65 protein-coding genes (2 of these 65 cut by a window edge) are annotated in these 53,338 nt (G+C 71.8%); 33 read left to right on the top strand and 32 right to left on the bottom strand.

The genetic code is table 11. The annotated features are described in order from the left end of the window. The 3 genes in view from AC3A3L_RS01445 to AC3A3L_RS01435 are tightly spaced (at most 48 nt apart) and all read right to left on the bottom strand, a layout consistent with a single transcriptional unit that may run on beyond the window. On the bottom strand, positions 1–499 hold the 5' end (the start) of the coding sequence (locus AC3A3L_RS01445; protein ID WP_487638253.1) for a spore photoproduct lyase family protein. The gene continues 584 nt to the left of window position 1, outside the view; the window shows 499 of its 1,083 coding nt (coding positions 1–499); the start codon lies at positions 497–499; its stop codon lies off the left edge, out of view. 16 nt (positions 500–515) lie between these two features. Further along, positions 516–857 (bottom strand): DUF2200 domain-containing protein, encoded by a 342-nt coding sequence (locus AC3A3L_RS01440; protein ID WP_487638252.1) that lies wholly within the window; start codon positions 855–857, stop codon positions 516–518. Between the two features lie 48 nt (positions 858–905). Next, the gene (locus tag AC3A3L_RS01435) at positions 906–1,505 is read right to left on the bottom strand and encodes a hypothetical protein (protein WP_487638251.1); all 600 of its coding nucleotides are present in this window, start codon (positions 1,503–1,505) and stop codon (positions 906–908) included. Positions 1,506–1,705: 200 nt separating this feature from the next. On the opposite strand from AC3A3L_RS01435, the gene AC3A3L_RS01430 reads away from it, so the two are divergent. Both AC3A3L_RS01430 and AC3A3L_RS01425 read left to right on the top strand, forming a co-directional pair. After that, the gene (locus tag AC3A3L_RS01430; RefSeq protein WP_487638250.1) at positions 1,706–2,173 is read left to right on the top strand and encodes a DUF4383 domain-containing protein; all 468 of its coding nucleotides are present in this window, start codon (positions 1,706–1,708) and stop codon (positions 2,171–2,173) included. 16 nt (positions 2,174–2,189) lie between these two features. Next, on the top strand, positions 2,190–2,987 hold the full coding sequence (locus AC3A3L_RS01425; protein WP_487638249.1) for an MBL fold metallo-hydrolase: 798 nt from the start codon (positions 2,190–2,192) through the stop codon (positions 2,985–2,987). A 70-nt stretch (positions 2,988–3,057) separates the two neighbouring features. Here the strand turns inward: AC3A3L_RS01425 and AC3A3L_RS01420 are convergent, their stop codons facing one another. Genes AC3A3L_RS01420 through AC3A3L_RS01405 form a run of 4 tightly spaced genes read right to left on the bottom strand, consistent with a single transcriptional unit; the run spans position 3,058 to position 5,100 of the window. Beyond that, the gene (locus AC3A3L_RS01420) at positions 3,058–3,654 is read right to left on the bottom strand and encodes a DUF3618 domain-containing protein (protein WP_487638248.1); all 597 of its coding nucleotides are present in this window, start codon (positions 3,652–3,654) and stop codon (positions 3,058–3,060) included. Next, positions 3,630–4,097: a phage holin family protein gene (locus AC3A3L_RS01415; protein ID WP_487638247.1), complete on the bottom strand. Its 468-nt coding sequence runs from the start codon at positions 4,095–4,097 to the stop codon at positions 3,630–3,632. Before AC3A3L_RS01415 ends, AC3A3L_RS01420 begins: the two co-directional genes overlap by 25 nt. Then, entirely contained in the window at positions 4,094–4,942 is an 849-nt protein-coding gene (locus AC3A3L_RS01410; RefSeq protein WP_487638246.1) for a hypothetical protein, read from the bottom strand. The genes AC3A3L_RS01415 and AC3A3L_RS01410 overlap by 4 nt, the downstream gene beginning before the upstream one ends. Next, the gene (locus AC3A3L_RS01405; RefSeq protein WP_487638245.1) at positions 4,939–5,100 is read right to left on the bottom strand and encodes a hypothetical protein; all 162 of its coding nucleotides are present in this window, start codon (positions 5,098–5,100) and stop codon (positions 4,939–4,941) included. The genes AC3A3L_RS01410 and AC3A3L_RS01405 overlap by 4 nt, the downstream gene beginning before the upstream one ends. Before the next feature lie 105 nt (positions 5,101–5,205). On the opposite strand from AC3A3L_RS01405, the gene AC3A3L_RS01400 reads away from it, so the two are divergent. From AC3A3L_RS01400 to AC3A3L_RS01390, 3 genes are read left to right on the top strand one after another with little or no spacing between them, the layout of a single operon-like run. Further along, positions 5,206–6,309 (top strand): fatty acid desaturase family protein, encoded by a 1,104-nt coding sequence (locus AC3A3L_RS01400; RefSeq protein ID WP_487638244.1) that lies wholly within the window; start codon positions 5,206–5,208, stop codon positions 6,307–6,309. Between the two features lie 48 nt (positions 6,310–6,357). Further along, positions 6,358–7,470 carry a carboxylate-amine ligase gene (locus AC3A3L_RS01395; RefSeq protein ID WP_487638243.1) on the top strand — a complete coding sequence of 371 codons (1,113 nt, stop codon included), beginning with the start codon at positions 6,358–6,360 and terminating at the stop codon, positions 7,468–7,470. A 3-nt stretch (positions 7,471–7,473) separates the two neighbouring features. Beyond that, positions 7,474–8,580: an amidohydrolase family protein gene (locus tag AC3A3L_RS01390; protein WP_487638242.1), complete on the top strand. Its 1,107-nt coding sequence runs from the start codon at positions 7,474–7,476 to the stop codon at positions 8,578–8,580. Between the two features lie 3 nt (positions 8,581–8,583). Here AC3A3L_RS01390 and AC3A3L_RS01385 read toward each other — a convergent pair whose 3' ends face one another. The 3 genes from AC3A3L_RS01385 to AC3A3L_RS01375 form a co-directional block, all read right to left on the bottom strand. Beyond that, positions 8,584–8,730, bottom strand: a complete 147-nt coding sequence (locus tag AC3A3L_RS01385; protein ID WP_487638241.1) for a hypothetical protein — start codon at positions 8,728–8,730, stop codon at positions 8,584–8,586. After that, the gene (locus AC3A3L_RS01380; protein WP_487638240.1) at positions 8,730–11,390 is read right to left on the bottom strand and encodes an FAD/NAD(P)-binding protein; all 2,661 of its coding nucleotides are present in this window, start codon (positions 11,388–11,390) and stop codon (positions 8,730–8,732) included. The genes AC3A3L_RS01385 and AC3A3L_RS01380 overlap by 1 nt, the downstream gene beginning before the upstream one ends. Positions 11,391–11,493: 103 nt before the next feature. Next, entirely contained in the window at positions 11,494–12,096 is a 603-nt protein-coding gene (locus tag AC3A3L_RS01375) for a GNAT family N-acetyltransferase (RefSeq protein ID WP_487638239.1), read from the bottom strand. A 35-nt stretch (positions 12,097–12,131) separates the two neighbouring features. On the opposite strand from AC3A3L_RS01375, the gene AC3A3L_RS01370 reads away from it, so the two are divergent. After that, positions 12,132–12,842 (top strand): aspartate/glutamate racemase family protein, encoded by a 711-nt coding sequence (locus tag AC3A3L_RS01370; RefSeq protein WP_487638238.1) that lies wholly within the window; start codon positions 12,132–12,134, stop codon positions 12,840–12,842. A 139-nt stretch (positions 12,843–12,981) separates the two neighbouring features. On the opposite strand, the gene AC3A3L_RS01365 is transcribed toward AC3A3L_RS01370, so the two are convergent. Continuing rightward, a complete protein-coding gene (locus AC3A3L_RS01365; protein ID WP_487638237.1) occupies positions 12,982–14,022 on the bottom strand; it encodes a 1-aminocyclopropane-1-carboxylate deaminase in 1,041 nt (346 codons plus the stop codon). After that, a complete protein-coding gene (locus AC3A3L_RS01360) occupies positions 14,019–14,708 on the bottom strand; it encodes a GntR family transcriptional regulator (RefSeq protein WP_487638236.1) in 690 nt (229 codons plus the stop codon). Before AC3A3L_RS01360 ends, AC3A3L_RS01365 begins: the two co-directional genes overlap by 4 nt. A gap of 108 nt (positions 14,709–14,816) precedes the next feature. Here AC3A3L_RS01360 and AC3A3L_RS01355 point away from each other — a divergent pair, with 108 nt between their 5' ends. The 4 genes from AC3A3L_RS01355 to AC3A3L_RS01340 are packed head-to-tail and all read left to right on the top strand — an operon-like array spanning position 14,817 to position 18,144. Continuing rightward, positions 14,817–15,470, top strand: coding sequence for a hypothetical protein (locus AC3A3L_RS01355; RefSeq protein WP_487638235.1), 654 nt, complete (start codon positions 14,817–14,819; stop codon positions 15,468–15,470). A gap of 4 nt (positions 15,471–15,474) precedes the next feature. Continuing rightward, complete coding sequence (locus tag AC3A3L_RS01350; RefSeq protein WP_487638234.1) at positions 15,475–16,425, top strand: cation diffusion facilitator family transporter; 951 nt, start codon at positions 15,475–15,477, stop codon at positions 16,423–16,425. Next, entirely contained in the window at positions 16,422–17,462 is a 1,041-nt protein-coding gene (locus AC3A3L_RS01345; protein WP_487638233.1) for an LLM class flavin-dependent oxidoreductase, read from the top strand. Before AC3A3L_RS01350 ends, AC3A3L_RS01345 begins: the two co-directional genes overlap by 4 nt. Positions 17,463–17,493: 31 nt before the next feature. Next, a complete protein-coding gene (locus AC3A3L_RS01340) occupies positions 17,494–18,144 on the top strand; it encodes an NAD(P)-dependent oxidoreductase (protein ID WP_487638232.1) in 651 nt (216 codons plus the stop codon). Between the two features lie 12 nt (positions 18,145–18,156). On the opposite strand, the gene AC3A3L_RS01335 is transcribed toward AC3A3L_RS01340, so the two are convergent. Further along, on the bottom strand, positions 18,157–19,143 hold the full coding sequence (locus tag AC3A3L_RS01335) for an LLM class F420-dependent oxidoreductase (protein ID WP_487638231.1): 987 nt from the start codon (positions 19,141–19,143) through the stop codon (positions 18,157–18,159). An 83-nt stretch (positions 19,144–19,226) separates the two neighbouring features. On the opposite strand from AC3A3L_RS01335, the gene AC3A3L_RS01330 reads away from it, so the two are divergent. After that, positions 19,227–19,436, top strand: coding sequence for a hypothetical protein (locus AC3A3L_RS01330; RefSeq protein WP_487638230.1), 210 nt, complete (start codon positions 19,227–19,229; stop codon positions 19,434–19,436). Positions 19,437–19,468: 32 nt separating this feature from the next. Beyond that, a complete protein-coding gene (locus AC3A3L_RS01325) occupies positions 19,469–20,137 on the top strand; it encodes an SDR family oxidoreductase (RefSeq protein ID WP_487638229.1) in 669 nt (222 codons plus the stop codon). 10 nt (positions 20,138–20,147) lie between these two features. On the opposite strand, the gene AC3A3L_RS01320 is transcribed toward AC3A3L_RS01325, so the two are convergent. The 3 genes from AC3A3L_RS01320 to paaZ form a co-directional block, all read right to left on the bottom strand. Beyond that, complete coding sequence (locus tag AC3A3L_RS01320) at positions 20,148–20,366, bottom strand: hypothetical protein (RefSeq protein WP_487638228.1); 219 nt, start codon at positions 20,364–20,366, stop codon at positions 20,148–20,150. Positions 20,367–20,398: 32 nt separating this feature from the next. Then, positions 20,399–20,698, bottom strand: coding sequence for a hypothetical protein (locus AC3A3L_RS01315; protein ID WP_487638227.1), 300 nt, complete (start codon positions 20,696–20,698; stop codon positions 20,399–20,401). A gap of 204 nt (positions 20,699–20,902) precedes the next feature. Next, the gene (gene paaZ / locus AC3A3L_RS01310) at positions 20,903–22,933 is read right to left on the bottom strand and encodes a phenylacetic acid degradation bifunctional protein PaaZ (RefSeq protein ID WP_487638226.1); all 2,031 of its coding nucleotides are present in this window, start codon (positions 22,931–22,933) and stop codon (positions 20,903–20,905) included. Positions 22,934–23,085: 152 nt separating this feature from the next. Between paaZ and paaA the strand changes: the two genes are divergently transcribed. The 6 genes from paaA to paaI are packed head-to-tail and all read left to right on the top strand — an operon-like array spanning position 23,086 to position 27,331. Further along, positions 23,086–24,039: a 1,2-phenylacetyl-CoA epoxidase subunit PaaA gene (gene paaA, locus AC3A3L_RS01305; protein WP_487638225.1), complete on the top strand. Its 954-nt coding sequence runs from the start codon at positions 23,086–23,088 to the stop codon at positions 24,037–24,039. Beyond that, positions 24,036–24,398 (top strand): 1,2-phenylacetyl-CoA epoxidase subunit PaaB, encoded by a 363-nt coding sequence (gene paaB / locus AC3A3L_RS01300; protein WP_487638224.1) that lies wholly within the window; start codon positions 24,036–24,038, stop codon positions 24,396–24,398. Before paaA ends, paaB begins: the two co-directional genes overlap by 4 nt. Then, complete coding sequence (gene paaC / locus AC3A3L_RS01295) at positions 24,398–25,336, top strand: 1,2-phenylacetyl-CoA epoxidase subunit PaaC (RefSeq protein ID WP_487638223.1); 939 nt, start codon at positions 24,398–24,400, stop codon at positions 25,334–25,336. Before paaB ends, paaC begins: the two co-directional genes overlap by 1 nt. Positions 25,337–25,350: 14 nt before the next feature. Next, positions 25,351–25,854, top strand: a complete 504-nt coding sequence (gene paaD, locus AC3A3L_RS01290) for a 1,2-phenylacetyl-CoA epoxidase subunit PaaD (RefSeq protein ID WP_487638222.1) — start codon at positions 25,351–25,353, stop codon at positions 25,852–25,854. Between the two features lie 3 nt (positions 25,855–25,857). After that, positions 25,858–26,916, top strand: coding sequence for a 1,2-phenylacetyl-CoA epoxidase subunit PaaE (gene paaE, locus AC3A3L_RS01285; protein ID WP_487638221.1), 1,059 nt, complete (start codon positions 25,858–25,860; stop codon positions 26,914–26,916). Further along, complete coding sequence (gene paaI, locus AC3A3L_RS01280) at positions 26,909–27,331, top strand: hydroxyphenylacetyl-CoA thioesterase PaaI (RefSeq protein ID WP_487638220.1); 423 nt, start codon at positions 26,909–26,911, stop codon at positions 27,329–27,331. The genes paaE and paaI overlap by 8 nt, the downstream gene beginning before the upstream one ends. Positions 27,332–27,334: 3 nt before the next feature. Here the strand turns inward: paaI and AC3A3L_RS01275 are convergent, their stop codons facing one another. Then, positions 27,335–27,931: a TetR/AcrR family transcriptional regulator gene (locus AC3A3L_RS01275; protein WP_487638219.1), complete on the bottom strand. Its 597-nt coding sequence runs from the start codon at positions 27,929–27,931 to the stop codon at positions 27,335–27,337. Between the two features lie 47 nt (positions 27,932–27,978). Between AC3A3L_RS01275 and paaK the strand changes: the two genes are divergently transcribed. The 4 genes from paaK to AC3A3L_RS01255 all read left to right on the top strand — a co-directional run bounded on the left by paaK (position 27,979) and on the right by AC3A3L_RS01255 (position 32,582). Further along, entirely contained in the window at positions 27,979–29,286 is a 1,308-nt protein-coding gene (gene paaK / locus AC3A3L_RS01270) for a phenylacetate--CoA ligase PaaK (protein ID WP_487638218.1), read from the top strand. Between the two features lie 200 nt (positions 29,287–29,486). Beyond that, positions 29,487–31,601: a DEAD/DEAH box helicase gene (locus AC3A3L_RS01265; RefSeq protein ID WP_487638217.1), complete on the top strand. Its 2,115-nt coding sequence runs from the start codon at positions 29,487–29,489 to the stop codon at positions 31,599–31,601. A gap of 52 nt (positions 31,602–31,653) precedes the next feature. Then, complete coding sequence (locus tag AC3A3L_RS01260; RefSeq protein WP_487638216.1) at positions 31,654–32,124, top strand: DUF5709 domain-containing protein; 471 nt, start codon at positions 31,654–31,656, stop codon at positions 32,122–32,124. A 116-nt stretch (positions 32,125–32,240) separates the two neighbouring features. Further along, positions 32,241–32,582 (top strand): methyltransferase family protein, encoded by a 342-nt coding sequence (locus tag AC3A3L_RS01255; protein WP_487638215.1) that lies wholly within the window; start codon positions 32,241–32,243, stop codon positions 32,580–32,582. Positions 32,583–32,643: 61 nt separating this feature from the next. Here AC3A3L_RS01255 and AC3A3L_RS01250 read toward each other — a convergent pair whose 3' ends face one another. Beyond that, positions 32,644–33,375: an Ig-like domain-containing protein gene (locus AC3A3L_RS01250; protein WP_487638214.1), complete on the bottom strand. Its 732-nt coding sequence runs from the start codon at positions 33,373–33,375 to the stop codon at positions 32,644–32,646. Between the two features lie 192 nt (positions 33,376–33,567). On the opposite strand from AC3A3L_RS01250, the gene AC3A3L_RS01245 reads away from it, so the two are divergent. Then, positions 33,568–34,074: a hypothetical protein gene (locus AC3A3L_RS01245; protein ID WP_487638213.1), complete on the top strand. Its 507-nt coding sequence runs from the start codon at positions 33,568–33,570 to the stop codon at positions 34,072–34,074. Between the two features lie 134 nt (positions 34,075–34,208). After that, the gene (locus AC3A3L_RS01240) at positions 34,209–34,691 is read left to right on the top strand and encodes a hypothetical protein (protein WP_487638212.1); all 483 of its coding nucleotides are present in this window, start codon (positions 34,209–34,211) and stop codon (positions 34,689–34,691) included. Positions 34,692–34,761: 70 nt separating this feature from the next. Here the strand turns inward: AC3A3L_RS01240 and AC3A3L_RS01235 are convergent, their stop codons facing one another. Continuing rightward, positions 34,762–35,967 carry a hypothetical protein gene (locus AC3A3L_RS01235; RefSeq protein ID WP_487638211.1) on the bottom strand — a complete coding sequence of 402 codons (1,206 nt, stop codon included), beginning with the start codon at positions 35,965–35,967 and terminating at the stop codon, positions 34,762–34,764. A gap of 108 nt (positions 35,968–36,075) precedes the next feature. Between AC3A3L_RS01235 and AC3A3L_RS01230 the strand changes: the two genes are divergently transcribed. Both AC3A3L_RS01230 and AC3A3L_RS01225 read left to right on the top strand, forming a co-directional pair. After that, positions 36,076–36,480, top strand: a complete 405-nt coding sequence (locus tag AC3A3L_RS01230) for a VOC family protein (protein WP_487638210.1) — start codon at positions 36,076–36,078, stop codon at positions 36,478–36,480. Further along, the gene (locus AC3A3L_RS01225) at positions 36,477–36,761 is read left to right on the top strand and encodes a winged helix-turn-helix transcriptional regulator (RefSeq protein WP_487638209.1); all 285 of its coding nucleotides are present in this window, start codon (positions 36,477–36,479) and stop codon (positions 36,759–36,761) included. Before AC3A3L_RS01230 ends, AC3A3L_RS01225 begins: the two co-directional genes overlap by 4 nt. Positions 36,762–36,770: 9 nt before the next feature. On the opposite strand, the gene AC3A3L_RS01220 is transcribed toward AC3A3L_RS01225, so the two are convergent. After that, positions 36,771–37,358: a GNAT family N-acetyltransferase gene (locus tag AC3A3L_RS01220; RefSeq protein WP_487638208.1), complete on the bottom strand. Its 588-nt coding sequence runs from the start codon at positions 37,356–37,358 to the stop codon at positions 36,771–36,773. A 239-nt stretch (positions 37,359–37,597) separates the two neighbouring features. Between AC3A3L_RS01220 and AC3A3L_RS01215 the strand changes: the two genes are divergently transcribed. The 4 genes from AC3A3L_RS01215 to AC3A3L_RS01200 all read left to right on the top strand — a co-directional run bounded on the left by AC3A3L_RS01215 (position 37,598) and on the right by AC3A3L_RS01200 (position 40,202). After that, entirely contained in the window at positions 37,598–38,896 is a 1,299-nt protein-coding gene (locus tag AC3A3L_RS01215) for an HNH endonuclease signature motif containing protein (protein ID WP_487638207.1), read from the top strand. A gap of 136 nt (positions 38,897–39,032) precedes the next feature. Further along, positions 39,033–39,464: an SRPBCC family protein gene (locus AC3A3L_RS01210; RefSeq protein WP_487638206.1), complete on the top strand. Its 432-nt coding sequence runs from the start codon at positions 39,033–39,035 to the stop codon at positions 39,462–39,464. 102 nt (positions 39,465–39,566) lie between these two features. Further along, positions 39,567–39,989 (top strand): hypothetical protein, encoded by a 423-nt coding sequence (locus AC3A3L_RS01205; RefSeq protein ID WP_487638205.1) that lies wholly within the window; start codon positions 39,567–39,569, stop codon positions 39,987–39,989. 57 nt (positions 39,990–40,046) lie between these two features. Then, positions 40,047–40,202, top strand: a complete 156-nt coding sequence (locus tag AC3A3L_RS01200) for a hypothetical protein (protein ID WP_487638204.1) — start codon at positions 40,047–40,049, stop codon at positions 40,200–40,202. 129 nt (positions 40,203–40,331) lie between these two features. Here the strand turns inward: AC3A3L_RS01200 and AC3A3L_RS01195 are convergent, their stop codons facing one another. After that, entirely contained in the window at positions 40,332–40,859 is a 528-nt protein-coding gene (locus AC3A3L_RS01195) for a GNAT family N-acetyltransferase (protein WP_487638203.1), read from the bottom strand. A 97-nt stretch (positions 40,860–40,956) separates the two neighbouring features. Continuing rightward, the gene (locus AC3A3L_RS01190; RefSeq protein ID WP_487638202.1) at positions 40,957–41,418 is read right to left on the bottom strand and encodes a DUF6281 family protein; all 462 of its coding nucleotides are present in this window, start codon (positions 41,416–41,418) and stop codon (positions 40,957–40,959) included. A gap of 310 nt (positions 41,419–41,728) precedes the next feature. On the opposite strand from AC3A3L_RS01190, the gene AC3A3L_RS01185 reads away from it, so the two are divergent. Next, positions 41,729–42,007, top strand: a complete 279-nt coding sequence (locus tag AC3A3L_RS01185; protein ID WP_487638201.1) for a hypothetical protein — start codon at positions 41,729–41,731, stop codon at positions 42,005–42,007. Positions 42,008–42,024: 17 nt separating this feature from the next. On the opposite strand, the gene AC3A3L_RS01180 is transcribed toward AC3A3L_RS01185, so the two are convergent. From AC3A3L_RS01180 to AC3A3L_RS01150, 7 genes are all read right to left on the bottom strand, one after another. Further along, on the bottom strand, positions 42,025–42,981 hold the full coding sequence (locus tag AC3A3L_RS01180; protein WP_487638200.1) for a zinc-binding dehydrogenase: 957 nt from the start codon (positions 42,979–42,981) through the stop codon (positions 42,025–42,027). 110 nt (positions 42,982–43,091) lie between these two features. Then, positions 43,092–44,348 (bottom strand): sulfatase family protein, encoded by a 1,257-nt coding sequence (locus tag AC3A3L_RS01175; protein WP_487638199.1) that lies wholly within the window; start codon positions 44,346–44,348, stop codon positions 43,092–43,094. A gap of 24 nt (positions 44,349–44,372) precedes the next feature. Then, positions 44,373–45,116 (bottom strand): SDR family oxidoreductase, encoded by a 744-nt coding sequence (locus tag AC3A3L_RS01170; protein ID WP_487638198.1) that lies wholly within the window; start codon positions 45,114–45,116, stop codon positions 44,373–44,375. Between the two features lie 7 nt (positions 45,117–45,123). Continuing rightward, positions 45,124–45,792, bottom strand: a complete 669-nt coding sequence (locus AC3A3L_RS01165) for a histidine phosphatase family protein (RefSeq protein ID WP_487638197.1) — start codon at positions 45,790–45,792, stop codon at positions 45,124–45,126. Next, positions 45,789–46,862 (bottom strand): phosphotransferase family protein, encoded by a 1,074-nt coding sequence (locus tag AC3A3L_RS01160; RefSeq protein WP_487638196.1) that lies wholly within the window; start codon positions 46,860–46,862, stop codon positions 45,789–45,791. The genes AC3A3L_RS01165 and AC3A3L_RS01160 overlap by 4 nt, the downstream gene beginning before the upstream one ends. After that, positions 46,859–47,635, bottom strand: coding sequence for an SDR family NAD(P)-dependent oxidoreductase (locus tag AC3A3L_RS01155; protein ID WP_487638195.1), 777 nt, complete (start codon positions 47,633–47,635; stop codon positions 46,859–46,861). Before AC3A3L_RS01155 ends, AC3A3L_RS01160 begins: the two co-directional genes overlap by 4 nt. Continuing rightward, positions 47,632–48,885: an acyl-CoA dehydrogenase family protein gene (locus tag AC3A3L_RS01150; RefSeq protein WP_487638194.1), complete on the bottom strand. Its 1,254-nt coding sequence runs from the start codon at positions 48,883–48,885 to the stop codon at positions 47,632–47,634. The genes AC3A3L_RS01155 and AC3A3L_RS01150 overlap by 4 nt, the downstream gene beginning before the upstream one ends. A gap of 28 nt (positions 48,886–48,913) precedes the next feature. Between AC3A3L_RS01150 and AC3A3L_RS01145 the strand changes: the two genes are divergently transcribed. After that, positions 48,914–49,540, top strand: coding sequence for a TetR/AcrR family transcriptional regulator (locus tag AC3A3L_RS01145; protein WP_487638193.1), 627 nt, complete (start codon positions 48,914–48,916; stop codon positions 49,538–49,540). A gap of 12 nt (positions 49,541–49,552) precedes the next feature. On the opposite strand, the gene AC3A3L_RS01140 is transcribed toward AC3A3L_RS01145, so the two are convergent. Both AC3A3L_RS01140 and AC3A3L_RS01135 read right to left on the bottom strand, forming a co-directional pair. Beyond that, a complete protein-coding gene (locus AC3A3L_RS01140) occupies positions 49,553–51,148 on the bottom strand; it encodes an MXAN_6640 family putative metalloprotease (protein ID WP_487638192.1) in 1,596 nt (531 codons plus the stop codon). Between the two features lie 62 nt (positions 51,149–51,210). Further along, positions 51,211–51,606 carry an FAD synthase family protein gene (locus AC3A3L_RS01135; protein ID WP_487638191.1) on the bottom strand — a complete coding sequence of 132 codons (396 nt, stop codon included), beginning with the start codon at positions 51,604–51,606 and terminating at the stop codon, positions 51,211–51,213. 53 nt (positions 51,607–51,659) lie between these two features. On the opposite strand from AC3A3L_RS01135, the gene AC3A3L_RS01130 reads away from it, so the two are divergent. Further along, positions 51,660–52,979 carry a DUF445 domain-containing protein gene (locus AC3A3L_RS01130; protein ID WP_487638190.1) on the top strand — a complete coding sequence of 440 codons (1,320 nt, stop codon included), beginning with the start codon at positions 51,660–51,662 and terminating at the stop codon, positions 52,977–52,979. On the opposite strand, the gene AC3A3L_RS01125 is transcribed toward AC3A3L_RS01130, so the two are convergent. After that, on the bottom strand, positions 52,960–53,338 hold the 3' portion of the coding sequence (locus AC3A3L_RS01125) for a hypothetical protein (RefSeq protein ID WP_487638189.1). Its footprint extends 281 nt past the window's final position; the window shows 379 of its 660 coding nt (coding positions 282–660); its start codon lies off the right edge, out of view; the stop codon is at positions 52,960–52,962. The two genes, AC3A3L_RS01130 and AC3A3L_RS01125, sit on opposite strands and share 20 nt — an antisense overlap.

Genomic DNA, 53,338 nt, shown 5'->3' with positions numbered 1-53,338 from the left:
CGTCGGCCGAGCAGTCGCTGTTCTCGCCGAGGTCGTAGACCCAGTCGACGGGGTCGCACTGGTTGGGCTCCGGCTTCACGCCCTGCCGTCCGGCGTGGCGCTCGAGGTAGCCGAGGATCGCCTCGATGTTGGCGAACACGGTGATCGGGTTGGCGTAGCCCTTGCGCCGGGGCACGTAGCAGTAGGAGCACGCCATGGCGCACCCGTTGGCGGTGGACGGCGCGATCCAGTCGCTCGAGCGCCCGTTGCGGCGCGCGGAGAGCGACTTCTTCTCGCCCAGGACGAGGACCTCCCGCTTGTTGCGCACCCAGTCCTCGACCGCTCCGGCGTTGCCGTGGAGCCCCGGGATCGCCTGGTGCGACAGCACCTCGATGCGCTCGGCCTCGGGGAACCGGGCGAGGACCTCGCGGGCTCGTGGGAAGCGCTCGATGTCGCGCTCGTGGTAGATCCGGCGGACGTCGAGCAGGCGGTCGGCCAGCTCCGCCGGCAGACGCGTCATCCGGTGGCTCCGGTGCTCAGTGCCGCAGCACCTTCTCCATCGGTCGGCCCTTGGCGAGCTCGTCGACCAGCTTGTCGAGGTAGCGGATCTGTCGCATCAACGGGTCCTCCACCTCCTGCACCTTGACCCCGCACACCGAGCCGGTGATCTGGTCGGAGAGCGGGTTGAGCCGCGCCGCGGCGAAGAAGTCCTCGAAGGTCGTGCCGGCGTCGAGGTGAGCCTGGAGCTGCGCCCGGTCGAAGCCCGTCAGCCACTCGATGACCTCGTCGACCTCGTCGCGGGTGCGCCCCTTGCGCTCCGCCTTGGCGACGTAGTGGGGATAGACCGCGGCCACGCTCGTGGTGAAGATCCGGTGCACGTTCCGAGGATAGGTCGATCCACCGACGTCGGTCGCCGTACGGCGCGGTCAGCCCTTGTCGGTGTCGGCCGCCCGTTGCAGCACCTCGGACTCGCTGGCCACGGACTTGACCGTGGCCGGGTCCACCAGCGGCTCGGTCCCCGGCTGGTGCAGGTCGGTGTCGGTGGTGTCGGGGTTGAACCCCTCACCCGCGGCAGGGATGCCCGACGGCGTGGTGATGTCGTCGTCCGTGCCCGCGTCGAGCTCGGCCTCCACCTCCGCCTCGCTCAGCCCGAGGGCAGGCGCGAGCACGGCGGCCTGCGCGGACGGTGCCTTCTTCGCGGGTGCCTTCTTCGCTGCGGGCTTCTTGGCGGGAGCCTTCTTCGCGGGAGCCTTCTTCGCAGGTGCCTCCGGGGCAGCGCTCTCCTTGGCGGGCGGTGTCACGACCTCCGCGACCGGCTCGTCCGCGAGGCGGTCTGCGCGCCGGTCCGTGGGCCACGGCGCGGCCGGGGCCGGACCCGAGCCCGACACCTGCTCGATGACCCGACCCACGACGCGGGCCGTCGTACGCACCCCGGTCGTGGCGATGCCCACGGAGGTCCCGATGACGGCGGCGGCGGCGTGGGCGGGGAGCGTGACTGCTCCGGAGACCAGGCGGATGGGGTTCACCAGCGATCCTCTCGTCAGGCGTGATGCGGTCGACGTGTCGATGTCCGTACCCGATTCGCTGCGCTCCACACGGTGACCTGCGCCACCTCCGAGCAGCCCGCCATTCGGGTGGGGCCGCGTGTGCGACGCGGATCTGCGGGTACCGAGCGAGCCTACCCACCCGCGTCGAGACGACTCGGCGTCGAGAGAGGAGCACCTCCATGGCAGAGAACACCCGTCTCCGGTCCCGGTCCACCGCGTCAGGGACGCCCGTCCAGGCCGCCGCAGCCCTCGTGGGCGCCGTCTTCCTGCTCGTCGGCGTGCTGGGCTTCATCCCCGGCATCACCACCGACAGCGGCGGCATGGAGGCGGCCGGGCACGAGTCGCACGCCGAGCTGCTCGGCATCTTCCAGGTGTCGGTCCTGCACAACGTGGTCCACCTGCTCTTCGGTGTCGCCGGGATCGCGCTGGCAAGGAGGGCGTCGACCGCGCGGGCCTTCCTGGTGGGAGGTGGGGCGATCTACCTCGTGCTGTTCCTCTACGGCCTGGTCGTCGACCAGGAGTCGCAGGCCAACTTCGTCCCGGTCAACACGGCCGACAACTGGCTCCACCTCGTCCTCGGCGTCGGCATGATCGCCCTCGGCATCGTGCTCGCGAGGCGACCCGGCACGACCGGTGTCGGTCGCTGAGCCCACACCGTCCACGATGACGACCGGCGACCGGCTCCACTTCATCGGCACCGCGACGACCGTGATGTCGTTGGGCTCCTTCACGCTGCTGACGGACCCCAACTTCCTGCACCGCGGCCAGCGGGCCTACCTGGGGTGGGGCCTGTCGTCGCGCCGGCTCACCGACCCGGCGATCGAGCCGGAGGCGCTGCCGGCCCTCGACGCAGTCCTGCTCTCGCACCTGCACGGCGACCACTTCGACCGGGTCAGCCGCGAGCGCCTGGACCGGTCCGCGCCGGTGCTGTCCACGCCGCACGCCGTACGCCGTCTCGGCTCGTGGGGCTTCGACGCGCACGCCCTGGAGACCTGGGACCAGCACGTCCTGACCAAGGGTGCCGAGGAGCTGAGGGTGACTGCGGTCCCGGCAGTCCACGCCCGCGGCCTGCTCGGGCGGATGCTCCCGCCGGTGATGGGCAGCGTGCTCGAGCACTCCGTGGACGGGCAGGTACGACGCCGCGTCCACGTCAGCGGCGACACGTTGACCGGCGACCACGTCGACGAGGTCCGCGAGCGGTTCCCCGACATCGACGCGGCCGTCGTCCACCTCGGCGGCACGAGGGTGCTGCTGCGCACCGTGACCATGGACGGGCCGATGGGCGTCGACTTCGTCGAGCGCACCAGGCCGCGGGTCGTGGTGCCGGTGCACCACGACGACTACACCGTGTTCCGGTCGCCGCTCGGCGACTTCGTCGAGCGCGCCGGCGCCGCAGGCCTCGCCGCCCGCCTGCGCTGCCCCGAGAGGGGTGGCGTCGTCAGCCTCGACCCCGCCGGCTGAGGTCCCCACGCAGCGAGCCGGCCCGCCCCCGTGAGGGGACGGGCCGGCTCGTTGCGGTGGGTGTGCCGGGTCAGGACTGGGTCTGCGAGCGGACCTCGTCCACTCCCGACTGCCCCTCGGACTTGACGTTGCTCGCGCCCTCGGCGGCCGTGTCCTTGACCTCCTGGGCGGCGTCGGCGGCCGTGTCCTTGACGTTCGCAGCGACGTCCTGCGCCACGGACTTCGCCTGGTCGACGACCGGCTGGCCGTGCTCCTTGGCGGCGTCGACGACGTGACCGGCGGCCACGGCCTCCTTCTCCGAGGCGGGGATCAGGGCCGCGACGATCACGCCGGCGCCGAAGGCCACCAGGCCGGCCGCGAGCGGAGCGCCCTGCACCTTGTCCTGGGCGCCGCTGACGGCGTCCGAGGCGGTGCCCTTGACCGAGTCGACGGCCCCACCGGCGGAACCCGTGGCGGACCCGGCCGTGCCGGATGCCGACGACTTCACCCCGTGGGCAGTGCCCATCACCTTGTCGCGCACGCCGAGCACGCGGCTGCGGGCCGCCTGCTTGCGCCGCTCGACGATGGCCGAGGGGCTCACCCGGTCCTGCAGGGCGTCGACGTCGGCGGTCATCGACTGCCGCGTCTGCTCGATCTCGGACCTCAGTTCTTCTGTGCTCTGGCCCATGCTGCGTCCTCCTTGAGTGTCTGCTGCGTCTCGGGCAGCTGCGGGTGTGCGTTCTTGAGCTCCTTGCGGCCCCTCGCCGCGAGGACGGCGCCGACGATCGCCCACAGGATGGTGACGATCAGGAACGCCAGCTCGACGGGCATCCAGTTGTCGAGGAGGTAGGCCAGGGCGAACGAGCCCAGGATCAGCGCGAGCAGGCCGGACACACCGGCACCGCCGAGCATCCCGGCGCCCTTCCCGGCCTTGGCGGCCTCCTCCTTGAGCTCGGTGCGTGCCAGCTCGAGCTCCTGCTTGACGAGCGTCGTCAGGTCGTTGCTCAGGTCACCGACGATCTGGCCGAGGCTGCGCCCGTCCTCCACGCCCGGACCACCGACGGCATGCGAGCCGGACGGGCCGGCCGCACTCGTGGGGGGAACCGGGTCGAAGCCCTGGGCCCCTGTCACGGCGTGTCCTGGGTGCGCTGGCCCGGGAGCCCGGTCGAGGAGGAGTCGAGGCTCGACGGCGTCGTCAGCGTCGGGTCCGGGGCGGGGGTGTCGTACCCCGTCGTGCCCGGGCTGTCGGTGCTCGACTGGCCCGCCAGGGGTGCTGCCCCGCCGGCCGTGCCCATCGGGCCCGTCCCCACGCCGGTGGTGCTGTAGGTCGGGTCGGTCGGGCGGCCGCCGTACGTCGTCCCGCCCGCGCCGCCGGACTCGGCGAGCGACGCCGCGGCCGCGCCGTCGGCGGTCGCGCGGAACATCCGCCCGGCGACGACGCCTGCGGCGAGCGCGCCGAGGAGGAACGTCCCCGGGCGACGTCGCGCGAAGTCACGGGCGTCGTCGAGGAGCTGTCCCGGGTCGCGGTTCTCGAGGTGGCTGCCGAACGCCCGGACCCGGTCGGAGACCTCCTGGGCGAGGTCGGTCGCCAGGCCCTGCGAGGGGCCCTGTCCCTGCGCCATCTGCTGCAGGTCGTCGCCCAGGGTGCGCAGGGTCTGCGACAGCTTGTCGCGACCGGTGGTGGCCTGGTCGTTCAGCTGGCTGGTGACCTGCCGCTTCGCGTCGCCCACGACGTTGCGGGCCTGCTCGGCCGCGGTGCCGGCGACGTTGAGCGCCTCGTCCTTCGCAGTGCCGGCCACCTGCTTGCCCTGGTCGGCAGCCGTCGACGCGGTGTCCTTGGCCTTGTCGGTGGCGCTGGTGTCGCCGCTGCCCGAGTCGTAGCCGCTCGAGCCGTAGCCGCCAGTGCCGGTGGTGCCGGTGGTGCCGGTGGTGCCGGCGCCGCTGGTGCTCAGTGGGTCGTTTCCGTAGGTCGTCATGCGTCCTCCTCGGAGTGGGTGGGGGTGCTGCCTGCGTCGGGGTCGGGGTCGGGGTCGCTGGCCGGCTCGGAGTCCGGCTCGAGCTGCTCCTGGTCCGGCTCCTCGCCAGTGGGCGTCGGGGGATCCGCGTCCTGGTCGTGGGGGGATTGCTCGGTCATGCGCGCTCCGTACCCACCGGAACTCGTCGCACTCCACCCGTTCGGAGGCATTTCCAGGTGCAGTCCCAGATGCATGTCAGTGGGGGCGGCGGGGCACTGGGAGCGATGGCTGCTCTCCTCCAGCACACTCCCCGCCAGCGGTCGTACGCCGACCTGACGGACGCCGAGGTCGAGGAGATCGGCCGGACCCTGGACGCCCTGCGCGAGGAGGTCCTCGCGGACCGCGGCGCAGCGGATGCGGCCTACATCCGCCGCGTCATCGCGGTCCAGCGCTGCCTCGAGGTGGCGGGCCGCGTGGTCCTCCTGGGCAGCCGCAGCCGCACCGCGTGGTGGCTGGGAACGACCTCGCTGGCGCTCTCGAAGGTGCTCGACAACATGGAGGTGGGGCACAACGTGCTCCACGGGCAGTGGGACTGGATGCGTGACCCCCGCATCCACTCCTCGACCTGGGACTGGGACCACGCGTCGGCACCCGCGCAGTGGCGGCGGGCCCACAACGACCGGCACCACGTGAACACCAACGTGCTCGGCAAGGACAACGACCTCGGCTACGGCATCCTGCGCGTCGACGAGGCGCAGGAGTGGCGGCCGCGCCACCTCGTCCAGCCGCTGTGGAACCTCGTCAACGCGCTGATCTTCGAGTACGGCATCGCGATGTACGACCTCGACCTCGGCGAGTCGCTCCGCTCGGGCGACGGCTTCACGCCCGAGCAGAAGGCCGAGATGCGCACGACGGGGCGCCGCGCCGCCCGCAACGCGCTGCGCGACTACGTGCTGCACCCGCTGCTGTCGGCGCCCACCGGGTCGGCCCGCTCCACCCTGACCGCCAACCTGGTCGCCAACGTGGCTCGCAACGTGTGGAGCCACTCGGTCATCATGTGCGGCCACTTCCCCGAGGGCGTGGCGACGTTCGAGGTCGCCGAGCTCGACGAGGACGAGACGCGCGGACGGTGGTACCTCCGCCAGATGCTCGGCTCCGCCGACATCTCGGGCCCGCCGCTGCTGCACGTGCTCTGCGGCAACCTCTCCCACCAGATCGAGCACCACCTCTTCCCGGACCTGCCCAGCAACCGCTACCGCGAGATCGCCGGACCGGTGCGGGAGCTCTTCGAGCGCCACGGCCTGGCGTACAACACCGCGCCGCTCTGGCGGCAGGTCGCCAGCGCCTGGAAGAAGGTCGTCCGGCTGTCGGTGCCGCCCCGCCGCTGACCCGGTCCGGCGCGCATGACGTCGCCTCCCGTGGGGCACCTGTGCGCCATGACGAGCGGGATGCCGGGGGTGCCGTCGCACGCGCCGGGCGGCGAGTTCTCCGTCGGCGTGGAGGAGGAGCTGATGCTCGTCGACGACCGCGACGAGCTGCTGGGAGCCGCGGCCGCACCGCTCGTGGAGTCGATGTCGCAGACCGTGCCCGACGCGGGGGTGGTCACCGGCGAGATCTACGTCGACCAGGTCGAGCTCAACACCCCGGTGTGCCGCAGCGCCGACGACGTGTGGCGCTCCCTGCGTGACCTCCGGGCCCTCGTCGGCAAGCACGGCGGCCGCGTCCTGGCGGCAGGCGTGCACCCGACGGCGCCGGTCGGGGTCCCCGACATCGCCACCTCGCCGCGCTACGACCGCATCATCGACGAGTACGCCGGCCTGCTGCGCACGCCGACCGCGGCCCTGCAGGTGCACGTGGGACTGCCCGACGAGGACACCGCGATGCTGGCCTACCGCGGCCTGCGCAACCGGCTGCCGCTCCTGCGCGCCCTGGCGGCGGGGTCGCCGTACTGGCACGGGCTGGACTCCGGGCAGGCCACGGCCCGGGCGGCCATCATCCGCTCCTACCCGCGCACCACCATGCCGCCGCTGCTGCGGTCGTGGGACGACTACGTCGCGCGCACGGAGGCGCTGATGGCGGCGGCCGAGGCGTCCGACCACACCTACGTGTGGTGGGAGATGCGTCCACGACCGCTGCTGGGGACCCTCGAGGTGCGGGTCATGGACGCGGTGCCGTCCCTGTCGGCCGTCGCCGCCCTCACCGCCCTCGTGCAGGGGATCGCCCGTCGTGCGGTGGAGTCACCGGACGACGTCGACCTCGACGACGACGTGCTCGCCGTCAACGACCACCGGGCGGCCCGCTACGGCCTCGACACCCGGGTCGTGGACGTCGACCGCTCGCTGCGACCCCTGCGGGACATCGCCGGCCGCGTGGTCGCCGAGGCGCGCGCGGTGCTGGCCGGCGACGGGAACGACGCGCCCCTCGAGCCGCTCGAGGCCGCTCTCGCCCGCGAGACCGAGCCGAACCGCCAGCGACGGGTGGTGGCGGCCGGTGGCATGCCAGCCCTCCTCGCCGACCTCGTCGCCCGCACCACCGACCTGGACGGCTGAGCCGTGTACGCCGACCACCTGGTGCAGCCGTGGTACGACCGGCTGGTGGAGGACCTGCCCCAGGGTCCCCTGCTCGACGTGCACACCCACCTCGGCGACCGGGACTCCGTCTCGGCCACCGCGGAGGAGCTGCTAGGGGCGGTCGCGTCCGCCCGGGCACGGGCACTGGTGTTCCCCCTGTCGGAGCCGGACGGCAGCTACCTGGTCGCCAACGAGGCTTGCCTCGACGTGGCCGGACGCAGCCAGGGCGCGCTGACCGCCCTGGCGCGCGTCGTGCCCGACGAGGTCGACGCGGTGGAGAAGCTCCTGGACTCCGGTGCGCGCGGCCTCAAGCTGCACCTGTCCAGCGACGACCTCGACCTGGCCGACCCGCGCCTCGAGCCCGCGTTCGCGCTGGCGCACGAGCGCCGGCTCCCGGTGGTGGTGCACGCCGGCCCCGAGGTCGGCTCCACCGGCGCCGCCGCCCTCGCCGTGTGCGAGCGGTGGCCGGACCTGCGGCTGGTGCTGGCCCACTGCGGTCTCTCCGACCTGGGCCGGCTGCACCGCCACGTCACCGACGTGCCCCACCTCTTCCTCGACACCTCGTGGTGGACGCCGGCGCACCTGATGGCGCTGTTCCGCCTGGTGCCGCCCGGACGGGTGCTCGCCGCGAGCGACCTGCCGTACAGCACGCCGGTCTCGGCCCTGATGGCCACCGGTCGGTGCGCCTGGCAGGCGGGTCTCACGCCCGAGCAGGTCGCGTCGGTGCTCGGGGGACAGGCCACGCGCATCCTCGACGGCGACGAGCCGCTCGACCTCGGGTCGCCGCCCGCGGAAGAGGCCCGCGAGGTGTGGCCGTTCCTCGAGGCCGCGTCGACCAACCTGCTGGCCGCGCTGGAGGCCATGCAGCGCGGGCTCGACCCGGAGGTCCCGCTCGTGGTCGCACGCCACGCCTGCGACGTGCCCGGCGACGACCCGGACGCCCCCGTGCTGGCGTCGGTGCTGCGCCTGCTCGACCTGTACGAGGAGCACCACGACCGGCTGCTGCGCCGCAACGGCTTCTCGCCCGGGTGGGACCTGGTGGCTGCCGCGGCGGTCGTGGCCCGTACGCCGGCGGCTGCGCTGCCCTGACCGTCAGCGCGGGTCGTCGCGCGGCTCGCGCAGCAACCACCACCCGGCGGTCCAGGCGGCCGCGCCGGCGACGAGCTCGACGTGCAGGTCGACGATCGCCACGGTGATCATCGTGGTCACCGCGACCGAGCTGAACCCGTCGAGGGCCATCAGCTGCCGACCCTGTCGGTGGCCGCCGACACGGCGGCGCGACGTCGCGCGTCGAGGGCCGAGGAACGCCGGGAGAGGCGCTGGTCGAGCAGCTCGGCTGCCTCGGTCGTGCGCCCGGCCATCGCCAGGACGTGCACGAGGGTGTCCTCGACGACCTCGCGCTGGGCCCGGCTGCCGCCCAGCGGCGCCATGGTCGCGACGACGCCGGTGAGGGTCGCGGCGGCGGCGTTCCAGCGCTCCTCCACGACGTGGCCGAGCCCGGTGCACAGGGGAGCCACGACGTCGCGGAAGACACGGTCGTCGCTGCGCTCGGCGTGGGTCTCGAGCGCGGCCAGCGCGGTGGCGTCGCCGTCGGCGGCGAGCAGGACGGCGCTGTGCATGGCGGCGAACGGCGTCGGCGGGGTGGTCAGCCACTCGGCGGGTGCCTGCGCGCGCACCTCCGCCACCGGCAGGTCGTCGGTCCACGCCCCGGTGACCCGACCGCGCCAGAGCAGCGACCCGCTGTCGACGACGACCCGGCTGCCGCTGACGACCGACGGGGCGAGCTCGCGGGCGTAGCGGCGCCGCACGGCCTCGACGTCGTCCTGCATCAGCTCGTGGAGGGCGGCGTGCCAGGAGAAGTGCGAGCGGTGATTGGCCTCCGGTCCGCGCGAGCGGATCCACTTGTCGAGCCAGGCCAGCCCGGTGGTGTGGTCGCCGGTCTCGTAGTACACGTGGGCCCGCGCGTGGACGGCATGCCCGGAGGCGGGCTCGACGGAGAGGGCGTAGGACGAGAGGTCCTCGGCCTCTGCCCACCGCTCCTGGTCCTGGCGGACGAACGCCAGCTGGCCGGCGTACCACCAGTCGTCGCCGTAGCTGCGGCCGAGCGACTCGACGAGCTCGGCGGTCTGGGTGCCGCTGGTGAGACCGCCGAACGCGACAGTCGGGACCGCCACGCTGACGGCGAGGGCGTCGCGCGGGAACAGGCGTACGTGCCGGAGCAGGGCCGCTGCTCCGGTGGCCTCGTCGGTGCGGAGGCGCGTCGTGACGGCGTCGAGGAAGGAGGACTCGCGGTCGTCGAGGTGGCGGTCGGACGCCGCCCGGTGCGCGGCCTGCAGCGACGCGCGCCAGTGGGTGTTGGCGCCCCACTCGTGCCCGAGCAGCGCGAGCGCGGCGTGGGCCTGCACGAAGCCCTCGTCGGCGGCGACCGCTTCGGCGAGGCCCTCCTCGACACCGTCCTGGAGGCGGAGCAGTCGGCCGAGGGCGGCGTTGTAGCGCTCAGCGGCGTCCTGGCCGGTGGAAAGCGTGAGGCCGTAGGGGTCGACCGGGCGGCGGCGGGCCTCGCCGTGCAGCGACCGGCTCACGATGCGCGCCACGTCGTAGGCCTGCTCGCGGATCTCCGGCATCGCCGTGGACTCCCACAGGTTGCCGCGGCGCAGCGAGCCGACGGCGAGGAACGGGAGCGTTTCGGGCAGGGTGCCGAGGATGCGGCCGTCGTCGGCGGTGTCGATGCCGAGGCCCGCCGGACCCGGACGCACCAGGCCCGACTGCGCGAGCCGGGTGAGCAGCGGGTCGGCCGCGATGGAGCCGACCGGGCCGGTGCAGTTGACCACCGCCGCCACCCGGAGCGTCGTCCCGTCGTCGAGGGTGACGTGGAGGGCGGAGGTGTCGGCGCGCACGGCGGCGAGGGTGCCGCGGTGGCGCACGAGCCGGCCCGCTGCCGCGACGGCGTCGAGTCGCCGTGCGGTGGCCGGTGCCATCCGGTGCCGGTGCACGTCCCACGAGCGGGCGTCCTCGGCGATGAAGCGTCGCTTGTCGGCTTCCGACAATCCCCGCCACAGCTGGGAGGTGACCGGGCGGAGCCCGTCGATCGCGGCCCTCCAGTCGCCGGTGGAGGCGACGGTCTCGTCCACGTGCGCGGCGATGGTCGAGCGGAGCGTGTCGAGGTCCTGGGTGCGGGTGATGCCGGGCGGCGGCGACACCGGGGGTGTCGTGGGCAGCACGTGGGCGTGCGGCACGGCGTCGGTGCGCGAGACGACGTGGATGGTGCGGTCGGGCCGGTCGGCGCTGATGGCGAGGTCCACCATGGTCAGCCCGGAGCCGAGCATCAGCACGTCGCCGACGTCGGGGATCGGCTGCGTCCACGGGTCCGCGACGAGCCGGTGGTCGGCCGCGAGCTCGGGCGGCGCCCACCCGGTGCCCGGGCGGCTGCTGGTCGCGAGGACGACCGCGCGGGCCTCGAGCAGCTCGCCGTCGGAGAGCTCGACGACGAACCCGTCGCCGGAGCGGGTGATGTCGGCGACCTCGGCGTGACGGCGTACGAGCCGGGCGTTGCCGGGGAACTCCGTCGCGGTGGTCAGCAGGCCCTCGATGTAGCGGCCGAACGCTGCCCGGGGCGCGAAGTCGTGGGGCTGGAACTTGGGGTCGTGGTTGTTGCGCAGCCAGCGGAGGAAGTGCTCGGGGTCGCGGGGGAACGCGCTCATGCCGGAGGCCGGGACGTTGAGGAGGTGGCGCTCGTCGGTGGTCGAGTAGGCCTGCCCGCGACCGGTGCTGGGAGCGGGGTCGACCAGCTCGACGCGGAAGCGGGAGGAGAGGGCCGTCACCAGGTGGGTGGCGACCAAGGTGCCGCCGGCACCTGCTCCCACCACGACGACCCGACAGTCACCCTCGTTCGTCCCCACGACGTTCTCCTCCCTTAGTCAACTGAGTTACTGCACAAAAGGTATCAGCGACCCGCTCCCGTACCGAGTCGGGGATGGGATGGGCGAGTCGTGCTGCACCTCGTCAGACCTCCCGGCGCATGACCACGCGCGGGAACCCCGCGGAGGTGGCCTCGGTGGGTGCGGCGAGCTCGAAGCCGGCGTCCTCGAAGAGCTTGCGGGTGCCGACGTAGGCCATCGTGAGGTCGACCTTCCGGCCCCGGTTGTCCACCGGATAGCCCTCGACGACCGATGCGCCGCGCGTGGCGGCGTACGTGACCGCGCCCTCGAGCAGCACGTGGGAGATCCCGCGGCCCCGGTGCCCGGGACGGACCCGGATGCACCACGCCGACCACGCGGGCCGGTCGTCGACGTGCGGGATCTTCGTGGACCGGGCGAACGGCAGCTCGGCGCGCGGGGCTACCGCCGCCCAGCCGACCACCTCGTCGCCGTCGTAGGCGAGCACGCCCGGCTTGGTGCGCCTGCGGGTCAGCGCCTCGACGTACGCCCCCCGGTCGGGCCCGACCAGCTCGCGGTTGTCCTTGGCCGGGATGCGGTGGCTCAGGCACCAGCACACGCTGGACGTCGGGTTCTTCGGGCCGACCATCGTGCGCACGTCGTCGAACCGGGCGTGCGTCGCCGGGTGGACGACGAACCCGCCGGACCTCAGCAGGGGCGTGCTGGCCATGCCGTCACGGTAGACCCAGCGGGTTGAATGGGGGCATGGACGCGGCTGCACCGACGATGCGCAAGATCGGCCTGCTGGGCGGGATGAGCTGGGAGAGCTCCGCCCTCTACTACGAGATCGTCAACGAGGCGGTGCGCGACCGCCTCGGCGGCTACCACTCCGCGCGGGTGCTGATGTCGTCCGTCGACTTCGCCGAGGTCGAGGCCATGCAGGCGGCGGGGGAGTGGGACGCCGCCGGGCAGCTGCTCGCCGCCGAGGCGGCCGCGCTCGAGGCCGCGGGCGCTGGGTGCGTCGTGCTGTGCACCAACACGATGCACAAGGTCGCCGACGCGATCGAGGCCCGGACCGGTGTGCCGCTGATCCACATCGCCGACGTGACCGCCGCGGCCGTCCGCGACGCCGGGCTCTCGCGGGTAGCCCTGCTCGGCACGAGGTTCATCATGGAGCAGGCCTTCCTGCGCGACCGGCTCGCCACCCACGGCGTCGAGGCGCTCGTCCCGTCGAGCGAGGACCGCGAGCTCGTGCACGAGGTGATCTACGGCGAGCTCGTGCACGGCGTCGTGCGCGACGAGTCGCGGGCGGCGTACGTCGACGTGGTGGAGCGGCTGGTCGCCGACGGCGCCGAAGGGGTGGTCCTGGGCTGCACCGAGATCGAGCTGCTGCTGGGTCCCGACGACATCGAAGTGCCCGTCTTCGCGACCACCCGCCTCCACGCGCTGGCGGCCGTCGACTTCGCCCTCAGCTGAGCGCTTCCCGGGCCGTCGCACGTGCGGCGGTCCTGGCCCCGGGTCGGCTCGAACGAGGGCCACTTCCGCCACACGTGTCCGGGATGTCGCCCCTGGCTCCGCAGTTGAGGGGCAACTTCCCGGACACGTGTCCGGGCCGTCAGCCCTGCGCGGGCCAGAGCGAGTGGTAGGCGTTGATCGCCGGCTGCCCGCCGAGGTGGGCGTAGAGCACGTGCGAGTCGGCCGGGATGTCGCGCGACGTCACGAGGTCGATGAGGCCGGCGAGCGACTTCCCCTCGTAGACCGGGTCGGTGATCATCGCCTCGAGCTGCGCGCCGAGGGCCATCGCCTCCATCGTCGAGTCGACGGGCAGGCCGTAGAGCTCGCCCGCCCAGCCCTCGAGGACGGTGATCTCGTCGTCGCGCAGGTCGCGGCCGAGCTCGATCAGCTCGGCGGTGTGGCGCGCGATCCGGCCGACCTGGTCGCGGGTCTTCTCCAGCGTCGCGCTCGCGTCGATGCCGAGGACGCGACGGCGTACGCCGGTGAGGTCCTCGAGCGCGGCGAAGCCGGCGATCATCCCGGCGTGGGTCGAGCCGGTGACCGTGCAGACCACGATCGTGTCGAACGTGATGCCGAGCGCCTTCTCCTGCTCGGCCACCTCGAAGGCCCAGCTCGCGAACCCGAGGCCGCCGAGCCGGTGCTCGCTGGCGCCCGCCGGGATGGCGTACGGCGTGCCGCCGGACTCCTCGACCTCGCGGATCGCGTCCCTCCACGAGTCGCGGATGCCGATGTCGAAGCCGTGCGGGTCGAGACGGGAGTCGGCGCCCATCATGCGGCTCAGCAGGATGTTGCCGACCTGGGTGTTGGTCGGGTCGTCCCACGGCACCCACTTCTCCTGCACCAGGCGGCACTTCAGGCCGAGGTGGGCGGCGACGGCGGCGACCTGCCGGGTGTGGTTGGACTGGTAGCCGCCGATGGAGACGAGCGTGTCGGCGCCGCTGGCCAGCACGTCGGGGACGATGTACTCCAGCTTGCGGACCTTGTTGCCGCCGAAGGCGAGGCCGCTGCTGACGTCCTCGCGCTTGGCCCAGACCTGGGCGCCCCCGCCCTTCGCGGCGAGGTGGTCGGAGAGCCGCTGCAGGTGGTGGACGGGGGAGGGGCCGAAGGTGAGCGGGTGGCGGGGGAACTGCTCGAGGATCACGGGGTCTCCTGGGAGTCGGGCTGGGGATCGGGCTGGTCGGGGATGAGGTCGGCGAGGTTCTGCCAGGTCCGGAAGGCCACGTCGGCGGCCGTCCCGGCGTCACGGGCGGCGCAGGCCTCGACGAGGCGTTCGTGGAGCGCCACCGACTGCTCGCCTGCGTGGGAGGCGAAGCGGCCGCGCTCGAGGCGGCGCACGACGGGGCCGAGCTGGTCGAGCACGGTGGCGAGGGCCCGGTTGCCCGAGACGTCGACGGCGACCCGGTGGAAGTCGTCGTCGGCCGCGAGCGCCGCGTCGGTGTCGTGCGCCTCGATCGCCGTGGCGAAGCGCCGGTTGGCTGCGCGCATCCGTTCCACGTCGTCGTCGGTGAGCCTGGCCACCGCCTCGGTGACCGCGAGGCGGTGCATCGCGACCACGACGGCGTGGGCATCGCGCACCTCGGCGAGGTCGATCTCGGCGACAACCGTCGAGCGCCCCGGCGCGGACCGCACGAGGCCGGTCCCGCCGAGGCGCAGCAGTGCCTCGCGCACCGGCGTGCGACTCACTCCCAGCCAGGCCGCGAGCTCGGTGTCGCGCACCACCTCGCCCGGGGCGAGGGTGCCGTCCACGATCGCGTCGCGGAGCCGGTCGTGCACCGAGTCGCGCAGCAGGGTCGGACGCACGGGAGTGGGGGCGTCCGGGATCGGCATGCAATATATTGCACATCGCTCGGTTGCCGACGTCAAGCGGGCGTCCAGGCACGACCCGGCTACCCGTCCCGAGCGACTGACCTCCCGCAGCCGGGGGTACCTCGGGACGTGCCCGCTCCCTACCGCCGAGCGTTCGAGCTGCTCGCAGACCTCAGGTCCGCCCCCGCCTTCCACCCGGACGGGGTGCTCTACGAGGGACGCGCCTCGCTGCGTGGGCCCGGCCCGCTGCCCGCGGGGGAGGTCGACTGCCTCGTCCGCCTCTCCAAGGGCATCGGCACGCCACGGGGCGCACCCGACCTCCTCGGTATCGCCGTGCGCCTCCTCCACGACCCGCCCGTCGACGTGCTGTGCACGACCGCGCCGGGTGGGAACGGGTGGCGGCGGTACCTGCTCAGGCCCCGACGGACGTGGGCCGGCGCCACGCTGACGTCGCTGATGTGGTGGCGGTCGCCGGCGGGCGAGCGGCTGCAGGTGGTGGTGGACGTGCCGGACGAGCGGCTCGACTCACCGGAGCCGGACGTGCTCGTCGACCGGATGCCGGTCGGCCTCACGCTGCGGGTGGTCGGCCGCGGCGGAGAGGTGCAGGCCGGCACGATCCGGGTCGAGCGTCCCTCCCCGCTCCCGCGGCCGGACTTCGACCCCGTCCTCCACCCGCCCCGGCCGTGGCGGCTCGGGCCGCGCTGGCTGGCAGCCCTGCGGGCGCGGGCGTACGTCGGCAGCCGTGCCGGCCAGGCACAGGGCACCTCGGATCGGGCAGTCTGACCCCATGCTCACCGTCATCGTCGCGCTGACAGCCAACACGGTCCTGGCGGTCCTCAAGAGCATCGTCGCTGGCGTCACCGGCTCGGCGTCGATGGTCGCCGAGGCCGCGCACTCCTGGGCCGACGCGGGCAACGAGGTGTTCCTCGTCGTGGCCGAGCGGCGCTCCGAGAAGCCGGCCGACGATCGTCACCCGCTCGGCTACGGCCGCGAGGCCTACGTGTGGTCGATGATCGCTGCCTTCGGGCTCTTCGCCGTCGGCGCAGCGGTGTCGGTCATCCACGGCATCCAGTCGCTGGGGGCCGAGGAGGAGGAGGCCGACTACCTGTGGGCCTACGTCGTCATGGGCGCCGCATTCGTGCTCGAGGGGATCTCCTTCCTGCAGGCCCGGCGCGAGGTGCGGCGCGGTGCCCTGTCGGCGGACGTGAGCCGCGCGCGCTTCCTGGACCAGACGTCCGACCCGACGCTGCGCGCGGTCTTCTTCGAGGACTCCGCCGCGCTGCTCGGCATCGTCATCGCGGTCACCGGGCTCGCGCTGCACCAGGCCACCGGCAACCCCGTGTGGGACGCGATCGGGTCGATCCTCGTCGGCCTGCTGCTGGGCTGGGTGGCGGTCTACCTGCTGCGCCGCAACATGGTCTTCCTCGTCGGCCAGGTCGCCGATTCGCGCATCTACGACACCGTGCTGGGCTGGCTGCGCGAGCGGCCCGAGGTCGAGACGGTCAACACGCTGCACCTGGAGTACGTCGGCCCGGAGAGGCTGTTCCTCGTGGGGTCGGTCGACCTGGTGGGCGACGACCCCGAGAGCGAGGCGGCCGAGGAGCTCCAACGCCTCGAGGACCACCTCGAGGAGCGGCCCGAGATCGCCCGGGCCGTGCTCTCCCTGGCCGCGCCGGGGCGCCCGCCGAGCGTGGGGCACGTGTACGGGAGGGACCGCGGGAACAACCTGGGTGGTTGAGCGTTGAACCAGTCATGAAGAAGATCGGGTTCCTGAACTTCGGCCACTGGACCGACTCGCCGCAGTCCGCGGTCCGGACGGCGTCCGACACGCTCCTTCAGTCGATCGACCTCGCGGTCACGGCAGAGGAGCTCGGCGCCGACGGCGCGTACTTCCGGGTCCACCACTTCGCCCGGCAGCTCGCCTCGCCGTTCCCGCTGCTCGCCGCCGTCGGCGCGCGCACCAGCCGGATCGAGATCGGCACCGGCGTGATCGACATGCGCTACGAGAACCCGCTCTACATGGCGGAGGACGCGGGGTCGGCCGACCTCATCGCCGGTGGCCGGCTGCAGCTCGGCATCAGCCGGGGATCACCGGAGCAGGTGATCGACGGCTGGCGCTACTTCGGCTACGCGCCCGCCGAGGGCGAGGACCAGGCCGACATGGCCCGCCGCCACACCGAGGTGCTGCTGCAGGTGCTGCAGGGGGAGGGGTTCGCCCAGCCCAACCCGCGCCCGATGTTCCCCAACCCGCCCGGCCTGCTGCGCGTCGAGCCGCACTCCGAGGGCCTGCGCGAGCGCATCTGGTGGGGTGCCGCCTCCGACGCGACCGCTCGTTGGGCCGCGGAGAAGGGCATGCACCTGATGAGCTCCACCCTCAAGGCCGACGAGACCGGCGAGCCCTTCCACGTCCAGCAGCGCAAGCAGATCGAGGTCTTCCGGGAGGCCTGGCGCGAGGCCGGCCACGAGGTCGAGCCGCGCGTCTCGGTGAGCCGCTCGATCATGCCGATCACCACCGACCTCGACCGGATGTACTTCGGGCACGAGGGCACCAGCTCCGACCAGTTCGGCCAGATCGAGGCCAACCTGCGGGCGGTCTTCGGCAAGACGTACGCCGCCGAGCCCGACGTGCTGGTCAAGGAGCTCGCGGAGGACGAGGCCGTCGCCGCGGCCGACACCCTGCTGCTGACGGTGCCCAACCAGCTCGGCGTCGACTACAACGCCCACATCCTCGAGACGGTGCTCACCGACGTGGCGCCCGACCTCGGCTGGCGCTGACCCCCACCCCACACACGAAGGAACTGAGCTCATGGCACGCATCACCGTCCTGGGAGGAACCGGCTACGCCGGCGCCGCCGTCGTCCGCGAGGCACGCAAGCGCGGTCACGAGGTGACCTCCGTCAGCCGCTCGGCACCGGAGTCCCCGGTCCCCGGAGCCGACTACGTGGAGGGCTCGGTGCTCGACGCGGACGTCCTCGAGCGCACGACCGCCGACCGCGACGTCGTGCTGGTCGCGCTGTCGCCCCGCGGCGACATGGCCGGCAAGGTCGAGGGGATCGTCGAGCAGCTCGTCGCTCTCCTGGCCGGCACCCCGACGCGCCTCGGCTACGTCGGCGGCGCGTCGTCCCTCCTCACCGAGGAGGGCGGACCGCGCCTGTGGGACGTCACCAAGGACCAGATGCCCGACGAGGTGAAGCCCGAGGTCCAGACAGGTCTCGACGCGTTCGCGCTCTGCCAGGAGAGCCCGGAGTCGCTCGACTGGTTCTACGTCAGCCCGCCCGCGGACTTCGGGTCGTGGCTCGGCACGGAGTCGAAGGGTGCCTACGTCCTCGGCGGCGACGTGCTGCTGCGCGACGCCGACGGCACGTCGACGATCTCGGCGGACGACCTCGCGCTCGCGATCCTCGACGAGATCGAGGACCCGAAGCACCACCGCGCCCGGTTCACCGCGATCAGCTGACCCGAGCGGGACTCAGGGGGCGGCCGCCCGCAGCTTCTCGAGCAGCGGGCCGGCCGCCTCGCTGATGAACCGGTCCTGCCCCTCGTCGCCGACCTGCACCAGCGCCACGTCAGTGAACCCGGCCTTCCAGTACTCCGAGACGGCCTCCACGATCTTGTCGAGGTCGGGTCCGCAGGGGATGGAGTCGGCGACGTCCTCGGGGCGGACGAACTGCGTCGCGCCGGAGAACCCGGCCGGGGTGGGCAGGTCGGCGTTCACCTTCCAGCCGCCCGCGAACCAGCGGAACTGCTCGTGCGCGCGCTGGACGGCGGTGTCCTCGTCGGGGTCCCAGCAGATCGGGATCTGTCCGATCGCCCTCGCGTCGCCACCGATCCGCGGGGCGTCGGCAACGGCGTTCCAGCTCTCGATGAGCTCGGCCTTGGGCTCCACGCCGACGAGGTGGTCGCCGAGCGGGGCGAACGTCTCGATGCCGCGATCGCCCGCCACGGCGAGCCCGATCTCGACACGCTCGTCAGGGAGGTCCCAGATGCGGGCGGAATCGACCTGGAAGAAGTCGCCGCGGTAGTCCACGAGGTCGCCGCTGAAGAGCTCGCGGATGATCTCGACGGCCTCGAGGAGCATGTCCTGCCGCTCCGCGATGGCCGGCCAGCCCTCGCCCACCACGTGCTCGTTGAGGTTCTCGCCGCTGCCCAGGCCGAGGGTGAAGCGACCCTCGGCGAGGATCTGCAGCGTCGCGGCCTTCTGGGCGACGACGGCCGGGTGGTAGCGCAGAGTCGGGCACGTCACGTAGGTCATCAGACCCACGCGCTCGGTCGCCTGCGCGATGGCGCCCAGGGTCGTCCACGCGTACGGCGCGTGCCCCTGCTCGGTGAGCCACGGCGAGAAGTGGTCGCTCATCACCTCGAAGTCGAAGCCCGCCTGCTCGGCGGCGACGGCGTACGACACCAGCTCCCGCGGGCCGCTCTGCTCGGTCATCAGGGTGTATCCGAAACGCGTCATCCTGCGACCGTAGCCAGCCGTCCGGACGTACCCACCACCCGATGAGGTGAGCGGGCTCAGGTGCCCAGTGCTTGTGTGGGGGCATGGAGAACTCAGACGGACAGGACAAGACGGACCAGGACGGCCAGCAGGGACAGGTCTCCGAGACCGCCTCAGAGTTCGGCGGGCCGATCAGCTCGGGTGACTCGGTGGCAGGTCAGCCCGACCCGCACCCGGGCGAGGTCGACGAGGGCGCCCAGGGGCCGAACGCGGTCCCGGACGACCCCACCGGCGAGCACCCGCACAAGCCCTGACAGCGCCCGACCGGCTCCGGTAGAAACGACCCATGAGCGAGCGCACGAGCAAGCCGGTGGTCGTCGTCGTGGGTGCCGGGCCGGGCGTGAGCGCGTCCGTCGCGCGCCGCTTCGCCGACGAGGGCTACGACGTCGCGCTCCTCGGTCAGGACCAGCAGGTGCTCGACCAGCTCGCCGCCGACCTGGGCGCGCGCGGCGCCACCGTCGGTCATGCGTGCGTCGACGTCACCGACGAGCAGGCCGCAGGCGACGCCGTACGCCGCTTCGGTGAGCACACCGGGCGCATCGACGTCCTGCACTTCAACCCGAGTGCCTTCCGCGAGAAGGACCCGCTCGCCCTCAGCGTCGCGGACCTGCTCGAGGACGTCGCGCTCGGGGTCGGCGCCCTGCTGACGGTCGTCCAGGCGGCGCGCCCCTTCATGTCCGCCGGCGGGCGGATCAGCGTCACCGGCAGCATGGCGGCCGACGAGCCGTGGGAGCGCGCGGCGTCGCTGGGGGTGCAGAAGGCGGGCGTGCGCAACCTCGTGCACAGCATCGACAAGACGCTCGCGGACGACGGGATCCGCGCCGTGTCCGTCACCGTGCGCGGCTCACTCGCGCGCGAGGGAGCGTTCACCCCCGACCGGGTCGCCGACGCGATCTGGGACGCGGTCGCGACCGACGAGGCCGACTGGCGCAGCGAGGTCGCCTACTCGGGGTGACCGGCGTGTGTCAGCGCTTGCGGCCCACGAGCAGGTAGGCGAGCGGGCCGACCGGCTGGATCGACAGCGCCGGGGCCCACAGGAGCTTGGGCCCGCGCACGAGCTCGGCGGGGCGCTGCTTGAGGTCCTTGGCGCACCATGCGGTGGCGGCGACCTCGACGATCCCGGCCACGGCGACGATCTTCTTCTGCGTGGGCGTCATGTCAGCCCAGGACTTCTTCTGTGCCATGCCCGCAACCTATCGGGCGACCGCAGTGCGGCTCACGCCCCGCTGACGCCGTTCAGCAGCAGCCAGAGGACGACGACGCCGACGAACGCGGCGAGCAGTCCCCACCACGCCCCGGTCAGCGCCCGGCGCCCTGTGGACGCCCCGTCCCTGGCCAGCCCGGGGAGCGCGATCGTGACCACCGCACCGAGGGCCGCCATCGCAACGAGCTGTGCCGGGACGATCCAGTTCTCGGTGCCTGCATCGTCGAGGACGTACCCCGTCGCCGGGAGGCTGAGCACGCCGAGGACGAGGAGTAGGACGATCCCGACGACGCGCTGGGCGGCTCTGGTCATGGCGGCACGCTAGCGACGCGTCGAGCGGTGGCCCAGCGACATCCCGGCCCGCCGGGAGGTGGTCTGGACACCGCCTACTGGCCCAGCGGTGAGTGGGACACCTTTTCGGGCGGCAGAACCTGTCTCACTCACCGCCCGCCGGCCCCGGCGGTGCGTGAGACATCTTTTCGGGCCGCAGAACCTGTCTCACTCACCGCCCGCGGCTCACGCCTCCTTGGCGACCAGCGTCAGGACGTCGTACGTCGCCACCGGCTCGTCGTCCTGGTTGGTGACGAGCGCGTCCCAGCGGACCTCGCCGTAGTCGGCGGAGGAGCGGGGTGTGATCTGCTTGACGGTCAGCGTCACGCGGATCGAGTCGTCGGTCTTGACGGGCGTGAGGAAGCGGAGGTTGTCGACGCCGAAGTTCGCGAGCACCGGCCCGGGGGCGGGGTCGACGAACAGCCCGGCCGCCATCGACACGATGAGGTAGCCGTGGGCGACGATCCCGCCGAAGAGTGGGTTCTGCGCAGCCGCCTCGGGGTCGGTGTGCGCGTAGAACGTGTCGCCGGTGAACTCCGAGAAGTGGTCGATGTCCTCGCGCGAGATCACCCGCGGCTCGGACGCGATCGTGTCGCCGACCCGCAGCGTCGCGAGCGAGTGTCGGAAGGGGTGCTCGGGGGTCTCCGTGCGCCGCGAGCCACGGGTCCAGCGGCCGGTGATCGCGGTGAGCATGTCGGGGGAGGCCTGGATGGCGGAGCGCTGCATGTGGTGCAGCACGCCCCGGACGCCGCCGAGCTCCTCGCCGCCTCCGGCGCGACCGGGGCCGCCGTGGACGAGCATCGGCAGGGGTGAGCCGTGGCCGGTGTTCTCTGGTGCGTCGTCGCGGTCGAGGACGAGGATGCGGCCGTGCCACGGCGCGAGACCGAGCACCAGGGTGCGGGCGACGTCGGGGTCGTGCGTGACGACCGACCCGGCGAGCGAGCCCTTGCCGCGCGCGGCGAGGGCGACGGCCTCGTCGAGGGAGTCGTACGACATCACGGTCGACACCGGTCCGAAGGCCTCGACGTCGTGGGGCTCGACCGCTCCGGCACGGGCCTTGAGCAGGACCGGCTCCATGAACGCGCCGCGCTCGCCGTCGCCCGCGAAACCGGTCGTGGCGGCCGGGTCGCCGAGGACGACGTCGGCGGACGAGCGGAGCGCCTCGACGGCCTTGCGGACCTCGTCGCGCTGGCCGAGCGATGCCAGCGGGCCCATCCGGACGGACTCGTCGTCGGGGTTGCCGACCGTGATGGTCGCCAGCCTGCCGGCGATCGCGTCGGTCATCTCGTCGGCCACGGCCGACGGCACGATGACCCGACGGATGGCCGTGCACTTCTGCCCGGCCTTGGCGGTCATCTCGGTGACGACGCCCTTCACGAAGAGGTCCCACTCCGGGTCGCCGGAGGTCACGTCGGGCCCCAGCACGGAGCAGTTGAGCGAGTCGGCCTCGACCTGCAGCTGTACGCCGCCGTGGAGCACCGACGGGTGCTGGCGCAGGATGCCGGCGGTGTGCGCGGAGCCGGTGAAGGCCACCGAGTCCTGGACGCCGAGGTGGTCGAGCAGGTCGCCCGCCGAACCGGCGAGCAGCTGCAGCGAGCCCTCCGGGAGGATCCCCGACTCGACGATGCGGCGCACCACGAGCTCGGTCAGGTAGGCGGTCTGGCTGGCGGGCTTCACGATCGTCGGGAGACCGGCGATGAAGGCCGGTGCGAGCTTCTCGAGCATCCCCCAGACGGGGAAGTTGAAGGCGTTGACCTGCACGGCGACACCGGGGCGCGAGGTGTAGACGTGCTGGCCGAGGAAGACGCCGGTGCGGCCGAGCTGCTCGAGGTCGCCGTCGCACACCACGTGGGCGTTGGGCAGCTCGCGGCGCCCCTTGGACGAGTAGCTGAAGACGGTGCCGAAGCCGCCGTCGATGTCGATCATCGAGTCGCGCCGGGTCGCCCCGGTGGCGAGCGAGAGCTCGTAGAGCTCGTCCTTCAGCCCGGTGAGGTGGGTCGCCAGCTCCTTCAGGAGCAGCGCCCGCTCGTGGAAGGTCAGCTCGCGGATCGCCGGCCCGCCGACCGTGCGGGCGTGGTGGGTCATCGCGCCGAGGTCGAGGCCGGCGCTGGAGATCCGCGCGACCTCCTCGCCGGTGGCGGCGTCCAGGAGCGGGTGGCCCTCCGCGGAGGCGGCGTACCACCGTCCGGCGGCGTAGCTCTCGAGCAGTCGGGTCACGGGGGTCTCCCTCGGGATCGGGGCGGGATCGGGGTGCGGTCCGGCGGGCAGGGGCGTTTGCGCGCCGGGGTGACTGGTGACACACTAATAGCAGACCGATCGGTCAGTAAATGTGGTCGCAGCCCACGACGGCCCCCTGTGTCGGAGGACGGATGACACTCACCGAGACGCCCACGGACCGCGAGCTCGAAGCCGGGTTCGAGGCGACGATCGCGCGCAACGACCGGATCGAGCCGCGCGACTGGATGCCGGAGGGCTACCGCAAGACACTCGTGCGCCAGATCGCCCAGCACGCGCACAGCGAGATCATCGGCATGCAGCCCGAGGGCAACTGGATCACGCGTGCACCCAGCCTGCGGCGCAAGGCCATCCTGCTCGCCAAGGTGCAGGACGAGGCCGGCCACGGGCTCTACCTCTACTCCGCGGCCGAGACGCTCGGCGTCTCCCGCCTCGAGCTCACCGAGCTGCTGATCGCGGGCAAGCAGAAGTACTCCTCGATCTTCAACTACCCGACGCTGTCCTACGCCGACGTCGGCACGATCGGCTGGCTCGTCGATGGCGCCGCCATCTGCAACCAGGTGCCGCTGTGCCGCACCTCCTACGGGCCCTACGGCCGCGCGATGATCCGCGTCTGCAAGGAGGAGTCCTTCCACCAGCGCCAGGGCTACGAGCTGCTCGCGACGATGATGCGCGGCACCGACGAGCAGCGGGCGATGGTGCAGGAGTCGGTCGACAGGTTCTGGTGGCCCGCCCTGATGATGTTCGGCCCGCCCGACGACTCCTCGCCCAACACCGCCCAGTCGATGGCGTGGGGCATCAAGCACCACACCAACGACGAGCTCCGGCAGAAGTTCGTCGACATGTCGGTCCCGCAGGCCGAGGCCCTCGGCGTCACCCTGCCCGACCCGGAGCTGCGCTGGAACGAGGAGCGCGGCCACCACGACTTCGGCCAGCCCGACTGGGAGGAGTTCATGCAGGGCGTGAAGGGCAACGGTCCCTGCAACGCCCAGCGGATGGCCCACCGCCGCCGCGCCCACGAGGACGGCGCCTGGGTGCGCGAGGCAGCGACGGCGTACGCCGCGAAGCAGAAGGCGGCGAGCGCATGAGCAACCTGTCCGCCGAGGGCGGCCACGGCGCCGTCCCGCTCCAGGGGGTGCCGACGGGGGAGGGCGTCACGCCTCCCGAGCCGGAGTGGCCGCTCTACGAGGTCTTCGTGCGCGGCAAGCGCGGGCTCAACCACGTGCACGTCGGGTCGCTGCACGCGGCAGACGACCGGATGGCCCTGCTCCATGCCCGCGACGTCTACACCCGTCGCAACGAGGGCGTGAGCATCTGGGTGGTGCGCGCCGACGCGATCACCGCCTCGAGCCCCGACGAGAAGGACCCGATGTTCGCCCCCAGCGGCGACAAGGTCTACCGCCACCCGACGTTCTACGACATCCCCGACAACGTCCCTCATATGTGATGAACGACCACGTACACACCTCGGCAGAGGACGAGCACGACAGCGCCTACAGCGGCCTGCTCGTCAACGACGCCCACTGGGCCTTCGGCACCGACTTCGAGGACCCGCTCGCCGGGGTCGACACGACCATCCCCGACGGCGTCGACGCGCCCACGCTGGCGGCGTACGCCCTGATGCTGGGAGACGACGCGCTCGTGATGTCGCACCGGATCTCGGAGTGGACGAGCAACGCGCCCGACCTCGAGGACGACATCGCGCTGTCCAACATCGCGCTCGACCTGCTCGGCCAGTCCCGGCTGCTGCTCGCCCGCGCTGCCAAGGCCGACGAGTCGGTCGTGCCGGGGCTCCCCGAGGGCTCGCCCGCGCCGCCGGAGGACGCGCTCGCGTTCTTCCGCGAGGCCCACCAGCTCCGCAACGTCCGGCTCGCCGAGCTGGTCAACGGCGACTTCGCCGAGGCCGTCGTGCGGGTGCTGCTGTTCTCGGTCTGGCGGCTCGCGACCTTCGAGCGGCTGCGTGACAGCCGCGACCACGTGCTCGCCGCCGTCGCCGCCAAGGGCGTCAAGGAGCTGGCCTACCACCGCGACTACTCGGCCCGGTGGTTCGTCACGCTCGCCCAGGGCACCGACGAGTCGCGCCGCCGGCTGCTCGCCGCGCTCGACGCGCTGTGGCCGCTGTGGCCCGAGCTGTTCGACACCCACGCCGTCGAGGCGGCCGCTGCCGCGTCGGGCGTCGGCGTCGACCCCGCGACGGTCCGCGGGGCCGCCGAGGGGGTGCTCGACCAGGTGCTCGACGCCGCCGACGTGCCGCGTCCCGAGGTGCCGCGCCGGGCAGGCGTGCTGGGCCGTGCCGGCCGTGACGGCATGCACGGCGAGCCGCTGAGCCGGATGCTGGCCGAGATGCAGTCCGTGGCCCGCGCCCACCCGATGGGCGCGTGGTGATGGGGATGAGGCTGATGAGTCGTACGACGGACCGCGCGCGTCGCGTCGCCGAGCGGGTCACCGACCCCGAGCTGCCGATGCTCACCCTGGCCGACCTCGGCGTGCTCCGCGACGTCGACGTGGTGGCCGACTCCCATGTGGTCGTCGACATCACGCCGACCTACTCCGGCTGCCCGGCCATGGCCGCGATGCGCGACGACCTCGTGCGCGAGCTGCAGGGGGCGGGCTTCGACCGCGTCGAGGTGCGTGTCAGCCTCGACCCGGCCTGGACGACCGACTGGATCACCCCGGAGGGACGCGCCGCCCTCGCGGCGGCCGGCATCTCCCCGCCCGGCCCGGCCCCGTCGACGTCCGGCCCGATCCCGCTGACCCTGCTTCCGACCGCGCGCCAGGTCCGCTGCCCGCAGTGCGACTCACCGGCGACCGAGCTGGTCTCGGAGTTCGGGTCGACGGCCTGCAAGGCGCAGTACCGCTGCACCACCTGCCTCGAGCCCTTCGACCACGTGAAGGAGATCTGAGCCGTGGCCGCCACGACCTTCCACCGGCTGACGGTGCGCGACGTCGAGCCCCTGACCGACGACTCCGCCGCCGTCACCTTCGACGTGCCCGACGACCTGCGCGAGCTGTTCGCCTTCGAGCCGGGGGAGTCGCTGACGTTGCGCCGCGTCGTCGACGGCGTCGAGCACCGCCGCTCCTACTCCATCTGCGCCCCAGCCGGCGGCGCGCCGCGCATCGGCGTGCGGGAGGTGCCCGGCGGGATGTTCTCGTCGTGGCTGATCCGCGAGGTCGGCCCGGGCGAGCCCGTCGAGGTCGCGCCGCCCACCGGCAGCTTCCGCGCCGACCCGGCGAGCCCGGGACGGCACCTCTGCATCGCCGCCGGCTCCGGCATCACGCCGATGGTGTCGATCGCCGCCTCCGTGCTCGCCAACCCGGCCAGCACGGTGACGCTGCTCTACGGCAATCGCGAGACCACCTCGGTGATGTTCGCCGAGGAGCTCAGCGACCTCAAGAACCTCCACGGGCCCCGCTTCGACCTGGTCCACGTGCTGTCCCGCGAGCCCCGCGACGTCGAGCTGTTCTCCGGCCGCCTCGACGCCGACCGGCTCCGGCGGCTGCTCCCGCTGAAGGTGCACCTGCCCTCGGTCGACCACGTCTGGCTCTGCGGGCCGCATGGCCTCATCCAGGACGCACGCACGGTCCTCACCGAGCTGGGCGTGCCGAAGGAGAAGGTGCACTTCGAGCTGTTCTACGTCGACGAGCCCCCGCCCGAGCTGCGGCACGCCGACCGGGTGGTCGAGGGCGTGACCAGCGACGTGACGGTCGTGCTCGACGGGCGTACGACGACCACGCCGATGCCGCGGGACGCGACCGTGCTCGACTCGGCGCAGGCCGTCCGCAGCGACCTGCCGTTCGCCTGCAAGGGCGGCGTCTGCGGCACCTGTCGGGCGAAGGTCGTCGACGGCGAGGTCGAGATGGTGCGCAACTACGCCCTCGAGCCCGAGGAGGTCGAGCAGCAGTTCGTGCTCACCTGCCAGACATTTCCCGTCAGCGACGCCGTCACCGTCGACTTCGATGCCTGACGCCGCGTCGTCTGCCGCCGACCTGGAGCAGGCCCGCGCCATGTGGGCCGCCGACGCCGCCAGCGCCGCGCTCGGCATGCGGCTCGTCGACCTCGGCGCAGGGGAGGCGCGGGTGTCGATGGTCGTGCGGCCCGACATGGTCAACGGGCACGACCTGTGCCACGGCGGCCTGATCGCCAGCCTCGCCGACTCGGCCTTCGCCCTCGCCTGCAACTCCCGCGGACCGGTGACCGTCGCCGCCGGCTTCGAGGTCGACTTCCTCGAGCCGGCCCGGCTCGGGCAGGTGCTCGACGCCCACGCGCGCGAGGTGGCGCTGCGGGGTCGCAGCGGGCTGTACGACGTCACCGTGCGGGTCGGGGACACCGTGGTCGCCGAGTTCCGGGGGAGGAGCCGCTCGCTGGCCCCTCGCGGGTGAGCGTCAGTCGCGGTGCCGGACCAGGCCGTCGAAGGCGAGCGTGGTGACCGAGTCGGCGAGGGCCTCGCGGTCGCTGTCGTCGCGGAGCCACTCGGTCATCGAGTTGACCATCCCGAAGAGCAGCCGGCTGACGAGCTGCGGGTCGAGGTCGGCGCGGATCGCGCCGGTCTCGGCAGCCTCGCGCACCATCTCGGCCAGCCGGTGGTCGATGTCGCGACGACGGGCGAGGGCGTTCTGCTCGGCCGGGGTGTTGCCCCGCACCCGCAGCAGCAGGGTGACGGCCGGCAGGTGCTCGGCCAGCACGACGACGCTGCTGCGGAGGGCGGCGCGCAACCGCTCCTCGGGGGTGTGCGACCGGTCGGCGTGCACGGTGTCGAGCGCGGTCGTGAGCTCGTCGAGCGCCTCGTCCAGCGCCCGTTCGAGCAGGTGCTCCTTGCTCGGGACGTGGTGGTAGATCGCCGACTTGGTCAGCCCGAGCTCGCGAGCCAGGTCTCCCATGCTCGTGGCGTCGTAGCCTTGCCGGTTGAAGAGCTCGATCGCGACGCGCAGGACGGTCTGCTGGTCGTGGCCGGGGCGGCCCCGACGTGCGGGCTCTGACATGGATGAACGTTCTCACGACCCACCACGCGCGAGCGGAGGACCACACCGTGCTCGACCTGACTCCCCAGCCCGGCGACCTGGACCCGATCGAGACCGCGCCCGTGGAGGAGCTGCGCGCGCTCCAGCTCCAACGGCTCCAGTGGTCGGTGCGCCACGCCTACGACCACGTCGCGCACTACCGTCGGGCCTTCGACGACGCCGGCGTGGCGCCCGACGACGTACGGTCGCTGGAGGACCTGGCACGACTGCCGTTCACCAGCAAGGCCACCCTGCGCGACAACTACCCCTTCGGCATGTTCGCGGTCCCGCGCGAGGACGTCGTACGCCTGCACGCCTCGAGCGGGACGACCGGCAAGCCCACGGTCGTCGGCTACACGCGCGACGACCTCGACATGTGGGCCGACGTGGTGGCGAGGTCCATCCGGGCCGCGGGCGGCCGGCGGGGGATGGTCCTGCACAACGCCTACGGCTACGGGCTCTTCACCGGCGGCCTGGGCGCCCACGCGGGAGCCGAGCGTCTCGGGTGCACGGTCGTGCCGGTCTCGGGCGGGATGACCCAGCGCCAGGTGCAGCTGATCCGGGACTTCGAGCCCGACGTCATCATGGTCACGCCGTCCTACATGCTCTCGATCCTCGACGAGCTCGAGGCGCAGGGCGTCGACCCACGCTCCACGTCGCTCAAGGTCGGAATCTTCGGCGCCGAGCCGTGGACCAACGACATGCGGCGCGAGATGGAGGAGCGCACCGGCATGCACGCGGTGGACATCTACGGCCTGTCCGAGGTGATCGGCCCCGGCGTGGCGAGCGAGTGCGTCGAGACCAAGGACGGCCTGCACGTGTGGGAGGACCACTTCTACCCCGAGGTCATCGACCCGGTGACCGGGGAGGTGCTGCCCGACGGCGAGGAGGGCGAGCTGGTCTTCACCACCCTCACCAAGCAGGCGATGCCGGTGATCCGCTACCGCACCCGCGACCTCACCCGGCTGATGCCCGGCACCGCTCGCAGCATGCGGCGGATGGAGAAGATCACCGGCCGCACCGACGACATGATCATCCTGCGCGGCGTGAACCTGTTCCCCACGCAGATCGAGGAGATCGTGCTGGGCATCCCGACGCTGTCGCCGCACTTCCAGTGCCACCTCGACCGCAGCGGCAACCTCGACACGCTGACGGTCCGGGTCGAGCGTCGCGACGCCACGACCGACGCGGAGGCCGCCGCTGCGCAGGCCGAGCTGGGCAGGCGGATCAAGGCGTCGATCGGCGTCAGCGTCGGGGTCGACGTCGTGGACGTCGCCTCGATCGAGCGCTCGGTGGGCAAGATGCGCCGGATCGTCGACCACCGCGCGGCGCGCTGATCGGGGATATTTACCGGCATCGGTCGGGCGAGCGCTACAGTGGAGGAAGCGTTGCAGACGCCGTGCCGCTGTGATCACCCCACGATCCGCCGGACACCGCGCACCTGGCGCCCGCTCCACACCTCCACGCCGTGGCGTGCGGGCAGAGCCGACACAGGCTCGCCTGTTCCACGACGCGTATCCCAGTCCGGGAGGACACCTTGGCCCAGCGCCAGCGTCAACGCGGCAGTCGCCGCACCCCTGCGCACGCCCGCCACAAGGACAACGAGGGCATCGTCCCCGTCCTGGCGCGCGCCGTGCGCGAGCTCGAGTCGGCCGTGCAGCGCGGTCCGCTGGCCCCCGGCCAGCGGGTGCGCTTCCAGGTGGTGGCGCTGCTCGTGCGCGAGCACCGCACCGACGTACGCGCCTCGGCCGAGCTCACCGACGCCCAGAAGGCCGACGAGCTCAAGCGCCTCGACGGCATCGCGACGATCCTCGCCAAGACCGCGACGCGCGATCCCTCGCTCTTCGGCCTGCTCTCCGAGGAGGCCGTCGTCACCGACTCCGCCCGCGACCTGCGCCTGGAGATGCTGCGCAAGGCCGGCGTCGAGGTCGCCCCGGAGGAGCCCAAGCCCGACGACGAGGCGGGCCCGGGGCTCGGCGAGCGCCGTGTCGTGCCGCAGTCCGTGCTCCAGCACCAGCTCGCCAACCCGTTCCTCGTGCCCGACTTCGGCATCGGCCGCGAGCGCCGCAGCGTCCACGGCCGGCTGTCGTCGTGGGAGCTGCTCGGGCCGCTGTTCCGCTCCTTCGAGCTGGGTGGTTCGTCCTCCTGCATGGACCTGCCCGAGGCCACCTCGCTCAACGCGCCCGGCAAGCTCGAGCTGATGCCCCACCAGGCGCGCATGATCGCCGCGGCGGCCGAGGGTCACCGCACCTTCCTGCTGGCCGACGAGCCTGGCCTCGGCAAGACCGCTCAGGCGCTGCTCGCCGCGCAGGCCGCCGACGCCTACCCCCTGCTCGTGGTGTGTCCCAACGTCGTCAAGACCAACTGGGCGCGCGAGACCGAGCGCTGGACGCCCCGTCGCCGCGCGACGGTGATCCACGGTGACGGTGACCAGGTCGACGCCTTCGCCGACGTCATCATCGTCAACTACGAGATCCTCGACCGCCACGTCGGCTGGCTCGGCTCGTTCGGCTTCCGCGGCATGGTGGTCGACGAGGCCCACTTCATCAAGAACAAGACGTCGCAGCGCTCGCGCCACGTGCTCGAGCTCTCCGAGCGGCTCCGCGCCCGGACCGCCCGTCCGCTGCTGATGGCGCTGACCGGCACCCCGCTGATCAATGACATCGAGGACTTCCGCGCGATCTGGCAGTTCCTCGGCTGGGTCGACGACACCAAGCCGCTGGCGCGGCTGATGGAGTCGCTGGAGGAGACCGACCTGACTCCCGCGGACCACGCGTTCTACCCCGCGGCACGCAAGGCCGTCATCGACATGGGCATCGTGCGCCGCCGCAAGGTCGACGTCGCCGAGGACATCCCGGCCCGTCGCATCGCCGACATCCCGGTGGAGCTCGACGACGAGGACACCCGCTCGATCCGCGCGGCCGAGGAGGACCTCGCCCGGCGCCTGGTCCAGCGCTACAAGGCCGCGCTGGAGACCCGTCGTACCGGGTCCGTCGTCGACGGCATCGACCACGAGCTCGTACGCCGCGTCGCGACGTGGGAGCGCGAGGAGATGGACCAGGGCACGGGCGGCGAGAACGTCTTCTCGATGTTCCGCCGGATCGGCCGCGCCAAGGCCGGCCTCGCCGCCGACTACGCCGCGCAGCTCGCGCGCAACGTCGGCAAGGTGGTCTTCTTCGCACGCCACGTCGACGTCATGGACATCGCGGAGGAGACCTTCACCCGCCGCGGCCTCAAGCACACCTCGATCCGCGGCGACCAGACCCCGCGCGCCCGCGAGCGGGCGATCGAGGCGTTCGTCAACGACCCCGACGTACAGGTCATCGTCTGCTCGCTCGCCGCCGCCGGCGTCGGCGTCAACCTGCAGGTGGCGTCCAACGTGGTGCTCTCGGAGCTGTCGTGGACCGACGCCGAGCAGACCCAGGCGATCGACCGCGTGCACCGCATCGGCCAGAGCGACCCGGTGACCGCGTGGCGCATCATCGCCGCGCAGACCATCGACACCCGGATCGCCGAGCTGATCGACTCCAAGGCCGGCCTCGCCGCCCGGGCGCTCGACGGCTCCGACGAGGAGGTCGGGTCCTCGGCCAACATCCAGACCGAGGCCCTGGTCGCGCTGCTCACCGACGCGCTGAAGCGCGAGCTCGGCTGATCGGGGACAACGGCCCTTGTCCGGGCCGGTCGGCTCCGGTAGGTCTTGGGTCATGAGTGAGGATCGCGAGAACTACCTCGACATGTCGATCGACGACGAGGACCAGCTCCAACCCGGCGACACGCTGGACGACGGCGACCTCGACGACGTGCTCGACCGGGGCTACTCGCCGCCCGACCGCCCCCCGAAGGGCTACGACGACTACCCGACCGAGGCCGAGACGCGTCAGGGCGAGTCGCTCGACGAGCGCCTGGCCGAGGAGGAGCCCGACGTCGACCCCTACGCCGAGGACGACCGCGACGACGACCGCGAGGACGAGAACGCCCTCGACGAGCAGCTCGGCCTCGACGAGGCCGACGAGCGCACCGGCCGCCTGGTCGCACCCGACTCCGGCCTCGGCGAGGACGTCGACAAGCAGGAGCTCGCCTACGACGTCGGCATCGACGGCGCCGGCGCCTCCGCGGAGGAGGCGGCCATGCACGTCACGCGCGAGCCCGAGCCACCGGAGGGCGACGACTACTGAGCAGCGACACCGTCTCCTTCCGGCTCTGGCCGCCGGTCGCGATCGGCGTACCCCTCGTCGCCGGGCTCGCAGTCACGGCGTGGTGGGGCGACCCGGTCGCGATCGGCGACTGGCGGGTGCCTGCGGGCTGGGCGCTGCTGGCGGCGTTCGCCGTCTGGAACGGCTGGGCGCTGTGGCTCTTCGCCCGCCACGAGACGGGGTTGCTTCCCGGCGGGGCGACGCTGTCCCTGATCGAGGAGGGGCCCTACCGGCTCTCCCGCAACCCGCTGTACGTCGGCCTGCTCGCGCTGCACCTCGCCATCGCCCTGCTCGTGCCGAGCTTCTGGGCCGTCGTGGCGCTGCCGGTGTCGTGGTTCCTCGTGTGGTGGGGCGCCGTGCGGCCGGAGGAGCGGTTCCTCCGCGAGCGCTTCGGCGAGGAGTACGACGCGTACACCAGGCGGGTGCGACGCTGGCTGTGAGCTGGCTCGCGGACCGGCGCGCTACCGCGTCGGGCGTCCTGTCCCGGCGACTCGTGAACGGTCACTGCCGGCCGGGCAGGCGGATGCCGCGAACGATGCCCTCGCCGAGGAGCTGGCCGGTTCGTGCGGCGAAGGCGATCCAGCGGACGGCGCGTCGCTCGACGCGCCTCGTGGTGTGCGTGCCGGGGGCAAGCCGCACGCGTCCGTCGGGTCGGTCTTCTTCGAGGCCCCCGTAGAACACCACCGCGCGGCTCGTTCCGGGGTTGGTGAAGCGGAGCCTGCCCGGGCGGTCGACCTTGCGCACGGTGAGTTCAGGAGTCCTCGTGACGGTCACGGTGACCGTGGCGGGTGTGAGGTGCTCGGTGTCGCACGCCCAGTAGGTGAGCTGGTACGTGCCGGCGCGGTTGGCCCACGACAGGACCACGAGCTGCTCGCGAGCGCCCTCGTCGACCGATCCTCCGCTGACGCCGGAGCTGTAGGACGCGTTGGGGGTGTCGATGGTGAAGCTGCCGTCGGGAGCGGCCTCGGCCACCGAGAGCCCGCGCTCGGGTGCCTGCACCCGGCAGATCTCGAGCACCTCGCCGTCTGCAGCGCTGTCGTTGGCGAGGACGTCGATGACGGTCACCCCGCCGAACTCCCCGCTGCGTGCCTCGACGGTGACGACGTCGTCCACCGTGACGGGAGCCGCGCTGTCGTCGGCCATCGCTGGTGCGAGGGTCCCCAAGGTCAACGTGGTGGTGACGACCGCCGACGCGGTGGTCAGGACGGCGAGGTGCAGGACGCGACGAGGCACAAGAGCTCCCAAGAAGGTGGGCCGGGGACGGCGCATGGACGACAGCGCACCCTACGACGTCGTACGGCCCGACGTCCGGGAAGTCGACGACATGGCGCACCGGCTGAGTCCCACGCACGCCGCCTTCCGATGCCGGATTACGATTGCTGTGTCTCCAGACGCCGGGACTCGAGCCCAGCACCAGGACGACACGTGACCCCCAAGACCTCCGCGCCAGCTGCCCATCCTTCCCGGAGAGGTCTGTTGCGCGGCAGCGTCTGGGCGCTCCCCGTTGTCACCGCAGCCGCAGTCGCGCCGGCCTACGCCGCGACTTCCGGGGACCTCGGCGCTTTCCGGCTCGACGGCACTTGCGGCACCCTCGGCATTCTCGGACCGGGCTTCATCCTCACTGCCGGATCTGCCGCGCTCCCGGTTGGCACGGTCATCATCTTGACCGGGAGTGGCGTCGCCAACATCGGCATCTTCAGCATCACCGGGGGCGCGACAGCAAGCGTGAACGTGCTCAGCCCAGTCGGGCGTTCCATCACCCTGACATCGCCCCTGCCTGCAGGAGCGAGGATCGAACTTCGAACCTCGCTGTCCATCACTGTCGCATTCACCTTGAGCGGTGTGGTCGCGTTGCCGGACGGCTACGTGGCCACGGGAGCCAAGGCCGTAGCTGCGGTGGAGTCGACCCTGGTCTTGTGCTCGGCCACCTGAGCTGATCCGCACACGCAGCGATGAGCGAGCGGATCAGGCGATGAGCGATTCCTCGGCAACGTCCTCTGTGGCGCGCGCCCGCCAACGCGCGCATGATGTCAAGCGGAAGCGTCTCGATCCTGGAGGGTGACCGGATGTCCGAGCAGACGATGGTGGAGAGCGTCACGACTGCGCTGCGTGAGCTCGGGGTCTCGGAGGAGGTGACCGCGGCCGGCCAGTTCCAGCCACGCGGTCACACGGGCAGCATGTTCGCCGGCGGGCTGATCGGCGACAGCCTCGCGGGCGGTGCCGGCGGTGTAGCGGACTCCGTGGCGACAACCGGCGGCGCGCTCGCGGGAGCACGGATGCACGACGCGGCGAGCGGACTGCCGACGAACATGCTGGTCGGGGTCACCGCGACCCACGTGTACGGCTTCGCTGCGGCCCACCGGTCCAGCCCCGCCGGCGCGCTGGTCTTCCGCGTGCCGCGCGAGCAGATCGAGGTGAAGGTCCACCAGCGCGTGAACGTGCGGATCCTCGAGCTGGTCGACGGCTCCACCGGATCCTCCGTCCAGCTCGAGGGCAACCGGATCCCGCTCACCCACAGCAAGGACGTCATCGACGCCCTCCGCGCCTGACTCGCAGGCGCCGGGGGTCAGCTGCCTGGTCGGCTGCGCCCTGGTGGTGGCGCTGTCCCGGTGACTCCTGTCAGATACGGCGCTCGCACCTCCGCACCTTCTCGCCCTGGCACACGTCGCGCCCGAAGTCGCCGTCGATCGTGTCCCTGCCGCGGCCCCCGATCAGACGGTCCTTGCCCGGGGTGCCCTTGATCGTGTCGCGGCCCCGGCCGCCGTTGACCACCGCCCGGTAGTCCTTGCACCGCGGACTGGTCCACTCGTCGCCGTCCATGTACTCGACGGAGTGCGTGATGACGTCCTTGCCCGGCCCGGCGTCGACGCGCGTCCGGCAGGCGGTGAGGTGCAGCCGCTCGCCCCGGTTCGTGCCGCGGACCTTCACGCGCTTCGCGGACATCGTGTAGTCCTCGAAACCCCGGATCCGGGTCGACGTCCTTCCGCCGGCCGCGGTCACGCGGCGACCCAGGTCGGCCTTGATCTTGTGGCTCGCGAGGTCGAGCAGGAGGCGGTCCTGGCCGTCGTTGCCCTTGGCCCACGACGCCTTTCCGCCGAGTCCGTTCGTCTCGTACGTGTCGTCCCCGCCGCCGAGCGCGACGTCTCGGTCGTACGTCGTCGGGGCGTCGACCTCGAGGCTCTCCTCGGCGTCCGTGCCGCGGAAGGTGAACGTCCCGTGTTCGGTCGCGGTGGTGAACGAGAAGTGGTTGAAGCGGCCCGCGTACGCGAGCGACGTGCCCGCGGCCGTCACGGTGCCGCTGGAGGCGTCGATCGTCGCGTCGCCTGCCGCGCGGACCTCCAGCAGGCCACCGGTGACCTGCACCGACGACGCAGCCGTCTGGATGCCCTGCCAGCGGAGAGTGGCGGCTGCGGTGTCGATGATGTCGGAGTTCGGCTGGCCTGCCGTACCGCTGCTCACCACCAGGTATCCGGACGTGGACCGCACGACGTCGGCCTCGGTGTCGGTGAGGCCGACAGCCCCGGTGACAACCTGGTGGTACGCCGCGACCTCGGCGACGAAGGTGTCAGCGCCCGCCCCGAGGACGGCGACGGTCGCGCCACCCGTCGCGCACACGAGGTCATCCCCGCCGAGCGCGTCGACCCGCGTCGCACCGTTCGTGACGACGACGTCCGCCCCCTCTGTGCCGGTGACCCGGCCTCCCGGCGTGCCGACGATGGTCGCCGGACGCCCGTCGCACGTCTCGCCCGCTGCGGTCGCCGTACCCGTCGGCACGAGCAGCGCTGCTCCCACGAGTGCGGCGGCGGTCGGAGGTGTGAGTCGCATGATTCCCCTTGCGGTTGCGGATGGTGACGAACCCGTGGGACGAGGACGCCGCCTGGAAGGTTGTCAGTTGCCCTTGACGCCGTACTTGCATTTTGCAAGTGTCAGGACATGAGCCTCTTCATCACCTGCCCCGTCGACAGCGTCGAGCGCGCCACGGCCTTCTACACCGCGCTCGGCTGGACCCTCAACACGGACATGTCCGACGACAACGTGTCCTGCTTCGCCATCGCCCCCGAGCAGTACGTCATGCTCGGCAGCCGCCAGATGTACGCCAGCATCGGCGGCGCCGAGGAGCTGGTCGGCGGACCCGACACCCCCTCGAAGGTCACGGTCTCGTTCGACCTCCCGAGCCGCGAGGCGGTCGATGAGCTCGTCGAGCGTGCCAACGCCGCCGGCGGCCGGGTGGGGGACACCGACGACTACCACTTCATGTACCAGCGCCAGTTCGACGACCCCGACGGCTACCACTACTCGCCGTTCTGGATGAAGCCGGACGCCGATCCGACCGCGTGAGCGACCTCGCCTCGGCCCTGGACGTCGTCGGCGCGCGGTGGGCGCTGCTCATCGTGGAGAGGCTGCTCGACGGTCCGCAGCGGTACGGCGACCTGCAGCGCGAGCTCGGCGTACCGACGAACATGCTTGCCACGCGGCTGCGCGAGCTCGAGGCGGCCGGCGTGCTCTCCCGTCTTCCCCTCAAGCACAACACCCGGGCGTACGCACTGACCGACCGCGGGCTCGCCCTGCGCGACGCGATCGTCGCGCTCGGGCGTTGGGGCGAGCAGAACGCCAGGTGAAGGACCGGCTCAGGTCCCGAGGATCGCCATGAAGTGCACGTCGATCCACTCGCCGTCGAAGAGCAGCGCCTCACGGCCCGTTCCCTCGTGGACGAAGCCGACCTTCTCGTAGACGCGCCGTGCCCGCGGGTTGAAGTCGTACACCTCGAGCGAGATCCGGTGCAGTCCCATCGTCGTCAGCCCGTGCTCGACGATCAGTCGGGTCGCTTCGGTGCCGAGCCCCCGGCCCCGTCCGGCGGCGCCGATCAGGGTGCGGAACCCGCACGACCGGTTGCCCTCGTCCCAGTCGTTCAGGACGACCTCACCGACGAGCTCGTCGGTGGCGTTGTCGACCACCCCGAGCACCAGGCGGTCGTCCGCCGTGGCCCACTCGCCGTAGATCTCGCGGAGCCGCTCGATCGGCAGGTCGATCGGGTCGGCGTCGCTGCTGTGGGTCGCTCCGGTCAGCCGGGCGATCTCGTCGTCGTCGCGGATGATCTGGACGATGAGGTCGGCGTCCTCGGTCCGGATCGGTCGCAGGGTCACCAGCTCGCCGACGATGGTCGGCTTGGACAGGAACGGGGACGTCGTGGACGCGGAGGCTCGGCGGGTGCTCATGGAGCATGCAGGGTACGACGCCGTCGTGGCGTGGGGCACCCGTTGTCGGCAGGTCGACGCGGCGCCGAGGTCGACCGCTCGTGGACCACCCGTTGTCGGTGGTGACGGCTAGGATCGGAGACAGATTCGAGCGAGCGAGCTCGGGCCCTACCTCGATGGCCGACACTCCGGTCGTACTCACCCCAACTCCTGGCCCTTCCTGTTGTCGACACGCCTGCGTGGCGTGGAGAGGTCCAGCCGTGAGTGCCATCCCGATCGAGGACGACACCGTGTGGAGCGCGCCCGGTGTCGACGCCGACGTGTCGCCGCTGTTGGCCGCGTTGCTGCAGCGTCTCGGCGATGTGCTGGGCGACCTGCAGGAGCTGAGCGTGGGGGCACTGGCCGACGCCGACGTGGAGCGGATGCTGGCTGCGTCCACCGCCATGTCGAGCCGGGTGGTGGCGGTGCAGTGCCGAGCAGCTGCCGAGGCCGACCGTCGGCGGCTCGGTGATGCCACCGGCGCCAAGAACATCGCTCAGTGGTGGTCCGACGGGAGCCGGCTGACGCGGGCGGAGGCGTCCCGGCTGGTCACGTTGGGGCTGGCGCTGCAGCGCGATGCCCACGCCGCGGTGTTCGCGGCTCTCGGGAGCGGTGACGTTCGGGTCGACCAGGCGCAGGTGATCGTGCAGGCCGTCGACGCGATGCCGGCCCGGGTGGACGCCGAGACGCGCCAGCTTGCCGAGACCACCCTGCTGCAGCTCGCTGATCGGCATGACGCTCGTGATCTACGCCGGATCGGCAAGCGGATCCTAGACGTCGTGGCTCCGGAGGTGGGGGAGTGCCACGAGGAGGCGCTGCTGGTCGCTGAGGAGGCACGCGCCATGGCGGGCGTCGAGCTGGCGATGGCCGACGACGGTGAGGGGCGCTGCCACGGCCGGTTCACCGTGCCGTCCCACGTGGGTGCGATGCTCAAGCGGCACCTCCTGGCGCTGGCGAACCCGGCCCGCCACACCGAGGCCGAGCTGCGCGACGACTCGGGCGGCTGGAAGCCCCTGCGCCGACGGCTCGGCGAGGCCTTGGTGGAGTACGTCGAGCGCTACCCGGTCGATGCCACCCCGCAGACCGCCGGGGTGAGCGCCACGGTGGTGGTGACGATGACCCTCGAGCAACTGCTCACCGAGCACGCCACTGCGTTGCTGGACGACGGCTCGCGGATGTCGGCCGGGCAGGCGCGGCGGCTGGCGTGCGAGGCCGGGATCATCCCTGCTGTGCTCGGCACCGACTCCCGGCCGCTCGACCTCGGCCGCACTGCCCGGCTCTACACCAAGGCCCAGCGCATCGCCCTCGGCCTGCGTGACCGCGGCTGCACGGCGAAGGGCTGCGAGACCTCCGCGTCCGGGTGCCACGCCCACCACGACGACCCCTGGTCACGCCTCGGCCTCACCGACCTGGCCAACGGCCGGCTCCTCTGCCCCCGGCACCACCGCCTCGCCCACGACTCCCGCTACGCGATGACCGTCCACGCCGACAACAAGGTGACGTTTGCCAGGCGGACGTAGGCCGACGGGCGCTCTGGAGCTCTACTCAACGAGCAGCTCCTTGCCGCGAGGTGTCTGTCAGCGACACCATGCTCTGGCTTCGGGAATCCCAGGGTCCGCACGGGCTGTCGCGCCAGCGCATACTCTGGGAGTGCATGTGGACGTCGAGGTCGAAGCCGTGATCCCACTCCCGCGAGACGAGGTCGCCGCCTACGCAGGAGACCCAACGAACGCCCCAGAGTGGTACGCGAACATCCGATCGGTGAACTGGCGGACGCCGCCGCCGGCGGCGCTGGGGTCAAAGTTGGATTTCGAAGCGACGTTTCTCGGCCGGCGTCTCGCCTATACCTACGAGGTCGTGGAGCTTGAGCCGGGACGACGACTGGTGATGCGCACTGCGGATGGGCCATTTCCGATGGAGACGACCTACACCTGGGAGCAAGTGGTCGGCGGGACGCTGATGAAGCTGCGCAATCGGGGTGCTCCGAGCGGATTCGCGAAGGTTGCCGTGCCCGTGATGGCGAGGGCCATGAGGAGCGCAATGGGCAAGGACCTGGACCGTCTTGCTCAGCGGTTAGCGAGCCGCTGAAGCGGCCCACGTCGGCGCGTCGAACCGCGGCCTGCCGGCGCAACTTGGACTTTCCGGGTATGCCGATCAGCGGAGGCTTCGTGCTGCTGACAGGCTGGACATGTGACCGCCTTCGACGCTTCCGATGAGGAATCGTCTTCGCTCTCCCTCGGCGTCGTCTCTGGAGGACTCGGCGAGACCCACAACTATTGGATGCCACATCTACGGCGGCTGATGAAACAGGTAATGGAGGCGAGATCCGCCGTTGTCGGTCCCCTCAGCGTCAATGTTGTCTACCACCTAGAAGGGCCACTGCTTGGTCCTGTCGAGTTCGAAGGCGTACGCACGGGCCGTCTGAGTCGCAAGCACATGATTCTGATGGTCCAAGCCGCGGTGCCGCCCTTGCCTATCAGCGACCCCTGGGCGGTGCTCGTGGGCCTCCTGATGGACGCGGTAGATGAAGCCGAAGGACTGGTCAAGCGGCGGTCGATCGCCCCCGCGCTTCCCGAAGTGCGAGCCGTTCTAGCCGCGCTGCCGCCGAAGTAGATTCGCGCATCTGCCGAGAGGAGTGCGTCTCTCGACGAACGAAGGCAGGATGAAGGAATGCAGACCCGGCAGCAGCGCGATGAGAAGACGGTCGTGATTGCCACCGCACTCGGTGTGTTCTGTCTGGTCTTGGCTGCCGGGGCTCTGGGCCTCTGGGCGATGGCATCGCTCGTAGCCCCGAACGACTCCACCGTGCCGTCGCTGGGTGGGTAGTCGCTGGGGGAGTTGTGGCAGTCGCCTATCTCATTCGCGTCCGCCGGAGGTAGTGAGCCGCGGGCTCCCGGTCGACGGGCGTGTTCGTCCGCCGCGTCCGGTGCATCCGCTCATGCCGATGAGCGCGCCTTACGCAGTCGGCGCAATGACCGTGGATCTGCGCCCCATGATCACCGTGTCGTCGCCGATACCTGGACCGAGGACGTGCCATCGCTCCAACGCGTAGAGCCGCCTCGCCGGATCGTCGGCGTCTGACGACGTCATGAGAAGCCAGCGTTCATGCGGAAGGTCCTCTAGGAGCACGCGCATGAGAGATCGACCGATAGCCCTACGCCGAGCCGCGGCGAGTACGCCGATGCTGACCAACTCGAAATGCCCGTCGAGCCATGCCTCGGCGACGTCGGGCCTCAAGGCTTTCTGGGCGTTGTCTGTCCACCACTGACCATGTTGACCGGTGTAGCCGTAGGCGAACCCGACGAGAGCATCGCCGTCGTAGGCGCGGGCGAGACGAAAACCTCTCCTCACGCTGTGCTTGTCCCACACAGCTTCACGCCAACTCTCGTAGTCGGAGTAGTCGCCAAACACCGACTCATAGACCGGCCACACCACCGCGGCGTCCTGTGACGTGACCGACTCACTCAAAGCAATTCGGACCATGCCATTCTCTTTACCGCACGGTCGTGCTGAGTCAAGCACCGCCTTCAACGTCCGGACATGCCGCGTTGAGTGCGCGGATCGGCCGATGTCCGGCGCTCTAGGTGCGCTTCGGCATCCTGACGCCTGCGCGCTCCATGTAGTCGCTCAGAGCGTTGTCCCAACCTTCCGTTGGCTTCGCCGTGACGATGTAGGCGAAGCCGTCACCTGCGGCATTAGTGAGCACGATCGCCTGCGTCGGAGGGACGCCAGGGAAAGCGAACACTTGTCGGTCAGTCGCTTTGACGCAGGCGGGGTCGTCGCCGGGGCACGGATCCATGCTGCCTGTGCCAACCTCCCTACCAACCCGCACGGACTCAACCACCTGCGTCGGTGCCATGAAGTACTTGCGGTCCTTGAAGTCGAACAGACTGACGCAGTCGCCGCCTGAGGCCTCGGCGCATTGACGCGTCGAGCAACTCGTCACCGAACTGATGAGGACGATACTCAGCACGGCGAACACCATGCGGATCAACGTCCCGCTCGCCGCCTCGACTCTCACGGCAATCATGATGATGGACACCGTCCCGTCAGGGGTGCGATGTGATCGATGTGCAACGTGCGGTGCCGCTTTCCGCGCAGCCACAGAGGTGACCGATTCCGCCGCGTACCGTCCGGGGCGCGACATTGCGCCGCCCGTCGGCGCGGGCAGGGTACGGCCAGCGCGAAACCTGTCCAAGGCATCCCGTGTCTGACGTCAGGTCAGCGCGAACTCGTGAACCCGGACCGGGACGCGCACCCAAGATCGCGTCATCGTCCCGTTGGAGCGATCCGATCCCTGCTCCAGACTGGAACCACGGCTACGCCCACATCGCGACAGCAAGGGGTTGTCCATGACGAACCAGACCCGGCTCACCGACGAGCTCAACGCCCTCTACGCCAACTACGTCGAGTCCATCAACAAGGCGGTGGCGGCGGACGACCTGGTCCTGGCCGCAGAGCTCGCGGACTCCTACGACCGGGACGCGATCATGCTGATGGCCGAGCGGGAGGGCCGGCCGGACCTGCTGGCGCACTTCGGTCTGACGGAGGATGGTGGGCGCCTCAGCGTGCAGCGTGACACGCCGCTGCGCCGCCTCGTGAAGAGCGTCGCGGCCCTGCGGGCCACCTGATCGCGGCACGCGGAGGCTCAGCGGGAGGGGTCGACCAGCGTGATCCCGGCGGCGGTCGAGGCGTGGAACGACGGCAGGAGGGCCGCTGCCTCCTCGAGCCCGACCGTGCGGCGGGCCAGCAGGTCTGGCCGGAGCAGGCCCTGCTCGACGAGCGCCAGCATGTCGGGGTAGTCGGCCGCTGCCATCCCGTGGCTGCCCAGCAGGTCGAGCTCCCACCCGATCACCCGGTCCATCGGGACTCGCGGGTGACCCTCGACCGGCGGCAGCAGCCCCACCTGCACGTGGCGGCCGCGCCGCCGGAGGCTGAGGACCGCGTCCGCGCAGGTCTGCTCGCTGCCCACGGCGTCCACCGCGACGTGGCTCCCGCCGCCGGTGAGGTCGGCGACGGCGGCCGGGACGTCCGAGCCGTCGGCGAGCAGCGCGTGGTCCGCGCCCAGATCGACGGCGAGGGCGAGGGCGTCCGGGTTCCGGTCGACGGCGACCACCCGGCACCCCAGGGCGCGCGCGATCATCACCGTGCTGAGTCCCACGCCGCCGGCGCCGAGGACGGTCACCCACTCACCCTCGGTGACGCGGGCGTGTCCGACGAGGGCGCGGTACGCCGTGGCGAACCGGCACCCGAGGCTGGCGGCGGTGGCGAGGTCGACCGACTCGGGCAGGGCGATGAGGTTCGTGTCCGCCGCGTGCAGGACGACGTTCTCCGCGAAGGACCCCCAGTGGGTGAAGCCCGGTTGCTGCTGGGCAGGACACACCTGCGCGTTGCCGGACAGGCACCACTCGCAGCGACCGCACCCGCAGACGAACGGGACGGTCACGCGGTCGCCGACCGCCCACCGGCCGACACCGGCGCCGACCTCCACGACCACGCCGGCCAGCTCGTGGCCCGGCACGTGCGGGAAGGCGATCTCGTCGTGCCCTGCCCAGGCGTGCCAGTCACTCCGGCACAACCCGGTCGCGACGACGCGGACCACCACGCCCGTCCACCGGACACGTCGGGTCAGGCACGTCCCGGACCGTCGGACGGGCCCGGACCGCATCGATGACCATGGCGGGCACCCGGGCATCCTGTCACCCGGTCTGTCGGCTACTGCTCGAGCGCTCGCAAGGCCCGGCCCTGCGAGCCGAAGAGCTGCCCCGTCGTCCGTGCCAGCTGGGAGACGTCCGCGTCGCGGATGCTCGTGAGCTGGTGGGGGTCCTGCTCGAGGTCGTAGATCTCCCACTCCGCGGTGTCGTGGTGCTCGATGTAGGCGGTTGATCCCTCGCGGAGCATCGACCAGTCGAGGTTCGTGTTCTCGACGAGCAGCCGTCGCCGCCACCCCGACCAGTCGCCGGACCGGAGCGGCGCCAGCATCGAGCGGCCGTCGAGCTCACGGCCCGCGTCGGGGTCGAGGCCGGCGATGTCCAGGGTGGTGGGCATCAGGTCGACCTGCGAGACCAGGGCGCGGACGGTGCGCGGCTCGACCCCGGGACCGCGGACGGCGAACGGGATGCCCGCCGCCTCCTCGTAGGGCTGCGACTTGTGGAGGAGCCGGTGCTCACCGAGGAGGTAGCCGTTGTCGGAGACGAAGAAGATCCAGGTCCGCCGGAGCTGGCCGGTGCGCCTCAGGACGTCGAGCACGCCCGCGACCTGGTCGTCGACGTCCTGCAGCTCCTCCAGCTTCCCCTCGTAGATCTTCCGCATGCGTCGACGGTCCTGGGGCGGGAGGTCCTGCAGCCACGACGGCTTGTCGCTCATGTCGGCCTCGTTGGACGCCGGCGGGTCCCAGGACACCCCGTCGAAGTCGTCGGCGTGCTCCGGGCTCGGGGTGTACGGCCCGTGCGGCGCCGTCGGCGCGAACACCGCGAACCACGGCCCGTCCTGGTGGCGGCGGATGAAGCGGCGAAGCCGCGACGCTGCGAACCGGTCGAACGCGCGCTGCGAGGGGACCTGCCGGACGGTGCCGTCGACGTTGACCCGCGGGTCGTCGATCATGCCGTCGAGGAGCGCGATCCACCGGTCCCAGCCGGGAGCGACGTACGTCGGCTGCTGGGCGAGCCCGTTCATGTACTTGCCGAAGTAGCCGGTGTCGTAGCCGGCCTCCCGGACCCGGGTGGCCACCGTGTCCCGGTCGTGCCCCTGGGCGACGAACGGCGGGTGGGTCATGTTGCTGCTGCACCCGTGGTTGTGCGGGTAGCGACTGGTGAGGACCGAGGCGCGCGCCGGACCGCACAGCGGCATCGCGCTGTAGCCCCGGGGGAAGTGCACGCCCTTGCGGACGAGTCGTCGCCACGTCCGGTCCATCGACCTCAGCGTCGAGCGCATCTGGTCGTCCGTGATGATCCACAACACGTTGTCGGCCATGCACCGACCCTACGCACGCGGGTGCTAGGCCATCCTGCGCAGCACGCCGACCGGCACGTGCCTGACCGCGAACCCGAGGGGCGCCCAGGGCCAGGCCGGCACGCGCGCCGACTTCTTCTCCTTCTCGATGGCGTCGACCATGGCGCGCACGCCCTTCTCGGTCGAGGCCATCAGCGGCGTGCGTGCTGCCGTGCCGGACATCTCCGAGACGATGTAGCCCGGGTAGAGCACGGTCACCTTGATCGGCGTGCCGTGGACGTCGGCGCGGAAGCCCTCGGCGAGGTGGGCGACCGCAGCCTTGGTCGCGGCGTACGTCGTGATGTTCCTCGGCATGCCGCGCAGCGCGGAGAACGACGACACCATCACCAGGTGGCCCGAGCCCTGGGCGCGGAAGATCGCCGCCGCGGCCTCGGTCTGGGCGAGGGCGCCGATGAAGTTGGTCTCGGCGGTCTCCCGGTTGGCGTCGAAGCGCCCGGTGCCCAGCGGCTGCCCCTTGCCGAGCCCGGCGTTGACGACGACCCGGTCGATGCCCCCGAGCTCGTCGCGGAACTCCTCGAACACCCGGAAGACGGCGTCGTGGTCGGTGACGTCGAGCGCCCTGACCGCGACCCGGCGGTCGGGATGGGCGGTGGTGATCTCGGCGGCGAGCTCGGCGAGCCGGTCCGTACGACGCGCGCAGAGCGCGAGGTCGTGGCCGCGCGCGGCGAGCTGGCGGGCCATCTCGGCGCCGAGCCCGCTGCTGGCGCCGGTGATGAGGGTCGTCGACATGGGAGTCCTAGCGGTAGGTGATCAGGTCGGGGGAGAGGTGGTCAGCCGCGTTGAAGGTGACGAGCGTCGTGCCGCGAGAGCCGCGCACGAGGGTCGAGGTGCCGGTGTTGATCGAGACCGGGTTGAGCCGCAGCCACAGGTCGGTGCGGGCGGCACCGCTGTCGGCCAGCAGCGAGGCGGCCGCCCACGCCACCGGGCCGCCGCTGGTGAGCACCACGGCCGTGCCGCTGCGGGGGAGCGAGTCAGCGAGCCTTGCGAGCGCCCCACCCACGCGCGCGGTGAACGCGGTGAAGGACTCGTCGTACGACTCGTCGTGCTCGCCCGACGTCCAGCGGCGCGTCGCCTGCTCGAACCACCGCTGGAAGGCCGCCTTCTCCGACTCGCCCTCCGCCGTGGTCGGCTGGTCGTGGACGGCCAGCACCTGGAGGTGGTCGAACTCGTTCCAACCGGGGTCGACCTCGACGGAGGACGCCCACCCCGCGCCGTCCAGGACGCCGGCGGCGGTCTGGGCGTGGCGCTTCATCTCACCCGCCACGACGAGGTCGGGCACGACACCGCGGGCGGCCAGCGCGGCTCCGAGCACCCGCGACTGCTCGTGGCCGGTGGGGGAGAGGTCGTCGTAGTCGGCCGCGCCGAACGAGGCCTGCCCGTGCCGGACCAGGAGGATGCTGCTCACGAGGCGATGAGGCCGTCGAGCCGGCGTCCGATGATCTGCACGGCCGGCCCGAAGAGGGCGTACATCTCGTTGGTCGTCTGGCCGTGGAAGTACCGGTAGTAGATCTGCTGGGCGATGACCGCCATCCGGAACAGCCCGAAGACCTCGTAGAACCGCCACTGCCCGGGGGTGACCGACCGGCCGGTGCGCTCGGCGTACGCCGCCACGAACTCGTCGCGCGTGAGCATCCCGGGCAGGTGCGTCGGCACCCGCCGCATCATCTGGAACTCCTCGACGTCGTCGGCCTGCACCCAGTAGGCCATCGAGCCGGCGAGGTCCATCAGCGGGTCGCCGAGGGTGGCCATCTCCCAGTCGAGGACCCCGACGACCCGGGTGACGTCGTCCGCGTCGAGCACGAGGTTGTCGAGCTTGAAGTCGTTGTGGATCACGCAGGTGGCGACGTCGTCGGGCTGGTGCGCGTCGAGCCACGCCATCACCGACTCGAGGTCGGGCACGTCGTCGGTGCGGGCGTTGCGGTAGCGCGTGGACCAGCCCTCGACCTGGCGTCGTACGTAGCCGTGCCCCTTGCCCAGGTCGGCGAGGCCCGCCTCCCCGGGGTCGATGCCGTGCAGCTCGGCGAGCACGTCGACCGCGTGGAGGCACAGCTCTCGTGCCTGCTGGGGTGACAGCGGGACGTCGGCCGGCCACTCGCTGCGCGGGATCACGCCGGGAATGCGGTCCATCGCGTAGAAGTCGCTGCCGATGACGTCGGCGTCGTCGCAGAAGGCGACCATCGTCGCGACGTGGTCGAAGACCGGCGCGAGCGCCGACTGGATGACGTACTCGCGGTGCATGTCGTGCGCGCCCCGCGCCTTGGTGCCGGCCGGCGCGCGCCGCACGATGAGGTCGCGGCCGGAGGGGTAGCGCAGCAGGTAGGTGAGGTTGGACGCGCCGCCGGTGAACTGCCGGACCTCGGGCTCGCCGTCGAGCCCGTCCGGGGTCGCGGCGTTGGCCCGGATCCACGCGGCCACGCGGGTGACGTCGAAGGCGTCCTCCTGGCGCACCTCACGAGCGCCCGGCACGGCGGTCATGCGGACTCCTCCAGCTTGCGGGCCTGGTCGCGCATCACGGCGTCGTAGGCCGGTCGGTCGGCCCACTTGAGGAAGTACGCCTGCCGTGCGGCCTCGTCCGGCACGATCACGTTCTCGCCGGCGTCCATGCCGGCGAGCACGGCGGTGGCGATCTCCTCGGCCGTCACGCGGGACCGCTCGACGAGCCCGCCGACCACGCGTCCCACCGCCTCGTCGTTGCCCTGCATCGAGTCCATCAGGTTGGTGCGGAAGTAGGAGGGGCACACCACGCTCGCCCGGATGCCGTACGACGCCAGCTCGTGGCCGCAGGTCTCGGTGAACGCCACCACCGCGGCCTTCACCGCGTTGTAGGAGCCCATCCCGCCCGGGTGCACGAGGCCGGCTAGCGAGGCGACGTTGACCAGGTGGCCGGAGCGCTGCCCCTTCAGCATCGGGACGAACGCCTTCGTGCCGCGGACCAGCCCGAACAGGTTGATGTCGGTGATCCACTGCCACTCCTCGAGCGTGCAGCGGTCGACGCGGCCGCCGCCGGCGACGCCGGCGTTGTTGACGAGCACGTCGAGGCCGCCCCAGCGCTCCCGGACGGCCTCGACCGCGGCGTCCCAGTCGTCGTCGGAGGTGATGTCGAGGACGAGGTCGATGCCCGCGGCGGGCACCCGGTCGGTGGCGAGCACCTCGTCGCCCCGCTCGCGGAACGCCGCGACGAGTGCCGCGCCGAGGCCGGATGCGGCGCCGGTGACGAGGATCCGGCGGCCTGCGGCGGGCGTGCTCACGAGGCGTGCTTCCCGAGCTCGATCTTGGCGATGACGTTGCGGTGGACCTCGTCGGGACCGTCGGCCAGGCGGAGCGTCCGGGCGCCGACCCAGGCGGAGGCCAGCGGGAAGTCGTCGCTCATCCCGCCGCCGCCGTGCAGCTGGATCGCCATGTCGATGACGTCGAGGGCCATGTTGGGCACCTCGACCTTGATCTCGCTCACCGCCGAGTAGGCCTCGCGGCTCATGCCCTGGTCGAGCAGCCACGCGGCGTGCATGACGAGCAGGCGGGAGCGGTTGATCGCGATCCGGGCGTCGGCGATCCGCTCGCGGTTGCCGCCGAGGTTGGCGAGGGGCTTGCCGAAGGCGGTGCGCGACACGGCCCGGGCGCAGGCGAGCTCGAGGGCGCGCTCGGCGAGGCCGATGGCGCGCATGCAGTGGTGGACCCGACCGGGACCGAGCCGTCCCTGGGCGATCTCGAAGGCGCGGCCCGGGCCGAGCAGGACGTTGGACGCCGGCACCCGGACGTTGTCGAACGAGACCTCGCCGTGCCCCAGCGGCTCGTCGTAGTAGCCCATCGTGGTCAGCATCCGCTCGACCGTCACACCCTCCGCCTCGCGCGGCACGAGGACCATGGTGTGGCGCGAGTGGCGGTCGGCCTCGGGGTCGGAGAGCCCCATGAAGACGAGCACCTTGCAGTCGGGGTTGCCGACGCCGGTCGACCACCACTTGCGGCCGTTGATGACGATCTCGTCGCCGTCGACCTCCGCCGTGGCCGCCATGTTGGTCGCGTCGGAGGACGCGACGGCGGGCTCCGTCATGCAGAACGCGCTGCGGATCTCCCCGCGCAGGAGGGGCTCGAGCCACTCCTCGCGCTGGGCGTCGGTGCCGTACTTGAGCAGCACCTCCATGTTGCCCGTGTCGGGCGCGTTGGAGTTGAAGACCAGGGGAGCGAGGAACGAGCGCCCCATCGCCTCGGCCACGGGCGCGTAGTCGACGTTGGTGAGGCCCTCGCCGCCGTCGGTGCCGAAGTCGGCGGCGTAGCGGCCCGCGTGGGCGGCCGGGAGGAACAGGTTCCACAACCCCTGGGCGCGCGCCTTGGCCTGCAGCTCGCCGATGACGGGGTCGGGGGTCCAGCTGTCGCCGCCGGACTCGCGCAGCCGGGTGATGCGCCGGTGCGCCTCGGCCTCGACCGGCTCGATCTCGTCGGCGACGAACGCGCGCACGCGTCCCTGGAGGTCGGCAGCGCGGGGGGAGAGCGAGAAGTCCATGACGTTGACCTTCGCACACTGTTGAGCAATGCTCAACAGCATGGCCGATGCCGAGCAGAGCGCGCCCGCAGGGACCCCGGCCGTACGCCGTCGGCTGAGCGCCGACGAGCGCCGACGCCAGCTGGTCGCCATCGGCCTCGCCAAGATCGTCGAGACGCCGATCCAGGACCTCTCGATGGACGACATCGCCACGGAGGCCGGCATCTCGCGCGGGCTGCTGTTCCACTACTTCCCGACGAAGACCGACTTCTACCTCGCCTGCATCGCGGCCGCCGGCCGCCGGATGCTGCGGACGACCGCGCCCGACGAGGGCGCGACGGAGGAGGAGCAGATCGAGACCGTCACCCGGCTGATGATCGAGCAGATCGAGCGCCGGCGCGGGTTCTACCTCGCGCTCGTCCACGGCCACGGGGTCGCCGACCCGCGGGTCAGCGAGGTCATGGACTCGGTGCGCGACGGCAGCACGGAGCGGGTGATGGCAGCGCTCGACGTGCCGGAGGCCCGCCGCGACGTCGTACGCGCGTGGTGGGCCTACACGGAGGACCGGGCGCTCACCTGGTCGGCGGTGCCGACCGGCGAACGCCCGGTCTCGTTGTCGCAGCTGGTCGCGGAGTGCGTCGCCGCGCTCCACGCCCTGCTGCGGATCAGCTCCTGACGGCCCCGCGCGTCACTTGGTGACGCGGCCCTTGACGGCGAACCGCATCCGGTCGTCGAGGGGCTTCCCGGCGCAGGCGAGCAGGGTCTTGCGGCCGCACTGGTAGCGGGTCGACCCGTTGACGAGGGTCACCGAGACGGCTGCGACCTTGCGGTTGTCGAAGGGGACCTTGGTGCTCCCGTTGCCGCCGCGGTTGAGCCGGACGGTCTTGACCTTGCGCGTGCCGTCGAGCTTGTGGACGACGACGACCGCGGACGGCGAGGTGCGCTTCGCCGGTCCGGAGACCTTCAGGCGGAGCTTCCACTTCCGGCCGTCGAGACCCGTGCCGGGGCCGTAGACGTAGGACGCGGACGCCAGGTGGTTGATCCGGGTGCCGAACCGCTTGGCCCGCTTGCGCTTGCTCAGCAGCTTGGCGCCGCGGACCTTGGGGCCGGGGTACTCGGCACCCTCGGGGAAGTTGACGGCGGGGGTGAGGTTGCCGGCGGCGAACTGGGCGTAGTTCTTGGTGAAGCCGCCCTTGCGCTTGAGGATCTTCTGCAGCGCCGGGATGCTGTTCTTGCCGCCGTCCTTCTTGAGGCTGCCGGCCTGCTTCCAGGTCTTGAGCACCAGTCCGTTGCCGTAGCGGGCGGTGAGGTACTCCCAGAACACCCAGTTGCCGTACTGGAAGCCGTTGGTGCGGCTGAAGGCGTCGAGCGGGATGTTGGGCGCGTAGATCTGGCTGACGGGGAGGTACTGGCGGTTGTCGTTGACCGCGGTCGCGATCCGCTCCTCCATCCAGGTCGCCGTGGACTCCATCATCCAGGGGTCCTCGCCGTAGTCGTAGGCGTACTGGACGGCGTGGAAGAACTCGTGCCCGGCGGTGACGACCAGGTTGTCGAGGGGCGTGCCGTTGGGGAACTGTGCGGCCGCGAAGTCGTTGTCGAGCACGCAGTAGCCCGACGCGGTGCGCTTCTTGGACTTGGTCTCGGCGGCGCAGAAGCCGTAGAGGTCGGGGCCGAGGTCCTTGAGGTAGACGTCGAAGAGCGGGCTGCCGCCCTTCGACCTGTCGCGCACCGGCGCGCGGTAGCCCATCTGGTCGACGATGGTGGTCCACACCGAGTCCATCACCGCGAGGTTCTGCGCGGGCCAGTCCGGCGACGGCGGGGCGTCGGCGCCGGTCGGCACGTAGTGCACGCACAGGCGGGTGTTGCACACCGGCGGCGCCTCGGCCACGGTGTAGCCGAAGCCCTGGTCGTCGGTCACCCCGTCGGTGGGACGGGCGAGGAGGGCGTCGGCCTGGCGACGCTCGGCACCCTGCAGCTGCGAGCGCTGCATCCAGAGGTCGCGCAGGACGAGGGTCGCCGACTGGTCGCTCGGCCGGGCGTTGCCGCCGAGGACGCGGCGGGCGGTCGTGAGGCTCTCGGAGGGCGTCTGCGGGGCCTGCTCCCCGAGGACCGGCAGGGCCGGTTCGGGCCTGAGCTCGAGCAGGTCGGAGGGGTCGAGGACTCCGGCCGTCCCGGGGACGGACCCGGGCGTGCCCGGACGGTCGGTGTCGGCAGCGACGGCCGGGGCGCCGAGCGCCCCGCCCACCAGTGCGATGGCAACGGCGGTGGTGAGGATTCTGCGCATGGTTCCCCTCGTGTCGGTCATGTGCGGGACGACCCTAACCCGGCGAGCCGCCGGAAGCGGGATCACAGATCCGCGATGTGCTCGATGATCGCGGTGGTGGAGATGGCGGGGGTGCGGGCGAGGTAGACGACCTCGCAGATGTCGTTGAGCTCGTCGAACTTGCCGGCCCAGTCGTCGCCCATCACCAGGATGTCCGCGCCGTGCTCGACGACGTAGTCGCGCTTCTGCTCCAGGCTCTCCTCGACGAAGACGTCGTCGACGACCTTCAGCGCCCCGACGATCGCCAGCCGCTCACGCTGGCTGAAGATGGGGGCGCGGCCCTTCTTGCGCTCGTTGAGGGCGTCGGCCGACACGCCCACGACCAGCCGGTCACCCAGCTCGGCGGCACGCTCGAGGACGCGCAGGTGCCCGACATGGAAGACGTCGAACGTGCCGAAGGTGATGACGGTGCGAGGCATGCGCGGCATTCTGGCACGCGGGTCGTCACGGGGGTTGGGGGAGGATGGCCCGCATGGCCGCCACCTCTGCCACCTCCTCCGCGCCCTCGTCGGCGCGTCCGCCCGCGGGCCCGCCCCCGATCTCGCTCATCACGCCCGATCCCGGGATGGACGAGGCCCGCCGCCGCGGCCTGCGTCGGATGCGGACCGTGGCGGTCGGCCTGCTGCTGCTCGCTGCGTGCGTGTACGTCGCCACGCTGGGCCGCGACGGGTTCTGGGGGTTCGTCAACGCGGGCGCCGAGGCGTCGATGGTCGGCGCGATCGCCGACTGGTTCGCGGTGACCGCGTTGTTCAAGCACCCGCTGGGACTGCCGATCCCGCACACCGCGCTCGTGCCCAAGCGCAAGGACGAGCTGGGCAAGGGGCTCGAGGAGTTCGTGGGGGAGAACTTCCTCCAGGAGGACATCATCCGCGAGCGGGTGGCCGCAGCGACGATCTCCGCGCGCGTGGGGGCGTGGCTCGCGGAACCGGCCCACGCCCGCCGGGTGGTCGACGAGGTGGCCGACGTGGCCGTCATCGCGCTCGGCAAGGTGCAGGACGACCACATCGCCGACCTGGTCACGCACGCGCTCGTGCCCCGGTTCCGCGAGGAGCCGATCTCGCCGCTCCTGGGCACGACGCTGATGGAGGTGCTGCGCGACGACCTGCACCACGGCCTGGTCGACCTCGCGGTGGACGAGCTGCACAGCTGGCTGCAGGACAACCCCGAGACGTTCAGCCGGGTGCTGGAGGAGAGGGCGCCGTGGTGGGCGCCGCCGAAGCTCAACGACGCCGTCACCTCACGCCTGCACGTGCAGGCACTGGCGTGGCTCGAGGACGTCCGCGACGACCCGCACCACCGCGCCCGCGAGGCGCTGGACTCGATGCTCGGCCAGCTGGCCCACGACCTGCTCAACGACGAGGAGACGGTCCGCCGCACCGAGGCGCTCAAGGAACGGCTCCTCGAGCACCCCCAGGTCGTGACCACCGCGATCTCGCTGTGGAAGGCGATGCGCTCGGCCCTGCTCGCCTCGATCCGCGACCCCGAGGGTGCCGTGCGCCAGCGGCTGCTCACCGAGCTGAGCTCGTTCGCGGAGCAGCTGCGCCAGGACGCCGCGCTCCGCGAGCGCCTCGACCGGATGGCCGCCGACCTCACCGTCTTCGCGGTCGAGCGCTACGGCGCCGAGGTGACCACCGTGATCACCTCGACCATCGAGCGCTGGGACGGCAAGGAGGCGGCGCGCCGCATCGAGCTCCACGTCGGCCGCGACCTGCAGTTCATCCGGATCAACGGCACGATCGTCGGCGGCCTCGTCGGCGTGCTCATCCACGCGATCAGCCTGCTCGTTCACTGAGGCGGGCGGAGGCGGCCCGGGCGCGGCACGCAGCCTGCAGGTACCCGATCATCGCGACCTGCGTGGCCGCCTCGTGGTCGCCGCCGAGGTGCTCGCGGACATGACCCCGCTCGTCGGTCCACGTCAGGCTGAAGGGCCGCGAGCTCGGCGTCCACTGGGTCGCCAGCCGACACTCGCGCGGCCGGAGCCTCAGGCGGACCTGCTCGGAAGGGTTGTCGACCGACAGCTCCACCGGCAGCGCCGGGGTCCTGATGTCCAGGCTGCCACCCGGGCGTCGGATGCTGAGCACTGTTGCGGTGCCGTGCCCGCCGCCGTGCACCAGCACCCCGTCGACCACCAGGGGCGCGATGTCGCCCGGT

Source organism: Nocardioides sp. Soil_C_8 (assembly GCF_057656315.1).
Note: the sequence above shows the minus strand (reverse complement) of the source record. Positions and strands in the feature narration are given on the sequence as shown.

Coding starts and splice junctions, on each gene's coding strand:
- AC3A3L_RS01430 (WP_487638250.1), top strand. CDS start 1,706: ATGGCAGAGAACACCCGTCTCCGGTCCCGGTCCACCGCGTCAGGGACG.
- AC3A3L_RS01385 (WP_487638241.1), bottom strand. CDS start 8,730: ATGGCCCTCGACGGGTTCAGCTCGGTCGCGGTGACCACGATGATCACC.
- AC3A3L_RS01275 (WP_487638219.1), bottom strand. CDS start 27,931: ATGTCAGAGCCCGCACGTCGGGGCCGCCCCGGCCACGACCAGCAGACC.
- AC3A3L_RS01240 (WP_487638212.1), top strand. CDS start 34,209: ATGTCCGAGCAGACGATGGTGGAGAGCGTCACGACTGCGCTGCGTGAG.
- AC3A3L_RS01130 (WP_487638190.1), top strand. CDS start 51,660: ATGGCCGCCACCTCTGCCACCTCCTCCGCGCCCTCGTCGGCGCGTCCG.
- AC3A3L_RS01330 (WP_487638230.1), top strand. CDS start 19,227: ATGGAGAACTCAGACGGACAGGACAAGACGGACCAGGACGGCCAGCAG.
- AC3A3L_RS01195 (WP_487638203.1), bottom strand. CDS start 40,859: ATGGTCCGAATTGCTTTGAGTGAGTCGGTCACGTCACAGGACGCCGCG.
- AC3A3L_RS01420 (WP_487638248.1), bottom strand. CDS start 3,654: ATGGGCCAGAGCACAGAAGAACTGAGGTCCGAGATCGAGCAGACGCGG.
- AC3A3L_RS01360 (WP_487638236.1), bottom strand. CDS start 14,708: ATGCCGATCCCGGACGCCCCCACTCCCGTGCGTCCGACCCTGCTGCGC.
- AC3A3L_RS01235 (WP_487638211.1), bottom strand. CDS start 35,967: ATGCGACTCACACCTCCGACCGCCGCCGCACTCGTGGGAGCAGCGCTG.
- AC3A3L_RS01140 (WP_487638192.1), bottom strand. CDS start 51,148: ATGCGCAGAATCCTCACCACCGCCGTTGCCATCGCACTGGTGGGCGGG.
- AC3A3L_RS01405 (WP_487638245.1), bottom strand. CDS start 5,100: ATGACCGAGCAATCCCCCCACGACCAGGACGCGGATCCCCCGACGCCC.
- AC3A3L_RS01400 (WP_487638244.1), top strand. CDS start 5,206: ATGGCTGCTCTCCTCCAGCACACTCCCCGCCAGCGGTCGTACGCCGAC.
- AC3A3L_RS01185 (WP_487638201.1), top strand. CDS start 41,729: ATGACGAACCAGACCCGGCTCACCGACGAGCTCAACGCCCTCTACGCC.
- AC3A3L_RS01175 (WP_487638199.1), bottom strand. CDS start 44,348: ATGGCCGACAACGTGTTGTGGATCATCACGGACGACCAGATGCGCTCG.
- AC3A3L_RS01145 (WP_487638193.1), top strand. CDS start 48,914: ATGCTCAACAGCATGGCCGATGCCGAGCAGAGCGCGCCCGCAGGGACC.
- AC3A3L_RS01375 (WP_487638239.1), bottom strand. CDS start 12,096: ATGGCCAGCACGCCCCTGCTGAGGTCCGGCGGGTTCGTCGTCCACCCG.
- AC3A3L_RS01425 (WP_487638249.1), top strand. CDS start 2,190: ATGACGACCGGCGACCGGCTCCACTTCATCGGCACCGCGACGACCGTG.
- AC3A3L_RS01320 (WP_487638228.1), bottom strand. CDS start 20,366: ATGGCACAGAAGAAGTCCTGGGCTGACATGACGCCCACGCAGAAGAAG.
- AC3A3L_RS01170 (WP_487638198.1), bottom strand. CDS start 45,116: ATGTCGACGACCCTCATCACCGGCGCCAGCAGCGGGCTCGGCGCCGAG.
- AC3A3L_RS01395 (WP_487638243.1), top strand. CDS start 6,358: ATGACGAGCGGGATGCCGGGGGTGCCGTCGCACGCGCCGGGCGGCGAG.
- AC3A3L_RS01160 (WP_487638196.1), bottom strand. CDS start 46,862: ATGACCGCCGTGCCGGGCGCTCGTGAGGTGCGCCAGGAGGACGCCTTC.
- AC3A3L_RS01135 (WP_487638191.1), bottom strand. CDS start 51,606: ATGCCTCGCACCGTCATCACCTTCGGCACGTTCGACGTCTTCCATGTC.
- AC3A3L_RS01220 (WP_487638208.1), bottom strand. CDS start 37,358: ATGAGCACCCGCCGAGCCTCCGCGTCCACGACGTCCCCGTTCCTGTCC.
- paaI (WP_487638220.1), top strand. CDS start 26,909: ATGCCTGACGCCGCGTCGTCTGCCGCCGACCTGGAGCAGGCCCGCGCC.
- AC3A3L_RS01325 (WP_487638229.1), top strand. CDS start 19,469: ATGAGCGAGCGCACGAGCAAGCCGGTGGTCGTCGTCGTGGGTGCCGGG.
- paaA (WP_487638225.1), top strand. CDS start 23,086: ATGACACTCACCGAGACGCCCACGGACCGCGAGCTCGAAGCCGGGTTC.
- AC3A3L_RS01335 (WP_487638231.1), bottom strand. CDS start 19,143: ATGACGCGTTTCGGATACACCCTGATGACCGAGCAGAGCGGCCCGCGG.
- AC3A3L_RS01260 (WP_487638216.1), top strand. CDS start 31,654: ATGAGTGAGGATCGCGAGAACTACCTCGACATGTCGATCGACGACGAG.
- AC3A3L_RS01150 (WP_487638194.1), bottom strand. CDS start 48,885: ATGGACTTCTCGCTCTCCCCCCGCGCTGCCGACCTCCAGGGACGCGTG.
- AC3A3L_RS01370 (WP_487638238.1), top strand. CDS start 12,132: ATGGACGCGGCTGCACCGACGATGCGCAAGATCGGCCTGCTGGGCGGG.
- paaC (WP_487638223.1), top strand. CDS start 24,398: ATGAACGACCACGTACACACCTCGGCAGAGGACGAGCACGACAGCGCC.
- AC3A3L_RS01410 (WP_487638246.1), bottom strand. CDS start 4,942: ATGACGACCTACGGAAACGACCCACTGAGCACCAGCGGCGCCGGCACC.
- AC3A3L_RS01315 (WP_487638227.1), bottom strand. CDS start 20,698: ATGACCAGAGCCGCCCAGCGCGTCGTCGGGATCGTCCTACTCCTCGTC.
- AC3A3L_RS01230 (WP_487638210.1), top strand. CDS start 36,076: ATGAGCCTCTTCATCACCTGCCCCGTCGACAGCGTCGAGCGCGCCACG.
- paaB (WP_487638224.1), top strand. CDS start 24,036: ATGAGCAACCTGTCCGCCGAGGGCGGCCACGGCGCCGTCCCGCTCCAG.
- paaD (WP_487638222.1), top strand. CDS start 25,351: ATGAGTCGTACGACGGACCGCGCGCGTCGCGTCGCCGAGCGGGTCACC.
- AC3A3L_RS01200 (WP_487638204.1), top strand. CDS start 40,047: ATGCAGACCCGGCAGCAGCGCGATGAGAAGACGGTCGTGATTGCCACC.
- AC3A3L_RS01340 (WP_487638232.1), top strand. CDS start 17,494: ATGGCACGCATCACCGTCCTGGGAGGAACCGGCTACGCCGGCGCCGCC.
- AC3A3L_RS01350 (WP_487638234.1), top strand. CDS start 15,475: ATGCTCACCGTCATCGTCGCGCTGACAGCCAACACGGTCCTGGCGGTC.